Source organism: Citromicrobium sp. JLT1363, assembly GCF_000186705.1.
Classification (GTDB): domain Bacteria; phylum Pseudomonadota; class Alphaproteobacteria; order Sphingomonadales; family Sphingomonadaceae; genus Alteriqipengyuania.
This window is the reverse complement of the sequence record NZ_AEUE01000007.1, coordinates 1-55,616: the sequence shown is the minus strand read 5'-3', so window position 1 is coordinate 55,616 and position 55,616 is coordinate 1. Positions and strand designations below refer to the sequence as shown.

Genomic DNA, 55,616 nt, shown 5'->3' with positions numbered 1-55,616 from the left:
AGGGTCGATATGGTCGAGATGGAGGTAGATGTGGTCGCCTTCCGCGCCCACGCCCCGGCCTTCGCGCATTTCGAGCGCCATCGAGCGTGACACGACGTCGCGGCTGGCAAGGTCCTTGGCGGAAGGCGCGTAGCGTTCCATAAAACGCTCGCCTTCGGAGTTGGTGAGATATCCGCCCTCGCCGCGTGCGCCCTCGGTGATCAGCACGCCCGCGCCGTAGATGCCGGTCGGGTGAAACTGGACGAACTCCATGTCCTGCAGCGGAAGGCCTGCGCGCAGCACCATGCCACCACCGTCGCCGGTGCAGGTGTGGGCGCTGGTCGCGGTGTAGTAGCAGCGGCCGTAGCCACCGGTGGCGAGCACCACGGCGTGCGCCTTGAAGCGGTGGATCGTGCCGTCATCGAGGCACATGGCAATCACGCCGACGCAGCGGCGGTTGGCACCCTCGCCCGCCATGATCAGGTCGATCGCGAAATATTCGATGAAGAAATCCGCGTCGTATTTCAGGCTCTGCTGGTAGAGCGCGTGGAGCATCGCGTGCCCGGTACGGTCCGCCGCGGCACAGGTGCGCTGCACGGGCGGGCCTTCGCCCATGTTCTGCATGTGGCCGCCGAACGGGCGCTGGTAGATCGTGCCATCCTTGTTGCGGCTGAAGGGCACGCCTGCGTGCTCCAGCTCGTACACCGCCTGCGGGGCTTCGCGTGCGAGATATTCGATCGCGTCCTGGTCGCCCAGCCAGTCCGACCCCTTCACGGTGTCGTACATGTGCCAGGTCCAGTGGTCGGGCGTGTTGTTGCCCAGCGATGCGGCGATCCCGCCCTGCGCCGCCACGGTGTGCGAACGCGTGGGGAAGACCTTGGAGATGTTCGCCGTCTTGAAGCCCGCTTCGGCCGCGCCCATCGTGGCGCGCAGGCCCGAGCCCCCGGCCCCTACGACCACCACATCGAAGGTGTGATCGATGATCGGATAGGCGTCGCCCGTCTTGGACGTCTTGTTCGACTTGCTGTCGGTATCACTCGCCATCAGGCGGCTCCTGCGAATGCGATGCTGGCGATGCAGAACACGGCGAACACGCCGCCCGCAATCACCGCGAGATTGAGAAGGGCGATCAGCGCAAAGCGGCTGCCGCCTTCGTGGATATAGTCTTCGATCAGCACCTGCAGGCCGAGGCGCGCGTGCCAGAAAGTGCTGACGATCAGCAGGATCATCGCCGCCGCGCTGATCGGATTGGCCAGCCAGCCCGTGACGGTGCCGTAATCATACGCGGGCAGCATCAGGAAGCTGACGAGCAGCCACAGGACCAGCACGAGGTTGCCGATCGCGGTGAAGCGCTGGAGCAGCCAGTGATGCGCGCCCTCGTGGGCCGAGCCGAGGCCGCGCACGCGGCCGAGAGAGGTTCCGTTACCCATGGTTCGAAGCCTTACTTGAGGAAGATGATCGCCCAGAAGGCGATGGTCAGCAGGATGGCAATGATCGGGGCAAGCGTGGCCCAGAGCTTGTTGGTCTGCAGCTCGTACCCCGCCCCGATGTCGAGCACGAAGTGGCGCAGCCCGCTCATCATGTGGGTGAAGAAGGCCCATGTCAGGCCGACCAGCACCACATACCCGATGGGGCTGGTCATCACGGCGGCGAATGTCGCGTAGGCTTCCGGCCCGCTCGCCATCGCGCCCAGCCACCACAGCAGCACGCCAAGGCCGACCAGCGAGAGGCCGTCGCCGGTCACGCGGTGCAGGATCGAGGTGAGCATGTGCGGGCCCCACTTCCAGATCTGGAGATGGGGAGAGAGCGGTCTGTTCGACATGGTGTCTAGCGGGTCCAATCTGGCCGGGTGCGGTAAGTCTTGCGCCTCCACTTAGCGGAAGCGCGCACAGGTTCAAGCGAGTCCAAAGCATCAGTGCCAAAGCACGGAGCGGGGGGCCAGTGCAAGCGTGGGGCTTGGTGCCACGTGCCAATCGGCCTAACAGATGGCCGCATGACAGGCATTCTCGTCACAGGATCGAGCCGCGGTATCGGCGCCGCAATACGCGAACAGCTGGAAGCGCGCTGCGTGCGGGTGATCGGCCATTCTACCGGCCAGTCCGTCGGCGGCCGCGATGAAGGCGAGATTGCCGCGGATTTCAGCGATCCGCCCGCCCCTTCGATGCTGTGGGAAGAGGCGCTGCGGCAGGCCGACGGCGAGATCGACGTTCTGGTGAACAATGCCGGGCTGTTCCAAGGCATCCCGCTCGATACGTCGGACATCGAATGGCTCGATGCCTGGGAAGAGACGCTGCGGATCAACCTGACCTCCGCCGCACAGCTCAGCCGCTTCGCGGTGCGCCACTGGCAGGAACGCGGCGTGAGCGGGCGCATCGTCCACATCGCCAGCCGGGCCGGGCACCGGGGCGATTCCCCTGCCCACTGGCATTACGCGGCGGCGAAGGGCGGCATGCTGGCGCTGCACAAGACCATCGCGCGCGCCTATGCCGGCGAAGGGATCTACAGCTTCGCGGTCACGCCGGGCTTCACCGATACATCGATGGCGGGGGACTACCTGGAAAGCCGGGGCGGACCGGGCCTGCTCAAGGACATTCCGCTGGGCCGCGTGGCCGAGCCGGAGGAAATCGCGGACATTGCGGTCTGGTGCGCGCTCGACGCGCCGCCTTCGATGACCGGCGCGACCATCGATGCGAATGGCGCGAGCTATGTCCGCTGATCTGCCCTTCGCCTGCCGCTGCGGCGCGGTGCGAGGGGAAATTGAAAACGTCGGCCCGCGCGCAGGCGATTTCGTCGTGTGCCACTGCACCGACTGTCAGGCCTTTGCCAATCGCTTCGATGCCGGAGACAGGCTGTTCGGCGATGGTGCGGGCACGCTGCTTTACCAGAGTCGCTGCGCGCGGATGCGAATAAAGCAGGGTCTGGAAGAGCTGCGGTGCCTGCACCTGACCGAAGGCCCCACGCTGCGCTGGTACGCGGGGTGCTGCGGCACGCCGCTGTTCAACTCGTTCAAGAACGGCAAGGTGCCCTATGTCACCACGCTGGTCGGCAATTGCGACGCCGATGAGCGGACGCGGATGCTGGGAGAACCCATCGGGCACCTCTTCGTCGATGACGACCCGACATGTCCGGAGCCGGTCCGGCGAATGTCCGAGAATGCACTCATGCGCCGGTTCTTCGTGCGTATGGTGAAGGACATTTTCTCAGGCGACCGCCGCCGCAGCCCTCTTTTCGATTCCCGAACGCTGGACCCCATCAGCGTCCCCACAAGACCTGCCGAGGACACAACCGCCCATGTCGGCTGACATTTCCGCCGAAGAAGCCGGAATCAGCTGGAAGCTGACCGCACTGGTCGACCGCACTGCCGCCGAGGCGGCGCTCGCCGCGAGCGTGGAGGATGCGTGGGACTCCGATCTCGTGATGAGCGCGCACGAGGTGGAGGCGGATCGCTACGACCCGATCAACGCGGGGCTCTGGCGGATCGAGGCATGGTATCCGCGCCGCCCCGACGCCGCGCTGCGTGAACAGCTGGACACGATGTTCGCCGGCAATGCGCCCGATTTCGATCTGGAGAAGGTCGAGCCGCAGGACTGGGTCACGCTCAGCCAGCAGGCGGTCGCGCCGGTCCACGCGGGGCCCTTTCATATCCGCACGCCCGAGTTTCCAGCGGACCCCGGGGCGATCGATCTCGTCATCCCCGCCAGCCGCGCCTTCGGCACCGGCCAGCACCAGACGACCGCCGGGTGCCTCGCCATGCTGGGCTGGCTCAAGACCCGCGGCATGCGCCCGCGCGACATCGCAGATATCGGCACCGGCACCGGCCTGCTTGCCATCGGAGCGCTCAAGCTGTTCCCTTCCGCGAACATGATCGCCAGCGACATCGACCCGGTGTGCGACGAAATCGTGCGCGAGAATGCGCGGGACAATGGCGTGGCGATGGGCCGGCGGCAGGGCGCGCTGCACTACGTGACAGCAGCGGGCATGGACCACCCGGCGCTGAAATCGCGTGCGCCCTACGACCTGCTGATCGCCAACATCCTCGCCGGGCCGCTGATCGAGCTGGCGCCCGATTTCGCCCGCGCGGTGCAACCGGGCGCTCGCATTATCCTCGCCGGATTGCTGACCACGCAGGAAGCGCGCGTGGCCCGCGCCTATGTGCGCCAGGGGCTGCGCATGGAAAACCGGATCATCGACGGTGACTGGTCCATCCTGTGCCTGCGCAGGTCCATGCGGTGAAACCGCTGAAGATCCTCGGCTGGGGCGTCGGCGGCCTGATTGGCGCGGTGGCGCTGATCGCGGCAGGCTTCTTCCTCACCGCCTGGGTCGGATCGAGCATTCCGCGCAATTCCGGCTGGGCCGAGGCCGAAACCGGCATCCCGATCATGGTCGAGACCAATGGCGTGCACACCGGCATCGTGATGCCGATTGCAACGCCGGTGAAGGACTGGCGCGAGACCTTCCCATCCGCAGTGGAGCCAATGGCGGGCGGGATGCGGCCGACCCATGTCTCCGTCGGCTGGGGCGACCGCGAGGTGTTCCTCACCGTGCCCACCTGGGGCGACCTGAAAGCCAGCACCGCCGCGCGGATCGCCACGCAGGGCGGGCCGGCGGTGATGCGGGTCGCCCATTATTATCGCCCGGCGGGCGGCCCGAACCATCGCTGGGTGATCCTGCGGGAAGAGGAATATGCGCGGCTGGTCGCCGAAGTCGAAAAGGCGCTGCCGCCGATCGACGATCCGCGCAGCCGCGTCAGCCACGAAAGCTTCGATCCGCAGGCCAGCGTCTATGACAGTACGGGGCGCTACACGCTGGGCAACACCTGCAACCAGTGGGTGGGCGACACCCTGGCCGCAGCGGGAATCGAGATGGGCCTGTGGACCCCGCTGGCGGGCGGCGTGATGAAATGGATTCCCGAAGGCGGTGCACGCCCCTGACCGCCTGAAAAGTCTGGTGACTACCGCGCTTGCTTGCATTAGTGTCAGTAAGCCATGATCGACCTGCACACCGCTTTCGATGTCTTCGCCGACCGGATGATCCGCGTGGTCGTCTTCGATGTGCAGCGCTATCTGGTGGCGGCGGGCCTGTTCACCATTGCGCTGCTGGTGTTTCGAAGCTGGGCGCGCCGCAAGCGGATCCAGGGCCGCCACGCGACGCGCAAGGATTATACGCGCGAGATCGCCTCTTCACTGCGCACCTCCTTCGTGTTCGCGCTCACCACGTTCCTCACCCTGGGCCTGCGCGAGCTCGGACTGGTCAAGCTCAAGCTGGAAACCTTCACGCTGGTGACCGTCGCTTGGCAATTCGTGCTGATGGTCATCGCGCACGATGCCTATTTCTACTGGATGCATCGCGGCCTGCATCACAAGCGCCTGTTCCGCGCCACGCACCTGCACCATCACAAGTCCCGTACGCCGACGCCGTGGACCGCTTACAGCTTCTCCACCTGGGAAGCGGTGACGGAGGCGCTCTTCATCCCGATTTTCATGCTGGCGACCAGCGCGATGGGTTTCGCGATGACCGGGCTCGCGATCTTCCTGTTCCTCTGGCACATGATTTTCCGCAACGTGATCGGCCACCTCGGGGTGGAACTTTACCCCGCAGGCTGGGTCGACAATCGCTGGGTCGGCTGGTGGAACACGACCACGCATCACGACCTGCATCACAGTTCGGGCAACACCAATTTCGGGCTCTACTTCACCTGGTGGGACCGGTGGATGGGTACAGAGCATCCGCGCTACCGCGAGGAATTTCGCAAGGTGACGGCACGCACGCGCAAGGCAGAGCGCGAGAGCGCGCCGGAAACCGCGCCCGCTTAATCGGGCAGTGCCGCCAGCTGCGCGGCGAGAAAGCGCGCTTCGGCCGCTTCCGGCGCAAGAGCGAGCGCCGCTTCATAGGCAGCCCGTGCCTCCTCGCGCCTCCCCGCCAACACCAGCAGGTCCGCCCTTGCGGCATGGAACGGCAGGAAATCGGCGAGCCTTGCCGCCTCGAGTTCGTCCAGCACCGCAAGGCCGTCTTCCGGCGAGTGCGCGCGCGAAAGCGCGACGGCGCGGTTGATTGCGACCACCGGCGTCGGGCGCATCGCCAGCAGCATGTCGTAGAGCCGCAGAACAGCCGTCCAGTCGGTGCGACCCCTACGCCACCGCATCGCGTGGGCCAGATGGATCGTGGCGAGCGTCTGCAAGGCCCCCGGCTGGCGCAGCGCCGTCGCCCGGTCGAGCGCGGCACGCCCTGCCTCGATCCGTCGCGCATTCCACAGGGTAACATCCAGCTGCGACAGTGGGACCATCGTGTCCTTGCCGTCTACCCGCGCGCCTTCGCGCGAGCGGACCAGCAGAACCAGCGACAGCAGCCCGTGCGCCTCGGCCTCGTCGGGCATCAGCTCGGCCAGCAGCGCTGCCAGCCGCTCGACCTCAGGCGCCAGACCTTCGGTCTCGCCCTCGCCCGCAGCATTGCGGTAGGCAATGCCGAGCGCGGTCTCCAGCGTCTCCAGAACCGCGCAGACCCGAACGCCCCATTCGCCCGGCGGCGGGGTCTCGAACGGGATCCTCGCTGCCCTGATCTTGGCCTTGGCGCGGGTGATCCGCTGGTACATCGCGGGTTCTGTGGCAAGAAAGGCGCGCGCGATCCGCGCCACCGACACGCCGCAGATCACCCGCAGCGCGAGCGCAATCCGCGCCTCTGCCGCCAGCGCCGGATGGCAGCAGGTGAACAGCAGCCGCAACCGGTCGTCCGGGATCGGTTCGGGAAAGGCGATCACATCGCCCATGCCATCTGCCTCCGGCTGGGTGGAGAGCGCCCGCGCCTCGCGCGCGGCCTTGCGCAGCGCATCGAGCGCGCGTCGCCGCGCCGCCACGAAGGCCCACGCCGCAGGATCGCGGATTGGCGCTTTCTCGCGCAGCGCCGCCTCGCACGCTGCGGAAAACGCATCTTCCGCAAGGTCGAGATCGCGGAACTGCACGGCGAGGGCCGCGACGACCCTCGGCCGTGCATCCGCCAGCGCTTGCGCCAGACCGCCCAGGGCTAGTCCTGCCAGACGGGGCGCACTTCGACCGCGCCCTTGCCCGGAATCGGGATCAGCCTCGCCCAGCGCACGGCCTCGTCGTGGTCCTTCGCCTCGATCAGGTAGAAGCCGCCCAGTTCCTCGTGCGTTTCGGCGAAGGGCCCGTCGTGCAGCGTGCCCTCGCCGCCGTTCTCGTAGCGGATGGTCGTCGCCGTATGCGCCTCGCGCAGTCGTTCGCCGCTGAAGGCGACGCCCGCCGCGCCCAGCTCTTCCATCAGCTTCATGTGTCCCGCCAGCGTCGCCTCCATCACGGCCCCGCCATTTTCGCCCGCATAGGCACTTTCGTCTTCGTGAATCAGCAGCATGTATTGCATGGCCCAAATCCTCCGGTCCGGCACCGCCCCCGTGGCGATACTCTACCGCGAAGACGCCGCCCGTGCGCGCGTTTCGACAGACATGGCAAATTTTCCTCAGGAAGCGTCGGTAGCAGGCTCTGCCTGGGCCAGACCCGGACCGTTCACCATCTCGTGATAGCCAGCCACGGCGCGCACCACGCCGTGCATCATGTCCATGCGCGCAGGCACCGGAACCTGCGTGCGGCCGATCATCACCGCCACGGTGTAGATGCTGCCGTCCGGCGCGGTGAGAATGCCGACGTCGTTGTAGCCCGCCTGATCCGCCGGAGCGCCGGGCGCCACGATATCGAGCACCTGTCCGGTGCCGGTCTTGTGGCCGATCGACCATCCGTCGGGCAGCCCGCCCTTGAGGCGGTTGGGGCCGCTCTTCACATCGTCCAGCCAGGCGAGATAGCGCGCCGTGCTCTCCTGCGAGAGCAGTTCGCCGCCGTGCAGCCGCGCCAGTGCAGAGGCAATGGCAACGGGTGTCGCACCGTCGACGGGGTCGGCGACATAGGCATCGAACGCGCGCTGGCGGACGTCGTGCGGCACCTGCTTGCGCACTTCGAAGAAGGTCTTGCCCAGCGCCCAGCCCTGCTGCCACTCGAGCCCCGCGATCCGCGATTGCATCGGGCGTTCGCCGGGGCCGAAGCGGATATCGGCAAAGCCCTTGCGCGCCAGTGTCTTGCGCACCTCGTCCGGGCCGCCGACCCGGCGCAGGACCATGTCGTTCGCCGTGTTGTCGCTCGCGGTCAGAGCGCGCTCGAGGAAGTCCTTGTAAGTGGTTGAAAAACTTCCGTTGGCGATCACGCTGCGGCGGATCGGATTGTGGAATACCGCCAGATCGTCGACCCGTACCGTGCCCGTTTCCGACAGGTCCAGTTCGCCGCGATCCGCCTGGTCGAGCGCGGTCAGCGCAACCCACAGCTTGCTGACGCTCTGCTGCGGAAACAGCTGCGTGCCGTTGTAATGCATCATGCGCGAACGCGCGGGGTCGTGCACCGCGATCCCGATCTTTCCCTCCAGGCCTGTGCCCAGTGCGAAGAGGCGATCGTCGAGCCATTCCTCCTCCGCCGAACGCTCCACCGCGATGTCTTCGGCGGCCTGCTCGATCCGCTCCTCGAACGAAGGCGCGCCGGAGGTGTCGTCCGTCTCCCCGGTCAGGTGACAGGTCGCCAGCGATCCGAGCATGAGGACGCAGAAGACTTGGAGGAGAAAGGTTCGCATCGGGTGCGATATAGGACGGAGTGACTGATTATGAATGACCGGCGCCGGATGCCCCGGCTCAGCCCGCCGCCGCGACGATCTGCGCCCAGCCAGCTTCGTCAATCACCTCGATGCCCAGTTCTTCCGCCTTCTTGAGCTTGCTGCCCGCCCCCGGCCCGGCCACCAGCAGGTCCGTCTTCGCGGAAACGCTGCCAGCCGCCTTCGCGCCCAGCCGTTCGGCCTGCGCCTTGGCTTCATCGCGGCTCATCGTCTCCAGCTTGCCGGTGAACACGACCGTCTTACCCGCGACGGGGCTTTCCACGGTTTCGACCTCGTAGACCGGCGGATCGACCTCCCCTGCGCCGGGTTCGGCCCCGATCAGATCGGCCCACACCTGCCGGTTGTGCTCTTCGTGGAAGAAGTCGGCGAGCGCGTGGCCCACCGCCGTCCCGATTCCGTCCGCGCGCACCTCGTAGATGCGGCGCACCGCTTCCAGCATCCGCGTGTTGAAGGGGCTGACCTTCTCGTCATCCCCGCGCGGATTTTCGCTGCGGTATTCATGGAATTCCTTGGCCTTCCCCGGAAGCCTGCGAATATCGCCCAGCCCCTTCATCAGGTCGCGCGCCGTGACCGCTCCCACATGGCGGATGCCGAGGCCGAAGAGCAGCCGCGCGGCGTCGGGCGTGCGCTTTTCCTCCACAGCCGCCAACAGGTTGTCCACCGACTTGTCCTGCCAGCCTTCGAGCGCGAGAATCTCCTCGCGCCGCTTGCGCAGGTGGAAGATATCCGCCGGGCTTTCGAGCCAGCCCAGCCCGTGGAACTGCGCGATCGTCTTCTCGCCCAGCCCTTCGATGTCGAGCGCGCCGCGGCTGACGAAATGCTCCAGCCGCTCGGTCGCCTGCGCGGGGCAGATCAGCCCGCCGGTGCAGCGCACATCGACCTCACCCTCCTCGGCCACCGCCTCGCTGCCGCATTCGGGGCAATGGTCGGGGAAGTGGTAGGGCTCGCGTTTCGCATCAGGCGTCAGGTTCTCGACCACCTGCGGGATCACGTCGCCTGCGCGCTGCACGCAGACCCGGTCCCCCGGCCGCACGCCGAGCCGGGCGATCTCGTCGCGGTTGTGCAGGGTGACGTTGGTGACGGTCACCCCGCCCACCAGCACCGGCGCGAGGCGGCCCACGGGCGTCAGCTTGCCCGTGCGCCCCACCTGGATGTCGATCGCCTCCAGCGTCGTCTCGGCGCGTTCCGCGGGGAACTTGTGCGCCAGCGCCCAGCGCGGGGCCTTGGCGACGAAGCCCAGCCGGTCCTGCCAGTCGAGCCGGTCGACCTTGTAGACCACGCCGTCGATTTCATAGGGCAGATCAGCGCGTTGCGCAGCGATGCTCTCATAATGGGCGAGCAGCGCGTCGAGGCCTTCTAACCGCGTGAACAGCCTGGAAACCGGCAGGCCGAAGCCTTCAATCGCCCGGATCACCTCCTGCTGCGTCTCGCCCGGCACCGCGCTCGCAGCGCCCCAGCCATGCGCCCAGAAGCGCAAGGGGCGGCTGGCCGTCACCTTCGCGTCCTTCTGCCGCAGCGATCCCGCCGCCGCGTTGCGCGGGTTGGCGAACTGGCGGACCTTTGCGGGGTCGAACTCCTCGCCCTTCTCTTCCGCCGCAGCCCGCGCCTCGTCCATCAGGCGCGTGTTGAGATCGGCGAAGGCCGCGCGCTCCATGTAGACCTCGCCGCGTATCTCGAACACGTCCGGCGCGTCGCCTTCCAGCCGCGCGGGGATATCCGCGATGTGGGCGACATTGGCGGTCACATCCTCGCCAATCTGCCCGTCGCCGCGCGTTGCCGCGCGCACCAGCTCGCCCTTCTCGTACCGCAGGGAGCAGGACAGCCCGTCGATCTTGTCCTCGGCGGTGAATGCGACCGGTGCGTCCTGCTCCAGATCGAGAAAGCGCCGCACCCGCGCGACCCATTCGCCCACTTCCTGCGCGTCGAACGCATTGTCGAGGCTCATCATGCGAACCTCGTGCGTCACCTTGGATAGCGGCGAGGCGACGACCTCGTGCCCCACGCCCTTCGACGGCGAATCCGCGCGCACCAGATGCGGGAAAGCCGCCTCCAGCGCCTCGTTCCGGCGAACCAGCGCGTCATATTCCTGATCGGTGATCTCGGGCGCGTCCTCGGCGTGATAGAGCCGGTTGTGCTTCCGGATACTGCGCGCCAGCCGCATCAACTCGTTTGCGGCATCCGCTTCGGAAAGGTCGTTCACATCATCCATCGCCCGCGTTCGATAGGCCAGCCTTGCCGCTCGACGGAAGTCATTTTCGAGCCTTGCGAAACACGATATGACACTTGTTAAGTCTGAAGGGGGGAATCGGACATGGGTCTGGGTAGGAAGCTGGGCTGCGGCTGCGGCGTATTGATCGTGCTGATCGTCGTCGCGGCGGCGGCGATATGGATCTGGAAGCCATGGTCGCAGATGGTGCCGCTCGAAATGGTCGAACCCGACGAGCAGGTGGGCGAACGGATCGATACCGGCGACGTGCTCGGCAACTTCTATCCCGCGAAAGGCGCCAACAACGGGCCCGGCATCCTGCTTGTCGGCGGGAGCGAAGGCGGCCTCGGCGACGAGATGAGCCGCTTGGCGCAGGCCCTGCAGAGCGACGGTTTCTCCGTCCTGCATCTCAGCTACTGGCGCGCGCCCGGCCAGCCCGAACGGCTGGAGGGCATCCGGCTGGAGACCTTCCAGCGCGGGCTCGCATGGCTTCGCGCCCAGCCCCAGGTCGATCCCTCGCGCCTTGCCATGATGGGCTGGTCGCGCGGCAGCGAGGCGACGCAGCTGATGGCGATCCGCAATCCTTCCATCAAGGCGATCGTTCTGGGCATGCCCGGCAACGCGGTATGGCCCGGTTTTTCGTGGGACGCCCCGTGGCAGCAGTTCGGCGCGCCATGGACCTGGGAAGGCGAAGCGCTGCCCTACCTCGACACCAGCGAGGTGCAGATGTTCGGCCGCGACATGGACGAGGTCAACAGCGACCTCATGGCCCTGCAGGAACAGCAGCCCGATGCGGTCATCCCCATAGAAGAGGTCGGCGTGCCCGTGCTGATGATCTGCGGCGAGGCGGACAGCGTGTGGGCGTCCTGCCCGATGGCCCGCAAGATAGAGGAACGCGCGGCGGCCAGTGGCAAGGACGACGTGCAGCTGCTCGCCTACATGGACGCCGGACACTACGGCTATGGCGCGCCGGTCAGCGAGGACGATCCGCAGTTCGGGGAATTGTCCCGCCTCGGCGGATCACCCGAGGGGAACGCGGAAGCGCTGCAGCAAAGCTACCGCGAGATCGTGCGGTTTCTCAACGACGCGCTGTGAGGCACCCGGCAGGCCCCGCCGGACCGCGCACGACAAAGGCTGAAAGGTGCCCGACATGATCGCTCCAATGGTTCTCGCTGTTCTTGGCCAGGCGGCCACCATGCCCGCGCAGCTGCCGCACGGCGTGCTCTACGACTATTCCGAGGCGGCGCAGCTTTGCGACAGCATGGGCGGGATGGGCGAGCTGACCGTCTATGACGATTTCGCGCAGCTGGCGGACCTCAACGGCGATGGCGTTTCCGATATCATCGTGGATTACTCCGCCCTCTCCTGCTCGGACAGCGCAAGCCTTTACGCCTCGGGATCGAGCGGCTTTGCGCTGAAGGTATATCTCGGCGGCTCGGGCGATCTCGCCCCGGCCTACGAAACCACGGTTCGCGGGTGGAACCTGATCGAGACGGCCGATGGCCCCGCCCTGGAGCTGACGACGGCGGGCGGTGCGTCCTGCGGCACAGCCAACAGGTCGCAAAGCTGCACCTACCGGGTCAGCTGGTATCGGGGCGGCTTCATCGAAGGCCCGAAGCGCGCGGCGCGGTAGAGTGCCGAATAAGTCAGGCTGTCGCTGTCAGGCGGGCCAGTAGATCTTGGTGAGCGGAAGCAGGCGCCGCCCATCCTCATCCAGCTGGTCGTATTGCTCGATCAGGGCTTTGGCCAACTCGTCCAGACTCATGAGATGAGTCACGGTTGAAGCGCGCTCGGCTTCGTAGTGTGCATCCTTGGTGAATCCGCCCGTGCTCACGTACAGACCGCGATCGTCGGCATGGCGTCCACCGAGGAAGCTGCGGATTTCCTGCGACCCCATTTGGCCGCGGCGATGCTTAACCTCGACCACGATGCGCGGGCGTTCGAACCCGAAACCATCGCGCGAGGCAATAATATCCTTCCCACGGTCCGGGCCGGCCGCCGAGATCGACGTGCGATAGCCGAGCGCTCTCAGCAAGGCTGCCACCAGTTCCTGCATGTCGTCCCACGAGAGGGCATTGATCCGGTCTTTGACCCGCTCGAGAGCCAGCCCCTCGATATCGGAGAAGGGGTCTAGGTCCGCCTCTGCATCGACGTCTTCCGTGTCATTCGCCCCAACCGTTTCCTTCTCGCCCGTCACTACTCTTTTGACGTCGATCTCGGCCTCGGCGGGGACTTTGAACAGGGTCAGAACCGCACCAAGACTGTTCTTTGTCGTGGTTTCGAGCGCGTCGCGAGGCACCTCGGTACGCCAGGAAACCGCCCGGACGACCGGAAGTTCAGGAATCAGGCCAAGCTCGAAGCGTGCCGGACCTGTAATCTCCCCGAAGTGATAGTTCCGCGTATCGGGTTCATAGACCAGCACTTCGTCGCCGATCTGCAGCTCGTTGAGAAACCGCCACCACTGACTGCCCGCAACGATGACCTGTTTCTCCGTGAGGGAAGGTACGCGCTGGGCGACGAGCGCTCGCATCTCTTCCCGGCTCGTGACAGAGGTGAAGTCCGTCTCGTCATCGAGACCGACCGCAACCACGTTATTCTCGACGAATTCCTTCGTCAGTCGGCTTCCCCGGCCGGAAGTTATCTTCCACATTGTCATGTCACACCCCCTCCAGCAGCCGATCCGCCTGCGCGCGCGCCTCGGGCGTGACTTCGGCGCCGGATAGCATGCGCGCGATCTCTTCCTGCCGCCCCCCGGCGTCGAGCAGCACGACGGAGGTCTTCGTAACCGTACCGCTGCTCGCCTTGGCGATCTGGTAATGGACCCGCCCGCGCGCGGCGACCTGCGGGCTGTGCGTCACCACCAGCACCTGTCCGTCTGTTGCCAGTCGCGCCAGCCGTTCACCGATGGCAGACGCGACAGCGCCGCCCACGCCGCGGTCGATCTCGTCGAAGATCATCGTCGCCGCGCCGCCCTTTTCGGCGAGCGCAACCTTCAGCGCGAGGATGAAGCGGGATAGTTCGCCGCCGCTGGCAATCTTGTTGAGCGGCGCGAAGTCGGCGCCGGGATTGGTCGCGATCAGGAATTCGACCGCGTCCATCCCGCTCGCGCTCCATTTTTCCTGCGGCAGCGGCTCCACCTGCGTGCGGAACCGCGCGGCGTCCAGCTTCAGCGGGCCGAGTTCCTCCGCAACCGCCTTGTCGAGAGTCTTGGCTGCCGCCTTGCGTGCCTTGCGCAGCCGGTTCGCCGCGCCTTCATAGGCCTCGAAAGCCTCCCGCTCGGCAAGGCGCAGCGCGTCGAGCTGGGCCTCGCCCCCCTCGATCGCATCGAGCTTGCCGCGCAGTTCGCGCATCTTGTCGGGCAGCTCGTCGACCTCGCAGCGGTGCTTGCGGGCGAGCGCGCGCAGATCGAACAGCCGGGTCTCGGCGGCATCCAGCGCTGCGGGATCGTGAACCAGCGCCTCGGCAGCCTCTTCCAGCTTCTCCTCGGCTTCGGTCGCTTCGAGAATTGCGCGATCCAGCGCGCCGAGCGCCTCGGCCAGCAGCTTGTGCTCACCCGCGATCCGGTCCAGCCGGCGTGCGGCGGTGCGCAGTTCGCTGAGCGGCGATTCCGATCCGTCCCAGATGTGGCGCAATTCCTCCAGGTCGCCGGAGAGGCGCTCGCCCTTCTGCATCGCGGCGCGCTGTTCGGCGAGGCGGGCTTCCTCGCCCGCCTGCGGCGCGATTTCGGTCAGTTCGGCGAGATGCGCCAGCAGCAGATCCTGCTCCGCGCTGGCGGCATCGATGGCCTCGCGCGCGTCTTCCAGCGCCTCGGAGGCGTGCTGCCATTCGCGGTAGGCGCGCGCGACCCCGGCGCTGTCGGCACCGGCAAAACGGTCGAGCAATTGCCGGTGGCCGCGCGGATTCACCAGTCCGCGATCGTCGTGCTGGCCATGCAGCTCGACCAGGATCGGCGCGAGATTGCGCAGCAGGCCGACGCTGGTGGACTGGTCGTTCACGAAGGCCTTGGAGCCGCCGTCCGCCTTCACCAGGCGGCGCACGATCAGCGGTTCGCCCGGTTCGATCTCGATCCCCGCATCCTCCAGCACCTCGGCCAGCGCAGGCGGGAGCGTGCCGAATTCGAACGTCGCGGTAACGCTGGCCTGCTTGGCCCCGCTGCGTACGAGGCCGCTATCCGCCCGGTTGCCGAGCACCAGGCCCAGCGCATCGAGCAGGATCGACTTGCCCGCCCCCGTCTCCCCCGTGAGCACGCCGAGACCGCGCCCGAAATCGAGATCGAGCGCTTCGATCAGCACGACATTGCGGACGGCGAGTTGGGTCAGCATTGCATGCGCAGGCTAGCGCGGATGCGCGGCGAAGTCAGCGCCGGCAGCGGGCAAAGCCCCTCTTCGATGTGCATAAACCCGGGCAGACCGGATGCCCAGGGGAATCGGAAAGCGGTCAGTTCGCCAGCGCGACCTGCGCATCGGGCGCATGGTCCTGCACCAGATCGAATGCCTTGTCGTACCACTCGCTGCCCGGATAGTTCGCGCCGAGCACGGCGGCGTACTTCTTGGCTTCGGTCGGGATACCCAGCGCGAGGCTGGTTTCCGTCAGCCGGTAAAGCGCTTCGGCGGCATGGCTGGTGGTCTGGTAGTTATCGATCACGTTCTGGAAGCGGATCTGCGCGGCAGTCCACTTGCCCGAACGTTCGTAGAACCGGCCGATTTCCATTTCCTTGCCCGCAAGGTGATCGTTCACGAGGTCGATCTTCAGGCGTGCGTCGGACGCATATTCGCTCTGCGGAAAGCGGCGTTCCACCTCGCGCAGCGCGGCCAGCGCCTGCTCGGTCGTCTTCTGGTCGCGCGTGACGTCGCTGATCTGTTCGTAATAGCTCAGCGCGATCAGGTAATAGGCGTAAGGCGCATCCTTGTTGCCCGGGTGGATCGACAGGAAGCGCTGCGCGCTCTGGATCGACTTCGCGTAATCGCGCGAGACATAGTAGCTGAACGCGCTCATCAACTGCGCGCGGCGGGCCCAGGGCGAATAGGGGTGCTGACGCTCCACCTCGTCGAACAGGGCCGCGGCCAGATCCGCATTGCCGCGATCGAGCCGATCCTTCGCGCTGGCGTAAAGCGTTTCGACATCGCGCGCGACATAGGCCGTGTCGGCGGGGCCGGAGCTGCCACCCGCACATGCGGTGGCGAGCGTGGCGAGGCTGCCGAGAGCGGCTGCGGCGAGGAATTTCTTGCGGAGGATCGTCATGGGCGCGGGGTATAGCGCCGGGTGCCCTGAACGCCAAGTGAAACGGTAGCGCCGGATCGGGCGAAAAGGCGTTCAGCCCTGCCCGGTCGGCTCCACCCCCTCCGGCGCGTCCCACAGCAGATGCCTGCCTTCCAGACTGACCAGATTCTTGGCGCGGATCACCTCGCCCTTGGTCGTGTAGCCGAGCAGCTGTTCCGCATCGAGATGCGGGTTCACCGCCAGCACGCGCAGTTCTTCGGAGCTGAAGTCGCTCAGCCCGCGGGCACGTTCCTGCCCGTGCTGGTCGTAGATGTGGAGAACGTCGCCACGGCTGAAATCGCCGTCGATCGAGAGGATGTCCTCGCGCCGGATCGACCGATCGCCATTGGCCAGTTCGTCCGCCAGTTCATCCGCAACGCCAATGCTGCCGGCCATCTGCAGGCGGTTGGCGATCCACTTTTCCCAGCCCGAGGTCGGCGTGTCGTGCGCGACGAATTTGGTCGCCCGGCGCTCTCCGTCGAGCACGGAGGTAAGCGGATTGTCCGCCTCACCATGCGCGATGTAGGTGGTGACGCCCGCTTCCTGTGCGATGTTCGCCGCCATCAGCTTGGTCGTCATCCCGCCGGTGCCCAGCGTGCTCTTGCCCTTGGTCGCTTCCATGAAGGGGGCGACATCCGTGACTTCGGGAATGAACTCCGCGCCTTCCTCGTCCGGGTGACGGTCGTACAGGCCATCGACCTCGGTCAGGATGATGAAGTCCTTCGCGTCGACCATTTGCGCCACCTTGGCCGCCAGCCGGTCGTTATCGCCCACGCGGATTTCCTCGGTGGTGATCGAATCGTTTTCGTTGATGATCGGCATCACGCCCGCTTCCAGCAGACGGAACACTGTGTTGCGCGTGTTGAGGAAGCGGCGGTGATCCTCGAAATCGCCCAGCGTCAGCAGAACCTGCGCGATCTCGAAATTGAATTCGTGCCCGATCTGCTTGTAGGCATTGGTCAGCAGCGGCATGCCGCAGGCGGCGGCGGCCTGCTTGTCGCTCACCCCGGCGGTTTCGGGCCGCTCGCCCACGATCTTGAGGCCCAGGGCAACGGCGCCGGAACTGCAAAGGATGACATTGGTGCCGCGATCGCGCAGCTTGGCAACGTCTTCCAGCATGCGCTGGATGAACCCGAAACGCGGCGTCAGGCGTTCGGTGTTCGCAACCAGGGTGGAACCGATTTTGACAACAAGGGTGTTCGATTGGGACATGTTCTATCCATGCGCTCGTGCGAATTCGTGGCGCGGACATAGGCTGCGGTATTGCATCGCACAACCCGCTGGAAAAAATTGCACGAGTGTGTTATAAAAGAATAAATCTATCATGGGAACGATGGCGCAGCGCCAAAAAGGCGATGCGCAAACCGGCCCCGAAAAATAAGACGGAGAGATATTATCTTTCAGAACATCCTTTTGATCGGCTGTGGAAAAATGGGCGGCGCCCTTCTCGAATACTGGAAGAAGGGCGACGAGGATTTTACGATCGTTGATCCGTTCCTTGAAGATGCCCCCGAAGGTGTGCGGCTCGTCGCGCAGCAGGGCGATCTGGGCGACAAGCGCTTCGATGTCATCATCGTGGCGATCAAGCCGCAGATGATCGACGACATCCTGCCCGACTATGCGCCGATCCTGAATGACGGCGGATACGTCGTCTCGATGGCGGCGGGCGCCTCTATCGCACGCATCTCCAAGGTGATGGGCGACGCACCCGTGATCCGGATCATGCCCAACCTGCCCGCATTCGTGGGCAAGGCGACCAACGGCCTGGTCGCAGGCCCCGGCGTGACCGACGACCAGCGCAAGCACGCGCATGCGATGATGGAGCGGACCGGCACCGTCGTCGAAGTGGCGGATGAGGACCAGCTCGACCGCGTGACGGCCGTTGCAGGCTCAGGCCCCGGCTACGTGTTCGAACTGGCACGCGCCTATGTCGCTGCGGCCGAAGGTATCGGCTTCTCGCACGAACAGGCGCGCGCGCTGGTGCTTGGCACGCTGGAAGGCACGATTGCGATGGCAATCGACCAGGACGACAAGTCCCTGGAAGACCTGCGCAATTCCGTCACCAGCAAGGGCGGCACCACTGCCGCCGGGCTCGATGCGCTGAACGGCGACGGCGCCGTCTCGCGCAAGTTCGAACAGACGCTCGAGGCGGCCTACAAACGCGCCGTCGAACTGCGCTGACCCGCAGGCGCGGCGGGCTGTGGAACCCCGCCCCCGCCTTGTCCGTCTATCAAGTGCAGCATCAAGAATAACAGATCCGAAGAGGACCACCATGAACGACCAGACCCTGGACCCCGCAATCCATATCCATGAACTTGGGAGCAATGCACGCGCGGCCGCGAAGGGCCTGCTGACCGCCAGCACCGAATCCAAGAACACCGCCCTGCGCGCCGCCGCCAAGGCGCTGCGCGACAATCAGGACGAACTGCTCGAAGCGAACGCGAAGGACGTTGCCTCGGTCGAAGGCAAGAAGCCCGACAGCTTCGTCGACCGGCTGAAGCTCACGCCCGACCGGATCGAAGGCATGGCCAGCGCGCTCGAACAGATCGCCGAGCTGCCCGACCCCGTGGGCCGCCAGCTTGCCGAGATCGACCGGCCCAACGGGTTGAAGATCGAACGTGTCGCGGTGCCCATCGGCGTGATCGGCATGATTTACGAATCGCGGCCCAACGTGGGCGCGGACGCATCGGCGCTGTGCCTCAAGAGCGGCAACGCGGTCATCCTGCGCGGCGGTAGCGAGAGCCGCAATTCGACCCGCGTGATCGTGCGCTGCATGCAGCAGGGCCTCAAGGAAGCTGGCCTGCCCGAAAACGCCGTGCAGACCGTGGGCACGACCGACCGCGCTGCCGTGGCCGAGCTGCTCAAGGCGGACGAATTCGTCGACCTCGTGATCCCGCGCGGCGGGCGTGGCCTCGTCGAGCTGGTGCGTGACCAGGCCAGCGTGCCCACGCTGCTCCACCTCGACGGCAACTGCCACACCTATGTCCACGCCAAGGCCGATCTCGACAAGGCGGCGGAAGTCATCCGCAATGCCAAGCTGCGCCGGACCGGTGTGTGCGGCGCGACCGAGAGCATCGTGGTCGACAAGGCGGTGGCCGAGCAGGCGATTCCCAAGATCGCGGCGATCTTTGGCGACGACTGCGAACTGCGCGGCGACGAGACCGCCGTTTCGCTCGCGCCCTCGATCAAGCCCGCAACGGACGAAGACTGGGGCACCGAATATCTTGACCCCATCGCGAGCGTGAAGGTGGTCGATGGCCTCGACGAGGCAATCGAATGGGTGGACACCTATTCCAGCCACCACACCGACGCGATCATCACCGAGGATGAAGACGCGGCGCGCAAGTTCATGACCAGCATCGATAGCGCGATCCTGATGCACAACGCCTCCACCCAGTTCGCCGACGGCGGCGAGTTCGGCATGGGCGCGGAAATCGGCATCGCGACCGGCAAGATGCACGCGCGCGGGCCCGTCGGCCTCGAACAGCTGACCAGCTTCAAGTACCTCGTCCACGGCAACGGCCAGACGCGACCCTGACACACCTGACACAGTGTCTTAAGGCCAAAAACCCCGCCCTCTCGGAATGAGAGGTTCGGGCACACGGCAAAGAGGGGGCGGGCCAGCATGGCTCGCCCCTTTTTGCGTGCGCGGCCGATGGAGGCGGCAGAGGCAGGATCGACGCATTGAAAGAGCGGGTGCCCAGTTAGCGGGTCGGGAGCGTGTAGGATAGTTCACGATGGACCGCGCGCTCAACGGCGTCGACGTGCCCGTCTACTCCGCAGCCTGCCCTGAGCGCCTGCCCTGGCAGGCAGTCGAAGGAGCAAGCCGGTCGGCACGCGGATCACCTACAACGACCGCCTGCCTAGCCTGCCCCCGCGAAGGCGGGGGTTCATGTTGCGCAACCGCGCGCCCGATCGCTTTACGGAGGGCCGCGCAAAAGGCCTCAACGCGGTCGGCCAGATGGAGCTGAAGCGGCTCAAGAAACAATGGCGCGAGGAGTACGAGCGCGAGCAGGCGCAGGGCGGCGAGGCCCGCGTGTTCGCCTCGATCGAGGCCAAGATCGCCAAGGTGCACCAGCGCCGCCTCGACTCCATGAGCCCCCGCGCCCGCGCGGCCTGGGACGCCTTCAAGGCCATCGAGGCCGAGGACGAGGCCGCAGGCTACCGCTGGTGGGAGGACCCGGAGCATCCGCTGTACCATGCGAGGGCGGGTGAGGATGACAGCGACGACTGGGAGGAGCGGACGCTGCCTGCGCCGGGATGGCGGCGCCGCGTGCGCGAGGAGGAGGAGGAGCCGGAGGAGAACCCCAAGTGGCGTGGGTTGAAGGATGGGGGGTGGAAGTGAATTAGTAGAGCAAATTACACGCTTCGCATCCCTCTTAAGCTAGGTTACATAATGGCTAGAGGGGTATCTGGCATGAAGCTTAGTCACGTTTATGCGCGTTTCTACAAATCTTTTAACTTTGATCATCGCCGAAAGGCGCATCCCAAAGCGGAGAAGCGTGAATGGGAGATGATTGGTTCGCTTTGGTATCCATACGTTGAGGTTCCAATTGACCAGTTAATTACGACTATCGTTGGAGCGAACGAGTCCGGGAAAAGCCACCTCCTCAGTGCAATTGAGAAGGCTATCACTGGAGAAGGCTTCCAGCATCAGGACCTGTGTCGCTATTGCGATTTCTTCAACGTAGAACGAGGCAATGAATTTTGGCCACACCTTGGCGTATCGTGGATCGATTTAGACGCGAATGATGTAACCAAAATACGGTCAGAAGTCTCTGAAGCTCCTGAAAAATTCGACTCCTTTCTCATGTTCCGGGAAGGCCCCGAACGGCTTAACCTGTATTTTCCCGATGGGTCTGGGAGTTATGTAAATGTCAGCATAACTGGCGACGCCGCGCGAGAATTTGGCAGCGTGTCACTACCTCGGGCGTTCAGGCTCGAATCCAAAACAGCTCTTCCGGCCGCCCTACCCACATCCGAGTTGCTCAAAGCGGAGAACGCAGCGCCGAAGAATAGGGCATCTCGGAAAATATGGATGAAGGCTGCCGACATGCTCTTCGAGGCTTGGCCTGGAGACAAAGACCGGTTCGCAGGGACTCTTCCATCCATTGCACCAGGGCTGGCGTCGATACTGTCAGAGGTAAACGACCAATCCGCCGCCCCGGCAGAAGAATTGAAGCGATCCTACGAACTTGCGCGCAAGCTACTAATGCAGCTCGCAAATATCGAACCCGAGCGCCTTGTGGAGCTAGCCCAGTATATCGAAGCTGGAGAGAATGGTCATGCGACAGCTCTAGCTGAAAGCATAAATCAGCAACTCGAAAAGAAACTAAACTTTCCAAAATATTGGGTCCAAGATAGAGATTTTCAACTTCGAGTCACGGCGCTTGAGTCCGAATTAGTTTTCACTATTCGCGACCGAACCGGAACTCAATATACCTTCGACGAGCGAAGTGCGGGCCTGAAGTATTTTCTTTCATATTTTATCCAGGCACAGACCCACATTCCTGACCCAACTCGCCCAGAAATTTTGCTCATGGATGAACCGGATGCGTATCTGTCCGCAGAAGCACAGCAAGACTTACTTAAGATCTTCCGAAACTTCGCGGAACCAGATGGCGACACAAGGCCAGTGCAGGTAGTATATGTTACCCATTCACCGTTCCTACTAGACAAAAACCATGCCGAGCGCATCCGTGTCCTTGAAAAAGGAAAGGGCGAGGACGGCACCCGTGTCATAAGGAATGCCTCACAAAATCACTACGAGCCGCTGCGCTCAGCATTCGGAGCCTTTGTCGGCGAAACCGCCTTTATTGGGGCTTGTAACCTTCTGGTCGAAGGGGTCGCAGACCAAGTCCTGCTAGCTGGTCTATCACGGGTGATATTGAACCGCGGAGCAAACAGCGAAACAGAACTTCTCGATTTAAATCGGGTGGTTATGGTGCCGTGCGGGTCAGCTAGTCATGTGCCGTATATGCTTTATTTGATCCGAGGTCGCGATAGCGAGGCACCATCAGTGGTCGTCCTCCTCGATTCGGATGAAAGCGGAAAAAAGTCAGCAGAAATATTGCGGAAGGATGACAAGCAAACGCGCCGGCTCATCAACTCCAAATTTATAATGCAATTCGACGAGCTGAACATCGTTCACGATACCGGACATCGGATGGAAGAGCCGGAGGACTTGATACCGGCACCATTAGCCGTTGCGGCAGCCAATCTTTATTTTCGCGAAGTTGCCGAGTTTCGTGAGGGAGAGGCACTCGTAATTCAGGAGGAGGATGTATCCAAAGCGCTTGGAGCGAAAGTCGGAATCTATGATGCACTAAAGAAGGCGGCCGACGCCAAAGGGGGGCACATTGACAAGATTGGCTTCGCCCGTGCAGTCGTGACGCTCTGTGAAAATGCCGCCGAGAAAGAGCTCCAATCCGACATTGATGAATTCATCGACAGAATGAAGGAACTATTTAAGAAAATAAATAGGAATATCCGCGCTGCTAACGAGGAGAGGTATAGACATCGCGCCAAGTCAATGGTTGAGCAGCATCGTAAGATTTTTATTCAGGATCACCCCGAAGGCGCAACGCGTGAGCAAGGACTTTTCCTTTTCGAACGGATTGGAGACGGACTGGACAACTCTCTCGACTCGAAAGCTATGCGCGACATGATGAGAGAGCTGACAGCTGATTTTAAGCTCGACGGCGAAGCGAACGAGCCTATCCCCGATTTCGATGATTTTGTCTCAAAACTAAGGATGCTGAAGGATGCCCTCGAGTATCGACGTACGTCAATCGAGAGCGAAGAGGTTGCTCGAACGCGGAAACCCTCAGCAAAAAATAAGGCCAGAAAAAAACCTAAAGCGATCGCAGCCGACGAGAGGGGCGAAGACATCACTCCTCCCCCATCCGCAGCGCAGCAATAAACGCCTCCTGCGGAAGCTTACTTTCCTCCCGCCTATACTGGGACAGGCCGCCCTGCGGGCGCTCCCGCATCCTCAGAATGACCTCAGAATGAGAGTTACTCTTCCCCCATACGGAGCGCGGCAATGAAGGCCTCCTGAGGGATCGAGACGTTGCCGTACTCTCTCATTCTGGCCTTCCCCTTCTTCTGCTTCTCCAGCAGCTTCTTCTTGCGGCTGATGTCGCCGCCATAGCACTTGGCGGTCACGTCCTTGCGCAGGGCGGCGATGGTTTCGCGGGCGATCACCTTGCCGCCGATCGCGGCCTGGATCGGGATCTTGAACAGGTGGCGCGGGATCAGGTCTTTCAGGCGCTCGCACATGCCGCGGCCGCGTTCCTCCGCCACGGAGCGGTGGACGATCAGCGACAGCGCGTCGACCGGCTCGTTGTTGACGAGGATGTTCATCTTCACGAGGTCGCCTTCGCGCAGGCCGATCTGCTCGTAATCGAAGGAGGCGTAGCCGCGGCTGATCGACTTCAGGCGGTCGTAGAAGTCGAAGACCACCTCGTTCAGCGGCAGCTCGTAGCTGACCTGCGCGCGCCCGCCGACATAGGTCAGGTTGGTCTGGATCCCGCGCCGGTCCTGGCACAGCTTCAGGATCGCGCCGAGATATTCGTCGGGCGTGTAGATCACCGCCTTGATCCACGGCTCCTCGATCATCTCGATCCGGTTGGGGTCGGGATAGTCGGATGGATTGTGCAGCTCGATCACCTTGGCCTCTTCGTTCTTCGTGTGGCCGAGGTGGATGCGGTAGACCACGGATGGCGCGGTCGTGATCAGGTCGAGGTCGTATTCGCGGCTGAGGCGTTCCTGGATGATCTCGAGGTGCAGCAGGCCGAGGAAGCCGGCGCGGAAGCCGAAGCCCAGCGCGGCGGAGCTTTCCATCTCGAAGGTGAAGCTCGCATCGTTGAGGCGCAGCTTGCCGATGGATTCGCGCAGCTTCTCGAAATCGGCCGCGTCGACGGGGAAGAGGCCGCAGAACACCACCGGCTGCGGCTCGCGATAGCCGGGCAGCGCTTTCGTGGCGCCGTTCTTGACCGTGGTGATCGTGTCGCCCACGCGCGCCTGGTCGACCTCCTTGATCTGCGCGGTGATGAAGCCGATCTCGCCCGGGCCGATCTCCGCCAGGTCAACGCGCTTGGGGGTGAAGGCGCCGACGCGGTCGATCAGGTGCTCGGTCTGCCCCTGCATGAACTTGACGTTGAGGCCCTTCTTCAGGACGCCGTCGATCACGCGCACAAGGATGACGACGCCCAGATACGGATCGTACCAGGAATCGACGAGCGAGGCCTTGAGCGGCGCGTCGCGGTCGCCCTGCGGCGGGGGAATGCGCGCGACGATCGCTTCGAGCACGTCCTCCACGCCGATGCCGGACTTGGCGCTGGTGAGCACCGCGCCGCCATTTTGCCACGTGCCGGTGGCCTGGATGCCGACGATCTCCTCGATCTCCTCGGCGACCCGCTCGGGCTCGGCCGCGGGCAGGTCTATCTTGTTGATAACGGGCAGGATTTCGTGATCATGCTCGATCGACTGGTAGACATTGGCGAGGGTCTGCGCCTCCACCCCCTGCGCCGCGTCGACCACCAGCAGCGCACCCTCGCACGCGGCGAGGCTGCGGGAGACCTCGTAGGCGAAGTCGACGTGGCCGGGCGTGTCCATCAGGTTGAGCTGATAGGTCTCGCCATCGGACGCGGTGTAGTTGAGGCGCACGGTCTGCGCCTTGATGGTGATGCCCCGCTCCCGCTCGATATCCATGTTGTCGAGCAGCTGTTCCTTCATCTCCCGCTCGGTCAGCCCGCCGGTAAGCTGGATCAGCCGGTCGGCGAGCGTGCTCTTCCCGTGGTCGATATGGGCGATGATGGAAAAATTGCGGATCTTGGAAAGGTCAGTCATTGCCGCCGCCAATATACGCCCCGTCCGGGTGTGTCAGCTTTTTTGAGGCGCGGCATGCAGGTTGGGCGGCGCGGCGCCCGGTTGCCTGTCAGGCGCTGCGCAGTCGTGCGCCCTGTTCGCCATCCGAGGGGGAACGCGGCTTGGCCTCTACGCCGGTGATCCTGCCGTTCTCGTCGCGCCTGACCCGCTGCGCGAATTCCACCCCGATCCGGTTCTCGCAGCACCAGCGCACCTCTGCATCGACCGCGAGGTTTTCGCTGAGCGCGATGCGGAAGACGGTTCCTTCGGGCACGTTCCACAGGCCCTCGATCATCGCACCGTGCGACGAGACATTGCGGACAGTGGCGTTGTAGAAATCTTCGCCATGCTGGAGCACCACGCGGCGCAGCATGGCCTGGCGCGGCTCGCGTGCAGCGCGCGGTCCGGTCGGCTGCATCGCCAGGCCGGCTTCGAGCAGGCGGTTGGCCTCCGCAGGCGAAAGCGGCTTCGAATAGATGTAGCCCTGAATATGGCTGCACCCGTGCATGCGCACCAGTTCCAGCTCGTCCATCGTTTCCACCCCTTCGGCGGTGGTATCCATGCCAAGAGCTTCGGCCAGACTGCTGATCGCGGCAATGATGGCCCCGTTGCGGCTGCCGGGCATGGTGGCACCGCGTACGAAACCCTGATCGATCTTGATCTTGTCGAACGGCGCGTTCTTCAGATAGCCGAGCGAGGAATAGCCGGTGCCGAAATCGTCCAGCGCCAGGCGCACGCCGATCTTCTTGAGGGCGGCGAAGGTCGCTTCGGTGCCTCCTTCCTCGCTGAGGAAGACGCTTTCCGTGATTTCCAGTTCGAGCCGGGATGGCTCGACCCCGTACTTCGTCAGGGCAGCCGAGATTGACCCTGGCAGGCCCGGATCGGCGAATTGCAGGGGCGATACATTCACGGCGCAGCGCACTGCCTCCGGCCAGCGGGCAAGATCCGCACATGCCCGCTTCAGTGCCCATTCGCCGATCACGGGGATCAACCCTGCGTCTTCGGCAACCGGCACGAACTTTTCCGGGCTGATCCACCCATGCTTGGGGTGTTTCCAGCGCAACAGCGCCTCGAACCCCGCAAGCGTCTCGTTCCCGGCGTGGACGACAGGCTGGTAGTGAAGCTCCAGATCGCCCTTGTCGATCGCCGAACGCAGCTCTTCCTCCAGCTGGTTCCGCTCGCGCGCAGCGACATGAAGATCCTCGGAAAACAGACGGAAGCGGCCGCGCCCTGCGTCCTTTGCAGCGTACAGGGCCAAATCGGCGCTGCGGATCAGGCCTTCGCTGGAACTCCCATGGTCCGGCGCCAGCGCAATGCCGACCGAAACGCCGATGACGAGCCGCGTTCCGTCGACCGAATAAGGCTGGGAAAGGGTGTGAATGATCTCTCCGGCGAGGCGTTCGATGGCATCCTGATCGCACCGGCGGGAAATGAGGACCTGGAATTCGTCGCCCCCGATGCGGCCGACCAGCCCCAGATCGCCCACCACCTTTTCCAGCCTGCGGGCGACCTGCCCCAGCAGCGCATCGCCCGTGGGGTGCCCGAAGGTGTCGTTGACGTGCTTGAACCGGTCCAGATCCAGCATCAGGATCGTGCAGGTGCGCTTGCTGGCGTCGAGCTCCGTCAGCAGTTTGGAAAGCGACTGGGCCAGCGTGTGGCGGTTCGCCAGCCCCGTAAGCGAATCGTACATCGCCAGACGAGACGCGCGCTCCGCACTGCGGCGACGCTCGGTCAGATCGGTGCCCGATCCGCGAAAGCCGCAGAACTCGTCGAACCCGTCGAAGATCGGTCGGCCGTTGATCGACCACCAGACCACCTCGTCGCTTCCGGGCCGCCTGTTGCAGACCGGCTGATCGTGGAAGACGGATTGGGCGGTGAAGTGGAACTTGATCGTCCGCTCCGCCTCACGATCGTCCGGATCGACCTCGAATACCTTGGTGAACATGTTGCCCAGCAGATCGTCGTGATCGAAGCCATATCGGTCGGCGAACTCGGGGGAAATATAGGTGATCCGTCCTTCGTGATCGGTTTCCCAGAACCAGCCCTGACCGGTCGCCTCGTAGTCGCGCATGATGTCGATCGAGCGGTTGCGAAGGCGCTCGTCGGCCTGCCGCTGCCCTTCGCGCTTGCGATCGTAGAGATGCTGGAAATACGCAACGCTCGCGCCGCCGATAATCGCCACCGCAAGCGCGACGGCCGCCATGAGATAATCGTGAACCACGGCATTGAGCGCCACCGGCGACCACAGGCTGACCTTGGCGAAAAACAGTTGGAACGGGCGCTGGCCGAGCAGCACGCCCAGCATCATGCCGATGACGAGTATCGACATCGCCCCGAGCGCCCAGGCAAGGTCGCCCGGCACCATCCAGCGGGCGAAACCCCAGCCGATTAGCGCCTGCGGGACCAGCCCGAGGGCGAACAGGATCACGTAATCCGGGACTGGCAGGCTGCGCGCCGAGGCCCTGGACGCCGACAGCAGAAGGCCTGCGCTCAGGAAGGCGATCAGGGTACCGCCACTGGGAAGGGTCTGACCGATGATTGCGCTCACCAGCGCCGTGGCGAACAGCGCGGCGAGGAGAAGGTGCCACTGGCGCGGGAGGACGGGCGCGGGTTCCACCGCATCCCCGGCCCAGCCGCGCGTCAGTGCTTCGCCCTCGCGCCGGTGGCCAGGCTTCGCCGAATCGCGCCGTTTCTGCCCGCACGCGCCCCTTGCGGCGGACGGTTTTGCAGGAGTTTTCGAAGATGGTGGTTGCGCGTTGCCCTCCATGGTGGGGATCATCGCAGAAAGCCGCTCCGAAAGAATTAAGCGTCAGGCTTTCCAAAAGGCTAACGCCCCCCTGGAACATGGACCCGATCCGGCCGCGAAGCGTGTGTGCGACTTGTTTCCGCGCGCAGCACCCGCCATCAGGGTGCCATGGCAGATCGGCAACTCCTTGGGCAGATGCGGCGGCGCGTCGAAACCTCTCTTACTTTCACGCCGGAACTGCGCATTTGCGCGATTTTCGGGGGGCAGAGAGCGTGATCGGTTTCGGCGATTGGGACTTGCACCTGCCCGCCTGGGGCCTGTTCGGCGGCGCGGCCCAAAGGCGCGATCCACGCCGCGCGCCGCGTGGCGAGCCCGGCGGCCCGTTGAGCGCGGAGGTCTCCTTCGAAAAGGTTGACGGGCTTGAGCTGCGCGTGGCCCGCTGGCGGCTCGACCAGCCTTCCGAGAACCCGCCGATTTTGTTCTTCAACGGCATCGGCGCCAACATCGAAGCCGTCGCTCCGCTGGCCGAAGCGCTGACAGAGCGCGGGTTCATCATGTTCGACATGCCGGGCGCGGGGGAATCGCCCGATCCGGTGGTGCCCTACAACCTCTTTACCATGAGCTGGACGGCGATGACCCTGCTCGAACGCTTCGGTATCGAGACGGTTGACGTGATGGGGATGAGCTGGGGCGGCGCGATTGCCCAGCATTTCGCGCTGCAACACTCCATCCACGTGCGCCGCGTGGTGCTCGCGGCGACATCGCCCGGCATGCTGATGATCCCGGGCGATCCGCAGATGCTGGCGCAGATGGCCGACCCCACTTCGGCGATCAACGAGATGCTGGTCCGCGAATATCTGACCGCGATGGACAATGCGGACGAAAGCAAGCGCGCACGCAATTCCATCGGCAATATCAGCGCGCCCAGCACGACCGGTTACCTGTACCAGCTGATGGCGCTCGCCGGGTGGACCAGCCTGCCCGCCCTGCCCTTCCTCGACAAGCCGGTGCTGGTGATGATGGGCGAGAACGATCCCATCGTGCCGCTGTCGAACGGCAAGCTGCTGGCCGGATCGCTGCCCGATGCGCGGCTGGAAGTGTTCGAGGATGCGGGCCACCTGTTCCTGATGACGCACCCGGACAAGACTATGAAATTGCTGCGGGATTTCCTCGATGGGCCGGAAGGCGAGACGGCCTAGCGCCGCGCGACGCCGCAAGTCGTTTCGTCCGCCAGCCTTCCTGCCTCCTGCAGCGCGGCCGCCGCCGCGCGTGGACGGTCCGTCGCGATGATGTCCACGCCCGCCTCGCCCAGTTCGGCATAGCGTTCGTCCATGCCGAAGTCGGCAATCCGGTTGTCGATGGAGTTGCCGCGCCCCAGCGTGCCGAAGATCACCTCGACGTCGGCTTCATCCAGGCTTGCGTAGACGTCGGGGCGCGGAAGACGGGTGCCGGTGAAGGCGACGATGCTCTCGGTCGGGATGCCGGCTTCGGCAGCCTCGGACAGCGCGCTCGCATCGTCCATGGAAAGCGAGATCAGCATGTCCGGCGCCAGAGCGTGCAGTCTGCGCGCGGCGTCGAGCGAATAGGCGATCAGGATCACGCTATCTGCCATGTCCTGCGCGCGGATCAGCGCGATGGTGTCCTCGTAGGATGTCGATCGCTTGAAATCGATCTGCAGCGCGGTGCGGCCCTTTGCCCAGGCCAGCGCCGCCTCGAGCGTGGGAATCCGGTAGGGCGTTGTCCAGCCGGCCGCGTCGCGCAGGCGCAGTTCTGCGAGGTCGGCCCATTCCCGTTCGGCGGCGACACCGGTGCCGCTGGTGGTGCGGTCCAGACGGTCGTCATGCAGCAGAAACAGCACGCCGTCCCTGCTCTGCGCAACGTCTACTTCCATGATCGCGGGCGCCGCATGCAGCAGCGCGTCCATCGCCTCGATCGAGTTTTCGGGCAGGCCCGGCGTCGGTCCGCCGCGATGCGCGGAGATGATCGTGCGCTGTTGCGCCTCCATGCAATCGAGGAACGCGGAGAAATCGCCACCGGTATCGAGCGACCACGCGCGCGCCGCCTCCTGCGAGGCCGCAGGGGCCGCGGCGAGCGAGGCCGCAATCAGGGTGGGGAGCAGAAAGGCCTTCATGCCATGCGCCTGGCAGCGCCGTGTGACAATTTCGCCCGCTTACACCCGCATCGGCATGAGGACGTAGAGCGCAGGGCTGTTCTCGTCACGACGGATCAGCGTGGGTGCGCCGGCGTCGGCCAGATGCAGCTCCACCATGTCGCTGTCGATCTGGCTGAGGATGTCCTTCAGGTAATTGGCATTGAAGCCGATCTCGAACCCTTCGGACTTGTACTCGGCGGCGATTTCCTCGGCCGCGGTGCCGTTGTCCGGGCTGGTGACGGACAGCGTCACCTTGTCCGCATCGAGGCCCATCTTCACCGCTCGGGTCTTCTCCGTGGCGATGGTCGCCACGCGGTCGACGCCTTCGTAGAAGCTCTTCGGATCGAGCTTGAGCAGCTTGTCGTTGCCGGTCGGGATGACGCGGCTGTAGTCGGGGAAGGTCCCGTCGATCAGCTTGCTGGTCAGCACGACGCCGCCCTCTCCACCCAGCGTGAAGCGGATCTTGCTTGCCGAAAGGTCGATCTGGACATTGCTGTCCAGCGCTTCTTCCAGCAGCTTGCGCAGCTCGGTCACGGCTTTGCGCGGCACGATCACATCGGGCATGCCCGCCGCGCCTTCGGGGCGGTCGAGCGTGTAGCGCGCCAGACGGTGCCCGTCGGTCGCCGCAGCCTTCAGAACCGGGCGTGCTTCGTCCGAAACATGCAGGAAGATCCCGTTGAGGTAGTAGCGCGTTTCCTCGGTGCTGATGGCGAAGCGGGTGCGGTCGATCAGCTCGGCAAGCTCGCGCGCGGGCAGTTCGAAGCTGGTCGGCAGTTCGCCTTCCACGATCACGGGGAAGTCATCGCGCGGCAGCGTGGGCAGCTGGAAGCGGCTGCGACCGGCCTTCACCGTCATGCGGTTGTCCGCCGTCTCCAGGCTGACCTGGCTGCCATCGGGCAGCTTGCGGGCAATATCGAACAGCAGGTGGGCCGACACGGTGATCGCGCCCCCGCTTTCGACATTCGCGGCGGTCATCGTCTCGACGACCTGCAGATCGAGGTCGGTCGCCATGACCTTCACGCCGCCGCCTTCGTCGGCGTCGATCAGCACGTTGCTAAGGATCGGGATGGTGTTGCGGCGCTCCACCACCGACTGCACGTGGGACAGGCAGCGGAGCAGCGTGGCGCGTTCGATGGTGGCCTTCATCGGTCCTTCTCTCGTCTCATGTGCGCTTGTGGTGCGGCGCGACTCCCCCTTGAGCCGGCCCTCGCGCGAGAAAATCTTATCCGGTTTCCTTATCGCGCCTGCACTTAGGGGCAAGGAACAAGCGCGATTCTGCCGGAAAGGCTGGGGATAAGGGGATTCGCAGGGCGACGCTAGTGCACCGCTGCATCAGCTCAGCATCGCCATCCCGCCATTCACGTGCAGCGTCTGCCCGGTGACATACGCCGCTTCGTCGCTGGCGAGGTAGGCAACCGCCGCGCCGATCTCCTCGCCCTCGCCCATCCGGCCCGCCGGAATGCGCCCCTCGATGGCCGCCTTCTGCTTCTCGTCCAGAGCATCGGTCATCGCGGTACGGATGAAGCCGGGCGCCACGCAGTTGACCGTTATGCCCCGGCTGGCGAGTTCCTGCGCCAGGCTCTTCGACATGCCGGTGAGGCCTGCCTTCGCCGCAGTGTAGTTCATCTGACCGGGGTTACCCGTGGCGCCGACCACGCTGGTGATCGAGATGATCCGTCCACCGCGTGCCTTCATCATCGGCCGGGCGGCGGCGCGCATCAGGCGGAAGGCGGCTTCCAGGTTGATGCGGATCACCTGATCCCACTCATCGTCCTTCATCCGCATGGCGAGGTTGTCACGCGTGATCCCGGCATTGTTCACGAGGATATCGAGCCGGCCCAGCGTATCGATCGTCGCGGGGACCAGTTCCTCGACACTTTCTGCATTGGAGAGGTCGCAGGTAATCTCCACATGCGCGCCGCTGTCGTGCGCGTACTCGTCGTTGAGCTGATCGCGGAAGGCGCGCAGCTTGTCGCCGTTCGAGCCCGACAGCGCGAGCCGGGCGCCCTGCGATGCCAGCGCCTTCGCGATAGCCGAGCCGATCCCGCCGCTTGCGCCCGTCACCAGCGCCGTCTTGCCTTCGAGTGAGAACATCAGCCGAGCTCCTTCGCCAGCGCTTCGAGGTCTTCCATGGTGATGCAGCTGGAAACCCTGGCTTCCTTGTCGGTGCGGCTGACCATCGGGCCCAGCACCTTGCCGCCCAGCTCGACGAAATGCTCGACGCCATCGGCGCGCATCGCCAGCACGCTTTCACGCCACCGCACGCGGCCGGTGATCTGTTCGACCAGCAGCTTCTGCTCTTCCGCCGAATCGCTCACCTTGGCCGCCGTCACATTGGCGTAGAGCGGCAGGTCCATCGCGGAAGGGCTGGTGTTGTCGAGCGCGATCTTCATGCGCTGCGCGGCAGGCTTCATCAGCGAACAGTGGAACGGGGCCGAAACCGCAATCTTGATTGCCCGCTTCACGCCATGGTCCTTGGCCATGTCGATCACGCGGTTGATCGCCTCTGCATGGCCCGAAAGCACGACCTGCGAGGGATCATTGTCGTTGGCGATCTCGCACACCTGCCCCTGCGCGGCTTCTTCCGCCAGCTTCTGCGCGGTCTCGATATCCGATCCCAGCAGGGCGCACATCGAACCGACACCGATCGGAACCGCATCCTGCATGGCGATGCCGCGCAGCCGCAGCAGCTTGGCCGTATCGCCCAGCGAGAAGGCGTTGACCGCGGCCAGCGCGGTGTATTCGCCCAGCGAGTGCCCCGCGACGCAGTCCGCCGCATCCTTCAGCTTCATGCCGAAGTCCTTCTCCAGCACGCGCAGAGTGGCGATGGCGTTGGCCATGATCGCGGGCTGGGCATTGGACGTCAGGGTCAGTTCGGAATCCGGCCCTTCGCGCATCATGGCGAACAGCTTCTGGTTCAGCGCGTCGTCGACTTCCTGAAAGGTTTCGCGCGCAGCCGTGCTGGCTTCGGCGAGATCGGCACCCATGCCGACCTTCTGGCTCCCCTGACCGGGGAAAATGAAAGCTCGCATAAAATCTCCTTGTTGGCCCGGGGCCTAGGAAGCGCGGGCGGGGCTGGCAAGGCCGAAGGGGACGATCCGGTTGGAGGCCGTGTGCCCGATTTCGGCTCGGCCGAGGTACGGAATGCCCGCCCGCGCGCACCAGTATTGCGCGATTTCCTCTGCGCTCTGGCCGAATTCCCGGTCGTTTTCCGGCACGTTGTTCACCGCGCCGAGCCTGAGGCCCGCAACGCGCGGCAGCGTGTTGGACAGGCTGAAGAACAGCCGGTCCACCGCATACAGATGCTCGCTCACCTCCTCCACCATCACGACATGGCCGGTCAGATCGGGCAGCAGCGGCGTATCGACCAGCATGGCCAGCGTGATGAGGTTGAAGGCGACCGTGGGCGTCTTGCCGTCCAGATGCGGTTCGAGCCCGCTGCCATCGCCGGAGAACCAGCGCAGCACGCGGCGCACCGCCTCGCGCCCCCGCTCGCTGCGCGCGCTGACCGGCATCGACCCGTGAACCGGCTGGCCGATCCCGGCGCGGTAGAGCGCGGCGAGCATGTAGCCCATGTCCGAAAAGCCGACATAGGTCTTCTGCCGCGCGGCCTCGTTCATCCGTGCGACGGCGGCCTGCGCGATGCGGTTCGATCCATAGCCGCCCTTGGCGAACCAGACCGCGTCGTATTGCGGATCGTTCGCGCAATCGAGCAGCGCGGTGAGGCGCTGCAGGTCCGTGCCCGCGAAGTGCCCGTGGCTTTCGAAGCATTGCGGGTGAACCCAGACGCTGTGCTCGGGAAATTCGTCGGCAACGAGGCGCTCGATCGCGGCGGCATGATCGGGCGTGATCGCGGTGGCGGGCGCGCAGATGGCGATGCGTGTCATGTTTTCGCTGTACCCGCCAAACCCACCCCCGTCATCCCCGCGCAGGCGGGGATCCCGCTCACTTCTACGGAGCCTGGCCGCAAAAAGCGGGACCCCCCGGCCTGCGCGGGGGTGACGAGCGGATTTATTGCCAATAGTGCTCAACCCATGACCGACTTCCCCGACCCCACCGCCGACCTGACCGCCCGCCCCTGGTTCTTCTGCGGGATCGGCGGATCGGGGATGCAGCCCCTCGCCGCGATCCTGAAGGGGCGCGGCGCGCAGGTGGCCGGGTCGGACCGCAGCTTCGACCAGGGCCGCACGCCGGAGAAATTCGCCGCGCTGGAGGCGCAGGGGTTCCAGCTGTTCCCGCAGGACGGCAGCGGGATCGACCGGCCCGAGCAGGTGCTGGTGGCCAGTGCAGCGGTGGAAGACAGCGTGCCCGAAGTGGTACGCGCCAAGGAGCTTGGCCTCCCCCGTCTGACCCGCGCGGATCTCAACGCGGCGCTGTTCAACGCCGCCGAAACGGGCGTCGCGGTCGCGGGGACCAGCGGCAAGTCGACCGTCACCGGAATGCTCGGCTGGATCCTCCACCACGCGGGCCGCGAACCGACGATCATGAACGGCGCGGTGATGAAGAACTTCGTCTCGGAGGATCGCCCCTTCGCCAGCGCGGTGGTCGGCGATGCGGACCTCTATGTGTCCGAGGTCGACGAGAGCGACGGCTCGATCGCGCAATATACGCCTGCGGTCGGCATTCTTCTCAACGTCAGCCTCGACCACAAGAGCATGGACGAACTGCGCCAGCTGTTCGGAGACTTCCTCGAGGCGAGTGCGCGCGGCGTGGTGAATGCCGACGACGAGGAAGCCTTCCGCCTCGTCGCGCATGCGAATGCACCGCTGACCTTCGGGGTGACGAATGGCTGCGCCGCACTCGGCATCGTGGAGGGATCGCTGGCCGAGGGCCCGACGCGGCAGGCGGCCATGGTCCACGACAAGCGCGACGATACGCAGCACGCGCTGACTTTGAACCTGCCGGGACGGCACAATCTCTCGAATGCGCTCGCCGCGATTGCCGGAGCGAATGCGGCGGGCGTGCCGGTGGCCGATGCGGTCGCGGCGCTGGGCGAGTTTGCCGGGCTCGCGCGTCGGTTCGATATTGTCGGCACCTCGCCTTCGGGCGTGACCGTGATCGACGATTTCGGCCACAATCCGGAGAAGGCGGCAGCGACCCTGCGCACGTTGAAAGCGCACGAAGGCCGCGTGCTCGCCTTCTTCCAGCCGCACGGATACGGGCCGCTCAAGCAAATGGGCGCAGAACTGGCCGAGACCTTCGCCCGCGAACTCGGCCCCGAGGACATCACCCTGTTGTGCGACCCCGTCTATTTCGGCGGCACGGTCGACCGCTCCGAAGGCAGCGAGCGGATCGTCGACCTGATCGCCAAGCACGGCGGCAAGGCGATGTGCATCAACACACGCGACGGTTGCGGCGACTGGCTGGTGGCCAATGCCAAGCCGGGAGACCGCATCGCCGTGATGGGCGCGCGCGACGATACGCTGAGCGTGTTTGCGAGGGATGTGCTGGAGCGGTTGGGGTGACGAGATACATTTTCAGTTGGATTGCCTATATATTCTGGCTCTCCTCTTGGCTGGCTTTCGCCGCATTGCTCATGTTTGCTCCGGAGTTCCTTTTTGCCCATTCATATTTGATTGGGCTGATCTTCGTCATATTTTTTGGGGTGCCGATTATCGCTCAACACGCATCGCCATGCCCTCATTGCGGTGAGCCACCGTTCGGGCAACTCGGAGGAGGGCTCAATCATTTGGGCCTAAGTGCTTCGCCACCGCGTCGCTTATGTGAGTATTGCAACGAAGACTTGTATGGCTAGCACTAGTTCGGTTTCCCGCGCCTTGCACGAGTTTTCATCGTGACCGTCTACCAAGGCGCCCGCCGCCATGCGCGCAAAATGCTGCTCGGAGTCGCGATCGGCGCGCTGTTCATTATCACGGTGGATGCGTGGATCGGCCATTCGAGCATCGCCTTCGCGATCGTTATCTTCGGTCTGTTCATGGCGAACATCGGCATCCTCGGCTTCAACTGCCCGAACTGCCGCAAGAACCTGTTCTTCTATCGCGGCATCCTGATGCTGCCCTGGCCGAACAAGGTCTGCGGTCGCTGCGGGACGGACCTGACGAAGGTGCCTGCCTCGGACGCCTAGTGCGCGCCCTCTTCCTTCCCGTGGCCCAGCCCGAACACCTTGTGCAGCACGAAGAACAGCACCGTGCCCAGCACCAGCCCGACCAGCGCGGAGGCCGCAGCATAGGTCGCCCAGCCCAGCACACCGCCCAGCGCGCCGGTGGTGCTCTCCACCGCATGTTCCAGCCCGTGGCTCGCATCGTAGAGCGTGTGGAAGCCCAGTTCGTGCGTGCCGTGCAGGATGATCCCGCCGCCGACCCATAGCATCGCTGCCGTGCCCACGACCGACAGAACGGTCAGGATGTGCGGCATGGCGTTGAGCATGATCTTGCCGATTCTCTTCGCCCTCTCGTCAGGCTTTTCCATCAGATGCAGCCCGATATCGTCCAGCTTCACGATCAGCGCGACCGCGCCATAGATGAACGCCGTCACCGCCAACCCGACGATGGCGAGCACCGCGGCGCGGGTGAGGAAGGTTTCCGCCGCCACCTCGTTCAGCGTGATCGCCATGATCTCGGCGGAGAGAATCAGGTCGGTGCGGATCGCGCCCGAGACGCGCTCCTTCTCGAACGCGACCTCGTCCTCGATCGGTTCGTCGATGGTCTTGCCGTGTTTCTCGCCGCTCAGCTTCTCGGCGAGCTTCTCCGCCCCTTCATAGGAGAGGTAGCAGCCGCCCAGCATCAGCACGAAGACGATCGCCTGCGGCAGGAACTGGCTGAGCAGCAGGGCGCCGGGCAACAGGATCAGCAGCTTGTTCTTGACGCTGCCCTTTGCGATCTTGGCGATGATCGGCAGTTCGCGCGCCGGGCTGAATCCGGTGACGTAGCCGGGGGTCACCGCCGCATCGTCGATCACCACGCCCGCCGTCTTGGAACTTGCCCGCCCCGTTGCCGCCGCCACGTCGTCGACCGAAGAGGCCGCTGCGCGTGCAATCACCGAAACGTCGTCTAACAATGCGGCCAGGCCACCGGGCATGAAGGTCCCCCTCGTAGAAATGCTGTCTGGCGCCAACGCGCCAGCAGCGCCTTTGGCACCACATGCATGCCATGCGAAGGCCTTGCATTCACCGCGCGTTGCGCTATGTGCCCCGCTTCCCTGCTGTCGGCGACGGCTGGCAGTGGGGAAACCAAGAAAGCCGGAGGGGCCCCGCGATCCGCGCGGACAAGCCAGCGATCGGCAGCAACGTGAAAGGACAAGGCATGGCTCTATACGAGCACGTGTTCCTTGCGCGCCAGGATTTGAGCCAGTCGCAGGTCGACGCTCTGGCAGCGCAAGCTACCGAAATCATCGAGTCGAACGAAGGCAAGGTCACCAAGACGGAGACCTGGGGCCTCAAGAACCTCGCCTACAAGATCGACCGCAACCGCAAGGCGCACTTCGTGCTGCTGAACGTGGAAGGCCCCGGCAGCATGGTTGCCGAGCTGGAGCGCCAGATCCGCATCAACGAAGACATCATCCGCTACATGACCATCCGCGTGGAAGAGCACGAGGAAGGCCCCTCGGCGATGATGCGCAAGAACGAACGCGATTCCAAGAAGCGCCGCGAGCGCTCGGATCGGGGAGACGACTAATGGCCCGCCCGTTTTTCCGCCGCCGCAAGACCTGCCCCTTCTCGGGCAAGAATGCACCCGTGATCGACTACAAGGACGTGCGCCTGCTGCAGGGCTTCATGTCCGAACGTGGCAAGATCGTGCCCAGCCGCATCACCGCCGTCAGCGCGAAGAAGCAGCGTGAACTCGCCAAGGCGATCAAGCGCGCGCGCCACATCGGCCTTCTTCCCTACGTCGTGAAGTAAGAGGAGCTAGCATCATGGATATCATCCTCCTCGAACGTATCGGCAATCTGGGCAGCATCGGCGATGTCGTGACCGTGAAAGACGGTTACGCCCGCAACTTCCTGCTGCCGCAGAAGAAGGCGCTGCGCGCCAACGCCGCCAACAAGAAGGTCTTCGAAGCCAACCGCGAACGCCTCGAAAAGGAAAACGCGGAACGTCGCGGCGTGGCCGAAAAGGCCGGCGAGAAGATCGACGGTGCCGAAATCGTGCTGATCCGCGCTTCCTCGAACGCGGGCCAGCTTTACGGTTCGGTCAACGTGCGCGACATCGCCTCGGGTCTCGAAGCCCAGGGCCACGATGTCGACAAGAAGCAGATCATCATGGGCAGCCCGATCAAGTCGATCGGCATGCACGATGTGACCGTTGCCCTGCACCCCGAGGTGCACGTGACGGTGAAGGCCAACGTCGCCCGTTCGGACGACGAAGCCGAGCTGCAGAGCCAGGGTGTCGACGTCCTCGCCCAGATGTTCGAAGACGAACAGAAGGAAATCGAGGAAGCGGCCGCGGCCAACCAGACCGATCCCAATCTCGAGCCGGGCGAAATCCCCGCCGAGCTTATGGAAGACGGTGTGAGCACGCCCGGAGGCGAGACGACCACCGAAGCGCTGATCGAAGCGACCGAGCCGGACACCAGCTCGGACGAGGTCGAGCCCAAGAGCGAATAAGCCTCTTTTCGAGGCAAGTGAGAAAAGGCCGCTGCGTCCAAGCGACGCGGCGGCCTTTTTCGTGTCGGTCAGCTCAGGCCCAGAACCTCGCGGGCGAAGCTGCTCGAAATGCCATCGAGCGCGCTGAATTCGACCCGCAGATTGCCGTAGGTCAAGCCATGGTCGCAGATGACGTAGCGGGTGGCGAGGACACTCTGCCCGTCCTGCGTCAGCAGCATCTTGACGAAGGGCTCACGCGCATTGAAATCGTTAATCGATTCAAGAAGTTCGGCCTTGGTCACGCCTTCGGGTATCGCGTAGGCCTTGGCGATCAGCAGGCCCTTGCACTGTGTCCCGTCGGTGCAGGCCCGCAATTCGGCGAGAATTTTCGCACTGCCCGCCACGATCAGAAAACCTTCGACCCCGTTGAAGACCTCTGCCGTGACGGTGGCGTTGTAAGGCGCCACCGCATTACGGATCGTCTGCTCGTCGAAACTCGTGAAACGTTCGCTGTCAGGCGGGCCAGTGTCCTGCGCTGCGAGAGGTGTGGCGAAGGTGACAGCCAGAGCTGCGACTATTCCTGAAAGTCTGATCGGTCTTCCCCCTTTGTTCTCAACCGGGTTCAAGACTAGCCCGACGCCGGAACCCCGGCAAGCCCGTGCGGCGGGCCCCTCGATTGCCGCGCGCCGGATCAACCCGGGAGCGCCGTGGCATCTGACGACTTGGCCTTGCCACACCGCCCGGCTAGGAGGCGCAGCGATGCTATCCATAGACCAAGCCCTCGACGCCCTGCAGGAACACTACGACAACGCCGTCGCTGCCCTGCGTGAAGACATCCTCGAATATGCGCAAAGCGGCACCCTGCCCGTCGCCAGTGCACGCGCGGGCCGCTACACCTATCCTCGCCTGCTGCTGCACTACGACGGCAGCGAGAGCACCTCGGCTGAAAGCCGGGCATTCGGGCGGCTGGGCATGGAGGGGACCTATTCGACCACGATCACCCGCCCCCACCTTTTCCGCAACTACCTGCACGCGCAGCTCGATCTGATCGAAAGCGATTATGCGATCCGGCTGGATGTGCAGCCCTCGGATCAGGAAATTCCGTTCCCCTACGTTCTCGACGGAGAGGCGACCGCGCAGCTGGCAGGGATGGCGCCGCAGGAGATCGCGCGCCACTTCCCGCATACCGACCTGGCCGATATCGGCGACGAACTGGCCGACGGGATCGAGCTGGAAGACCCCGAGCAGCACATTCCGCTCTCCCTCTTCGACGGCCTGCGCACCGATTTCAGTCTTGCACGGCTGGCGCACTATACCGGCACGGACCCCGAGCATTTCCAGCGCTTCGTGCTGTTCACCAACTACCACCGCTATGTCGACGAATTCGTGGACTGGGCAGGCGCGCGGCTGGGTGAGGATGGGTGCAGCGCGCTGGCCGGGCCCGGCGGGCTGTATCTGACCGAGCCGACCGAGAACGCCAAGGACCAGCTTTCCGACGCGGCATGGCGGCGCCACCAGATGCCCGCCTATCACCTGATCGGCAAAGACGGCGACGGGATAACGCTGGTCAATATCGGCGTGGGGCCGAGCAATGCGAAGACGATCTGCGATCACCTGGCGGTGCTGCGGCCCGAGGCGTGGCTGATGATCGGCCACTGCGGCGGCCTGCGCTCCAGCCAGAAGATCGGCGACTACGTGCTCGCCCATGCCTATCTGCGCGACGACCACGTGCTCGATCCCGTGCTGCCGCCGGAAATCCCCCTGCCCGCGATTGCAGAGGTACAGCAGGCTCTGGCAGCGGCGGCAGAAGAGGTCTCCGGGCGGCAGGGCAGCGATCTGAAGCAGCGGCTGCGCACCGGCACCGTGGTGACGACCGACGACCGCAACTGGGAACTGCGCTACGCCCTGTCGGCCAAGCGCTTCTCCTTGAGCCGCGCCGTCGCCATCGACATGGAAAGCGCCACCATCGCCGCACAGGGCTTCCGCTTCCGGGTGCCCTACGGGACGCTGCTATGCGTCAGCGACAAGCCGCTCCACGGCGAGATCAAGCTGCCCAAGCAGGCGAACACCTTCTACGAGGAAGCCATCGCCGCGCACCTGCAAATCGGCATCGCCGCCGTGCGCCACCTGCGCGAGGAAGGCCCCCGTCTGCACAGCCGCAAGCTGCGCGCCTTCAACGAGCCGCCTTTCAGGTAGTCGGACAGCTCGCTGCGAGAGACGGGATGGCACGGTTCATCCCGCCTACCCCTCGCGCTTTCCGAGGGGATTACAGGCATTTGCTCGTTCCCTGCGGCTTCTCGGTCACCATTTTCGTCACGCCATCCATGCCCGCCACACAGGGAATCTTGGCGTCTCTTCATCGGGGCCCCGCCTATGCAGCAGTCGCAATCTGTTGCCACTCCGATAAATTACATACCCAAAGCAATCTAGAGATAGATTTTCTTTTGGGTTTATCAAACTAATTCACCGATTTGGAACGCTTCATCGGCAATTGAAATTATTGAATCCGGCTTTCTAAAGCAGAATCCCGCTTGACTCATGAGACGCAATCATGCCTCCTGCAAATCAGGGGGTATTTATGAAGAAAAAGATTATTCTGCTGGCTTGCGCGTCAATCACTTTGTCGGGGTGCGCCAACAATTTGTTAGCCAATCGGATATCCTCCGAATCCTATCCAGATAACAAGAAAGAGGACTCGTACAGCAGGGTCTTCGCCTGGGATTCCAAGTATTCTGCGGGCGCAGGAAATTCGAAAGGGATGTGTGTTCAGGGCGCGCTTACCGCCGATGCGGGTTCTATTGGCGCATCAGTAAAAGCTCTGAAAAACGACTCTGACCTCTCTGCCGATGCCGCTTTGGAAGCTGCTGAAACCGTCACCGCACTCAATATGACGAATGCGCAGACCGCGTTTGCGAATATTGCATATTTCTATGCATGTCAGATTGCCTTGAACAGCATAAGCGCCGAACCCGGACATGGCCGACTGTCAGATACCAATATCGTCAAGTTGTTCGAATCCGTCAGCGAGACCATCCCCGATATTTCGAACGACAATGCCTCGATCGCCAGCGCCGAATCTCGACAACTCGAAGCATTCAAGACATGGCTTCAAAAGAACGGCATTCCGGTCCCGGAGGACTTGGAAAAGCAGATCGACGCTTCGGAACAAACAGATAGCGATTAGGCGCCCGACCAGGTTTCCTCGATCCCTCGCGAGCCCTGCTAGTAAAGCTAACCCGCCCCCTTCGTCTTGGTCGCGCCGATCTTCGCGCTTTTCTCGATGAAGTCGATAATCTGGCCCGCGATGTCCTTGCCGGTTGCGGCCTCGATGCCTTCTAGACCGGGCGAGGAGTTCACCTCCATGATGACGGGGCCGTGATTGCTCCGCAGCATGTCGACGCCGCACACGTTCAGCCCCATGCGCTTGGCCGCGCGCACGGCGGTGCTGCGTTCCTCCGGCGTGATCTTGATCAGCTGGGCGCTGCCGCCGCGATGCAGGTTGGAACGGAAATCGTCCGCCGCACCGGTCCGCTTCATCGCCGCGACCACCTTGCCGCCGATCACCAGCGCGCGGATATCCGTGCCGCCCGCTTCCTTGATGAATTCCTGCACCAGGATGTTCACGTTGGCGCCGCGAAACGCCTCGATCACCGACTTAGCCGACGACATGGAATCCGCCAGAACCACGCCGATCCCCTGCGTGCCTTCCAGCAGCTTGATGACCACCGGCGGGCCCTTCACCGCGCGGATGATCTCCTCCGCCTTCTTGGGATCGTTGGCATAGGCGGTCAGCGGCAGGCCCAGGCCGTGCTTGGCAAGGATCTGCAAGCTGCGCAGCTTGTCGCGGCTGCGGCCGATCGCCACGCTCTCGTTCAGCGGCCAGCAGCCGCGCATCTCGAACTGGCGCAGGATGGCAAGGCCGTAATTGGTGATCGAGGCGCCGATGCGCGGGATGACCGCGTCGAAGCCGATCGCGGGCTCCCCGTCGTAATAGACTTCTGGCTTGTGGCTGGCGATGTGCACGGTGCAGCGCAAGGTGTTGAGCCACGTGATCTCGTGCCCGCGCTGTTCCGCCGCCTCCATCAATCGCTTGTGCGAATAGAGGTTCGGATTGCGGGCTAGCAGCGCGATTTTCATGGGCGGATACTCATGGCCTGATCCTCAGGGTTTGTGGCCTTTCACGGGGTCCCGGCCGGGGGTCTGCAGCCAGGAATTGCCCGAATCGACAAGGTAGCGGCGGCGCAGCGCGCTCCTCCCTATCAGCATCGGGAATTTCATGTCGCTACGATCTGCTAGACTGATCTCGGCGCGAAAGGTTTCCTCGCCCAGCGTCAGCGGCGTCTTGATCACGTAGCGCAGCTGGGTCTCCCCGTTCGAACTGGTGATGCCGCGTACGTCGACATGCACTGCCTCGCACACCTGCATCACCCGCGTGCCCGGGAAGAACACCTCGAAGCGGACGAACTTCTCGCCGTCGCGCCGGAATTCCTCCAGCACGAGGCCATGAAGCGACGACGTGCGCGCGCCGCTGTCGATCTTCGCGGGCACGCCTTTCAGCCCGAGCTCGGGCAGATCGACGAGCTCGCGCCAGCCGACCGTAATCACGCCGGCTTCGTTCCGGCAATGCCCGGGATCACCATCCGCTGGGCTTGCCCTGGTTCTGTTCGTCCAGCCATGCCTTCAGCGGGGCGAAATACTCGACCAGCGCTTCCCCGCTCATCTCGCGGCTGCCGGTAAAGGCTTCGAGCGCGTCGGGCCACGGCTTGCTCGCGCCCATTTCGAGCATCGCGTTCAGCCGCTCGCCCACTTCCTCGTTGCCGTAGAAGGAACAGCGGTGCAGCGGCCCTTCCCAGCCCGCAGCGTCGCACGCGGCCTTGTAGAACTGGAACTGGAGAATCCGCGCGAGGAAATAGCGCGTGTAGGGCGTGTTGCCGGGGATGTGGTATTTCGCGCCCGGATCGAAGGCGTCGGCGGGCCGCTCCACCGGCGGGGTGATACCCTGATATTCGCGCTTCAGGTCGTGCCAGGCGGTGTTGTAGTCCGCCGGGGTGATCGAGCCGTCGAACACGCCCCAGCGCCACTTGTCGACCAGCAGGCCGAAGGGCAGGAACGCCACCTTGTCCATCGCCTGACGCAGCAGCAGGCCGATATCCTTGTCCGCGCCGGGCACGTCCGCCCGATCCAGCATGTCGATCTGGACCAGATATTCGGGCGTTATCGACAGCGCGATCATATCGCCGATGGCCTCGTGGAAGCCGTCGTTCGCGCCGTTGAGGTGCAGGAAATCCTGCTCCTTGTAGGCGCGCTGGTAGTAGTTGTGGCCCAGTTCGTGGTGGATGGTGATGAAATCGTCCGCGTTGCGCTTGATGCACATCTTGATGCGGATGTCGTCCTTGTTGTCGAGGTCCCACGCGGACGCATGGCACACCACCTCGCGGTCGGCGGGCTTGGTGAACATGCTGCGTTCCCAGAACGTCTCGGGCAGCGGCGCGAAGCCGAGCGAGCTGAAGAACTGCTCGCCCACGCGGACCATGTCGGTCTCGCTGTAGCCCTTCTCCCCGATCAGTTCGGTGAGATCGTAGCCGATGTCACCGGCACCCTCGGCCGCGACCAGCGGGTAGATATTGCCCCATTCCTGCGCCCACATATTGCCCAGCAGGTCCGCACGGATCGGGCCGGTAGCCGGCTGGATATCGTCGCCGTACTTTTCGTTCAGCTTGCTGCGGACGTAGGTGTGCAGCGACTGGTAGAGCGGTGCGACCTCCTGCCACATCCGCTCCAGCTCGGCGGAAAATTCCTCCGGCGGCATGTCGTAGCCAGAGCGCCACATGGTGCCGACATTGTCGAAGCCCAGCTCCGCCGCGCCAGCATTGGCGATTTCCACCATGCGCGCGTAATCTTCCTTCATCGGCGCGCCGACATTGGTGTGCCAGCTGGCCCACATCTCCGCGTACTCGGCAGGCGTGCGCTCCAGATTGCCCATCTCCGCCTCGATGTCGGAGCCGTTGATCTCCTCGCCGTTGAGCGTGCCCTTGCCCTTGCCGTACTGGCTGTTGAGGCTGGTCGCGATCTCGTTGAGTTCGGTCGCCGCACCATCGGCGGTCGGCGCGGGCAGGACGATGCCGTTGCGCAGGATATCCAGCTTGCGCGCCACTTCCGGATCCAGCCCGTCGACCTCCGCATATTTCGCCGCTTCGAGGGCGTATTGCACGCTCATCTCGGTGCCTTGCGCCCCCACCCGCGCCGCCATCGCGTCCGTATCATGCGTGATGTAGGTCGAGTTGACCCAGTAGATCTGCGCGGATTCCAGCGAGAAATCCCCCATCGTCTGCTCGACCATGGCGACCCAGTTCGCCGCGCCCTGCGGCGTCATCGGGTATTCGGCCTGCGCCATTTCGGCGCCTTCGTGATGCTCGGCGAGAGCGGGCGTGGCCAAGGCTGCGGTGGCGGCAGCAATCGCGGCAAGCGAGACGGAGATGCGGTTCATCGGGGCGTCCTGATAGGGGTTGTCGTTGGCCGCAAAACTAGCTGCGCGACGCGGAATAGCAAGCAGGGCGCGTCAGCCACGCGCAGCGGCGAGCCACTCGGCCATCGCGCGGCCCAGATCGGGCTTTGTCACACTGCTCATATGCGTACCGGGCACCTCGACATAAGTGGCATCGGGTAGCTGATCGGCCAGGTCCTGCGCCGAGCCATTGTCGCGGTCCTCGTCGCCGCACACCACCAGCGTGGGGCACGCGATGTTTGCCAGTTCGGACAGGTCGAGATCTTCCATGCTCTGCAGCAGCAGCCGGGCCGCCACGCGGTCCACCCCCTGCGACTTGAGAAACTGCATCGAAAAATAGGCCGGATCGCCCTTCGGAATTGCATCGAATTCGTCGATCACGCGCATGAAGAAGGCTGATCGCTTCTCCCATTCCTGCAGTCCGTCGACACCCATTCCGCCAAGGATCAGCCGCTTCGGGCTCAACCTGCCCGACGCCACGCCATGGATTGCAGTGCGCGCGCCGAGCGAGAAGCCGCCCAGATCGTAGTCGGTAAGGCCCAGATGCCCGACCAGCGCCACGACGTCTTTCACCAGGACGCCCGCGGGGTAGTGTTCCGGCCCGTGCGGTGCCTCGCTCTCCCCGTGAACGCGAAAATCGAGCATCAGGACTTCGTACCCCTGCTCCGCGATCCGCTGGGCATGGCCCCACTTGATCCAGTTCATCTGCGCGCTGGAAAACAGGCCGTGCAGCAGAACGAAGGGTCTGCCCTGCCCCACGCGGTGCAGGGCGAGCTTCGTGCCGTCGAAGGATGCGAAATGTTCGGTGGTCATCGCGGAACTGAAAACTCCTTCTGGATCGCCCGCCGCATATCAAACCCGGCAAAAGCAGCAATGATTGCATTAATAAGCACGCTTATTATATGCGCGCCCATGAACAAGAATCTCGGCTGGCTGATCGTGGATAATGCCCGCATGCTGCGGCGTGCGTTCGATGAGCGCGTGCGCACGCTGGGCATCACCGGGCCGCAGGCGCGCCTGCTGCTCGCGCTCGATCGCTCTCCCGGGGAGAAGCAGACTTTCCACGCGGAACTGCTGGAAGTCGAGCCTATCACGCTTGGGCGGATGGTGGATCGCATGGAGGAATCGGGCCTGGTCGAAAGACGTGCCGACCCATGCGACCGGCGCGCTCGCCTGCTCTACCTCACTCCGCGTGCGGCTGGCGAGATCGCCCGCATACGCCGCGAACTCGATGTCATGCTCGAACAGATGAACGATGGGCTCGACGAAAGCGAAGAAGCCGAGCTTTCGCGAATGCTCCACCGCATCTCCGAAAACCTGTCCACTCCGCCACGTTCCGAAGGCATTTCCAATGGCTGAAGCCGAGCCGGCAATCGCACCCGATACCGCCACCCCCGAAGAACCTGTCGCCACCCCTCCCGGGAAGAACCGGTGGCGCCGCATCGCGCTGATGATCGCGGTGCCGCTGCTGCTGCTGATCGGCGGGTTCGCCTACTGGTCCAGCCTGCAGGGCAAGGTATCGACCGACAATGCCTATGTGCAGCAGGACCGCGTATCGATTTCCGCCGAGGTCGGAGGACCGATCGTGGAGGTGCTGGTGGCGGACGGTGATCGGGTCGAGGCAGGCCAGCTGCTGTTCCGCATCGACGAGCAGCCCTATCAGGTGCAGATCGCAGAGGCCAATGCCGCGATCGCGCAGGCACAGGCCAGCCGCACCGCGCTGGGCAGCGATGCCGATCTGTCGGGCGCATCGATCTCTGCCGCGCGCGAGGACATTGCCTTTGCCGAGGCCAATTTCGCGCGAAAGGATGCGCTTTTCCAGAAGGGCTTCCTGACCAAGACCGAGCATGACGCCGCCGAACACCAGGTGAACCAGGCGCGCGAGGAACTGCGGCTGGCGCTGGCACGCAAGGCCGCTGCGCAGGCCCGGCTGGCACAGGGGCCTGCGGTGCCCGGGCAGGACCCGGCCATCGCCGCGGGCGAAGCCAAGAAAGCCGCCGCCCAGCTCAACCTCACCCGCACCGAAGTGCGCGCGCCTGCCGCGGGCACGGTAACGCAGGCCGATCGCCTGCAGCTCGGTCAGCAGGTCGTCCAGGGGCTGCCGGTGCTGACGGTGGTGCAGGATGGCAGCTCCTACGTGGAAGCCAATTTCAAGGAAACCGACCTTGCGGACATGGCGGTGGGGCAACGCGCGGAAATCCGCGTGGATGCCTATCCGGGCCTAGTTCTAGAAGGCGAAGTGGAAACGATCGGCGCGGGCACCGGCTCCGAATTCTCGGTGCTGCCGGCCCAGAACGCGACCGGCAACTGGGTCAAGGTGACGCAGCGCGTGCCGGTGAAGATCCGCATCACCAGCAAGAGTTCGCGGCGGCTGATCGCCGGTCTGTCGACCGAAGTGACCGTCTTCACTGACGACCGCTAGACCGATGGCCACCGCCGCCCGCCCCGCCGCGCCCGTCTCTGCTGGCCCGACCGCGTCTGCGGCCGATGAACCTTTGCTGCCGGTCCGCAACCAGCCGCTGCTGATGGTCGGCATCATGGCCGCATCGCTGATCCAGATCCTCGACACGACGATTGCCAACGTCGCCATCCCGCACATGCAGAGCAGCCTGGGCGCAACGGCGGAAAGCGTCACCTGGGTGCTGACAAGCTATATCATCGCCAGCGCGGTCGCCATGCCCGCAACGGGCTGGCTGGGAGACCGGATCGGGGCGCGGCGGCTGTTCATCTTCTCGGTCGCAGGATTCATCCTTGCCTCGATGATGTGCGGGATGGCGCAGAACCTGGGCGAGATGGTGCTGTTCCGCGCGCTTCAGGGGATCACCGGGGCCTTCATTCCCCCTCTGAGCCAGAGCTTCATGCTCGATACCTCGAAACCCAGCCGCCACCCGCAGGTGATGGCGATCTGGGGCCTGGGCATCATGATCGGGCCGATCCTGGGGCCGATTCTGGGCGGCTGGCTGACCGAGAGCGCCAACTGGCGCTGGGTGTTCTACGTCAACCTGCCGGTCGGTCTGCTGGCGCTGGCCCTGTTGATGGCGCAACTGCCGCACCGCGATGGCAAGCGGCGCAAGTTCGACCTGTTCGGCTTCCTCATGCTCGGGATAGCGCTGTCGTCGCTCCAGCTCCTGCTCGACCGCGGATCGCAGCTGGACTGGTTCCAGTCCGGCGAAATCTGGCTGTATGCCTTCCTGCTGGGCAGTTCCAGCTGGATCGCCGTGGTGCATTTCGTCACCGGACGCGAGCCACTGTTCGAAACCGCCATCTTCGCCGACCGCAACTTCGTGATCGCCCTCAGCTTCATGCTGGTAATCGGCGTGGTGATGTTCGCCAACATGGCGCTGCTGCCGCCGATGTTGCAGCGCCTGTTCGGCTACGGCGTGATCGATACCGGCATCGTGCTGATGCCGCGCGGGATCGGCGTGATGGTGAGCATGCAGCTTTCGAGCCTGCTGATGCGGCGCGGGTTCGACGCGCGGATCATCGTGGGCACCGGCTTCGCCATCGCGGCCTATTCCCAATGGATGATGGCGGGCTGGTCGCTGGCGGCGGACCAGTGGCATTTCATCACCACCGGCCTGGTGCAGGGGCTGGGCCTGGGCCTGGTGTTCATCCCGCTCAACGTCATGGCGTTTTCCACCCTGCCCGGGCACCTGCGCACCGACGGGTCGAGCCTGCTGAACCTTCTGCGCTCCGTCGGGGCCTCGGTCGGCATTTCGGTCACGACCGTGCTGCTGGCCAGCAACATCCAGACCGCGCATGCCGATCTTGGCAGCCACGTCACCTCCGCCACCATCAACGCGGTCGATATCTCCACGCTGGACCGCTTCCAGCCGCTGGGTCAGACGGCGCTTTCCATGATCGATCTGGAGATCAACCGGCAGGCGGCGATGATCGCCTATGTCGACGATTTCTATCTGATGATGTGGCTGGCGCTGGCGGCGATCCCGCTGGTCCTGCTGATGCGCAAGGCAAAGCCCGGCTAGGAACCCAGCCTGCCTAGCGGAAGTTGCAGTTCGCCCCGCCCCACAGCGTCGCGACTTCGCCATCCTCGATCAGGCCGGACACCAGCATTTCGCTGTCGCCCAGCATGAATTCCTCGCCCAGCGTGCTGTCCTCCAGCACGTCGTAGGTCGGCAACTCGCTCAGCTCGGACGCGGGCAGGCCCAGCTTCACGCCGTCCGGCCCGGTGAAGACCGCCCGCTCGCTCGGCCCGTTGACCATCCAGCCGACGAACCGATCGCCCTGAAAATTCGCGACGAACTGATCGAAGGTGGCGAACTCCATCGGGCCTGCGCCACATTCCTCGTTGGTACCGAACTGCGGCCCGCCGAAGATCATTGTCAGCTCTTCCACCACCGCATCCTGAGGGTCGCCGAAATCGAGCACGGTTGCGGTGCCGCCCGCCTCTGGCGCGGCGATCACCAGACCGTCCGCGCGCAGGTCTATCGGGCGGTTCCTGGGCGCATTGGGCGTCTGTGCGGCGATTTCCTCGGCGGTGGGGGGCTCGGCAGACCGGTCTGCGTCGCCACATGCCGCCAGCGCCAGGGCAACCGTGCCGATCAGCGCGCATCCGAACCGAGCCTTCATCCTACTCTCCCAAGCCTGTCTGGTGGTGCGCACAGTGTCAGAGCCGGGAGGCGCGGACAAGCGGGCATGCGCCAAGGGGCCTAACGTTCGTTATCGGGTCGCTGATCGATGATGACGCCGCCGGGGTCGCCGCCCGGCTCTCGACCGGATGTGTCGCGCTCTGCGCTGCCCGTATTGTCGCGCCACGCGCCGTCGATGGTCTCCCCGGCGCCCATGCCGCCCATCTGGCCGCGCACCTTCGCCAGCCGCTTCATCAGGAAGCGACGGAACAGGAGCGGCACCAGCAGCGACAGCACGGCGAAGGGCACAACGATCCACCACAGCCAGTCGAGCCAGTCGACCATCCGGGTGAGCGCGAAGATGACCGCAAGGATGATCCCCCAGCGGATCGCCCAGCGCCGCAGAAGCCGCCCGAAGAAAGCGGAGGACTCCCGCTCTATCTGGTCGAGCGACTGGTCCATCTGCGCCGCCATGCGCGCCTGCTGCTCGTGATCGGGGCCGAGCACGGCGGGCCTCAGCCCTTCTTCAGGTGGCGACGGCCCAGCAGTTCGGCGATCTGGACCGCGTTGAGGGCGGCGCCCTTGCGCAGGTTGTCGCTGACGCACCACAGGTTGATGCCGTTCTCCACCGTCGGGTCTTCGCGCACGCGGCTGATATAGGTCGCGCCGTCGCCCACGCTTTCCACCGGCGTGATGTAGCCTTCGTCCTCGCGCTTATCGACCAGCATGCAGCCGGGCGCCTCGCGCAGGATTTCCTGCGCCTGTTCCGCCGAAAGCTCGCGCTCGAATTCGATGGTGACGGCTTCGGAATGGCCGACGAACACGGGCACGCGCACGCAGGTGGCGGCCAGCTTGATCTTGGGATCGAGGATCTTCTTGGTCTCGACCACCATCTTCCATTCTTCCTTGGTCGATCCATCGTCCAGGAAGACATCGATATGCGGGATGACGTTGAAGGCGATCTGCTTGGTGAACACCTGCGGTTCCACCGGATCGCCCACGAAGATCGCGCGGCTCTGCTGGAACAGTTCGTCCATGCCCGATTTGCCCGCGCCGGAAACCGACTGGTAGGTGGAAACCACCACGCGCTTGATACCCGCCGCATCGTGCAGGGGCTTCAGCGCCACGACCAGCTGCGCGGTCGAGCAGTTGGGGTTCGCGATGATGTTCTTCGCGGTGTAGCCGTCGATCGCATCCGGGTTCACCTCGGGCACGATCAGCGGCACGTCCGGGTCCATCCGGAAGTGCGAGGAGTTGTCGATCACCACGCAGCCTGCCGCGGCCGCCTTGGGCGCGTATTCCTTGGCGATGGAGCCGCCGGCGGAAAACAGCGCGATATCCCAGCCGGTGAAGTCGAAATGCTCCAGATTCTTGCACTTGAGCATCTTGCCGGTGTCGCCGAATTCGATCTCCGTGCCCTGGCTGCGCGAGCTGGCCAGCGCCACGATCTCGTCGATCGGAAACGCGCGTTCCGCCAGCACCTGCATCATTTCGCGCCCGACATTGCCCGTCGCGCCGACCACGGCGACCTTGTAACCCATCAATCACTCCTGTTCGTGCTGCATCGCCACATGGGGAAAAGCGCGGGTTGTCGCAAGCGATAGCGGACTCAAATCACTCCGAGCATGTGCAGCACCAGCACGGCGAGCGCCCCGAAGGCCAGTACCGCGCCGGGAAGCGTGATCCATCGTTTGCCGACATTCTCCTTCACCGCCAGCGCATTGAGCGTGCCGAACACCAGCAGGAAAACGATGCTGGCCCCGCTCACCAGCCCGTCCAGCCCGCCCATCACGGCCAGCGCCAGCGCCAGCGCAGCGAGGGTGAGGACCGCCCATTGCGGGGAACCGTGAGAGTTCTTCCTGCCGAGCCCCTGCGGCAGGCCGCCATCCTGCGCCACCTCGCGCGCCAGCCGTGCGGAACTGAACAAGGTCGCATTGATCGCGCTGGCGGTGGAGAAGGCGGCGGCGATGGTCACCGCGATCAGCCCCGGTGTGCCCAGCGCGGCCTGCCCCGCGCGCGACAGCGCGACCTCGCCATCCTCGATCACCGCCTGCGTGCCGGTCAGCATCGGCACCGCCAGCGCTACCAGCACATAGATCAGCGCCGCGCTGCCGATGGCGAGCGGCATGATCCGGCGCATGATCCGCTTGCGGTCTTTCATCTCGTCATAGTCGTAGGCGACCAGTTCGAAGCCTTCATAGGCCATGAAGACCGAGGCTGCGCCGATCACGATGCCGATCAGGCCGGGCTGCTGCGCGATGGAGAGCTTCTCCGCCTCGAACTGCGACAGGCCGAACGCCGCCAGCCCGGCCAGGATAGTCAGCTTCACCACGACGATGGTGATTTCCACGCCCGCCGCCTGCCCTGCTCCGCGCAGGTTGATCCCGGTCATGGTCAGGATCGCCGTCGCTGCCATCGCGGGCGGCAGCCAGGATGGCCCGCCGATCGCCTGGCCCAGATAGGCCCCGAAGGTGTAGGCATAGACCGCGCAGGTGAGCACATAGCCCGCCAGCAGCACCCAGGCCGAAAAGCGCGCCAGACCGGTGAAGCCCAGGTCGCGCAGGAAGCTGTAAACGCCGCCTGCCTCGTCCTTCTCCACCGTCAGCGCGGCGAGACTGTGGCCGGTGGCATAGGCAACCAGTCCGCCCAGCACGAAGCTGAGCGCGGCCCAGTGCCCCGCGCTGGAAATAACCACGCCCAGCGTCGAGAATATCCCGCCGCCGACCATCCCGCCCACCGCGATGGCCCAGACTGCGGCCAGCCCCAGCTCACCGTCGGAGGACTTGCTCCCGCTCATGCGAATGTCACTCCGGCGGCGTCACGCCGTGGCTGTCGAGAAAGCGGAAGATCGTGTTCCACAGGTGCGGGCTGATATTCTCGCCCGACACACGGTGGGTGTAGCCGGGGTAAAGCATCATTTCGAACGCCACGTTGTTTTCCTGCAGCACCGAGATCAGCTCGGACGAATTCTCGAACACCACATTGTCGTCCGCCATGCCGTGAATCAGCAGCAGCGGGTCGGAGATGTCGGTGGCGTTCGGGATCGCGCTCGCCGCTTCGTAGGCTTCGGGCACCACGTTGGGATCGCCCATGAAGCGCTCTGTATAATGCGTGTCGTAGAGGCCCCAGCGGGTGACAGGCGCACCCGAAATACCCGCCGCATACAGCCCGGGATCGGCCTGCAGCCGCTTGAGCGTCATGTAGCCGCCGTAGGACCAGCCGTAGATCGCCAGCTTGTCCGGATCGACGAAATCGAGAGTCTTGAGGAACTGTGCGCCCGCCTTCTGGTCGCGCACCTCGACGCCTCCCATCGCGCGGTACAGCGGCTGCTCGAAGGCGACGCCGCGATTGGCCGATCCGCGATTGTCGAGCGCGAAGTAGATGTAGCCCTTGTCGACGATGGCCTGCGCAAGCGCGCCCTTCCAGCCGCGATCGACGATCTGAGAGCCGGGACCGCCGTAATGCATGATGAACACGGGGTACTGCTTGCCCGGCTCTATTTCGGGCTTGAGCATCATGTAATGCAGCGGCGTGCCGTCTTCTGCGGGCAGCGTGCCGAATTCGGGCCAGACATGGCTGGCGAGGTAGGGCGCGTAAGGGTGATCTTCGTCGAGCGCATTTTCCTGCACCCAGGCGAGGCGTTGCCCGTCGGTATCGGCGAGGTAGCTTTGCGGCGGCTGGCTGGGGGAAGACCGGCTGACGAGCAGCGTCTGTCCCTGCTCGTCCATGCTCGCGCTGTTGGTGAAACCGGGGTCGGTCAGGAGTGCGCCGCCCGCTTGCCCATCCAGCGAGGTGCGATAGATCTGCTGGGTCAGCACATTGGTTGTCGCCTGGTAGAAGAACTCGTCAGTCTCTTCGTTGACCCCGACGAGCGAGGTGGCCGGTTCGTCGCCGCTGGTCAGCTGCTGCCAGTCATTCCCGTCGAACCGATAGAACTGGCCGTAACCGTCGCGTTCGGACCACCACAGCAGCGATCCGTCCTTCAGGAAGCGGTAGCTGTCCGACAGATTGATCCAGTAGTCCTCGGTCGCCGCTTCCTCGGTGAACCAGACTTCGCTGTTGCCAGTCGCCGGATCGACCTTGAGCATGTCGAGCCGGGTCTGCTCGCGGTTCTGGCGCTGGACGTACAAGGTGCCATCGGGTGCCCAGTCGACGCGGGCGAGGTAGATGTCGGTCTCCTCGCCAAGGTCCACCTTCACCCGGTTGCCGCCGTCCGGATCCATCACGAACAGCTCGACGATGGCGTTGTCGCTTCCCGCTACGGGGTAGCGCTGGTCGTACACCTTGGTGCCGGTCGCGCCGATGGCAGCGCGGGTGACCACGCCCACCGGGCTCTCGTCGGTCCGCTGAACCGCGATCCGCTCCTCCTTCGGCCCCCACCAGTACCCTGTCAGGCGGGCCATCTCTTCCTGCGCGACGAATTCCGCCTCGCCCCAGCGGATCAGTTCGCCTTCTTTCGGCGTGATCGGCTGCGCATCTTCCCCGACCGGGCCAGTCCACAGCTGCCGGTCGCGGACGAAGGAGACATACCTGCCTTCCGGGCTGAGCTTGGGGTTGAGTTCGCTTTCCTCGGTATTCGTCAGGCGCGTGACCGTACCGTCCAGTTTCGCAAGATAGAGATCGCCATCGAGCGGAACGAGCACGCCCGATCCATCCGAATTCCACTGGTAGGTAATGATGCCCCTGAGGTTGCCGACCCGCGCGCGCTCGCGCTGCATCTTCTCGTCTTCGGACAGCTCGCGGCCCGAGCCCAGGGCCTTGGAGTCGACCAGCATGGTCCACTCGCCGCTCTCCCGGTCGTAGCCCCACAGATCGTAGCGCTCGCGCTCGTCCGCGCGGTTGCGCAGCAGCGTGAGGTAGCGTCCGTCGGGCGAGAGCTTGGCCTGCCGAGGGCTCGCACCATCCAGGCCGGGGCTGGCGAACACGCGTTCGAAGGTGAGGTCGGCGGATTGGGACTGTTCTGCGGTCATGGGGTCGCTTTCCTGCGCCGCAAGCGGAGTTGCAAGGGCAAGGATGGCAGCGGCGGCAAGCAGGTGGCGCATTGGTGGGCAATCCCTCGAAACAGGCAAAAGAAAAGGCGCCGCGGTTCTAGACCGCAGCGCCCTTTCGTCAAACCGATGCTGGCAGAAAGGCTCAGTCGGCCTTCTGGTTCGGCGCGTTCTTGGCCGGGCGCGTGTCGCGACGTTCGGCGATACGCGCGCTCTTGCCGGTGCGGCCGCGCAGGTAATAGAGCTTCGCACGACGCACGACTCCGCGGCGGACCACGGTGATCGAGTCGACGATCGGCGAGTAGAGCGGGAACACACGTTCCACGCCTTCGCCGAAGCTCATCTTGCGAACGGTGAAGTTGGAACCCATGCCGCGGTTCGAACGCGCGATGACCACGCCTTCGAAGTTCTGAATACGCTCACGCGTGCCTTCGACGACCTTCACGCCGACGCGCACGGTGTCGCCCGCGCGGAATTCCGGAATATCCTTGCCGAGGTTTTCAATCGCTTCGGCTTCGAGCTGCTGGATCAGGTTCATGCCTAATCGTCCTTCGTTTCTCGCTGCGCGCCAGAGGCAGACTGGACCGGAGCACCAGTATGGCGCTCCCACAAATCCGGCCTGCGTAACCGTGTCATCTCTTCGCTTTGGGCTTTTCGCCACGCCGCGATCTTCGCATGATCCCCCGATCGCAGCACTTCGGGGATCGTGCGCCCTTCCCATTCCTGAGGTCGGGTGTAGTGCGGGTATTCCAGAAGGCCGTCCTCGAACGACTCTTCCGCCCCGCTTGAAGCCGCGCCCATTACTCCCGGAAGCAGCCGAATGCAAGCGTCGAGTATCGCGATTGCGGCGGTCTCTCCGCCGGACAGGACGATGTCGGCAAGGCTCACCTCCTCGATCTCGGGCCGTGCCTCGAACAGCCGCTCATCGAAGCCTTCGAACCGCCCGCACAGGATGGTGACGCCGGGGCCTTCCGCGATCTCGCGGATACGCGCCTGCGTGATCGGCTTGCCGCGCGGGGTCATCGCGAGGACGGGCACCGGCCTACTCTCCCCCTCCCCTTCAGGGGGAGGGGGTTGGGGGGAGGGGCATCGAATTGCGCGGGACGGACTGGTCCGCGGGAA

52 protein-coding genes and 1 pseudogene (1 of these 53 running past the window's edge) are annotated in these 55,616 nt (G+C 64.5%); 22 read left to right on the top strand and 31 right to left on the bottom strand.

All coding sequences use genetic code 11. The features are described from left to right. The 3 genes in view from sdhA to sdhC are tightly spaced (at most 11 nt apart) and all read right to left on the bottom strand, a layout consistent with a single transcriptional unit that may run on beyond the window. Positions 1–1,023: the 5' portion of a succinate dehydrogenase flavoprotein subunit gene (gene sdhA, locus ADAD_RS0111665; protein WP_010413952.1), read on the bottom strand. Its footprint begins 852 nt before the window's first position; the window shows 1,023 of its 1,875 coding nt (coding positions 1–1,023); the start codon lies at positions 1,021–1,023; its stop codon lies off the left edge, out of view. Continuing rightward, positions 1,023–1,409, bottom strand: coding sequence for a succinate dehydrogenase, hydrophobic membrane anchor protein (sdhD, locus tag ADAD_RS0111660; protein WP_010413950.1), 387 nt, complete (start codon positions 1,407–1,409; stop codon positions 1,023–1,025). The genes sdhA and sdhD overlap by 1 nt, the downstream gene beginning before the upstream one ends. A gap of 11 nt (positions 1,410–1,420) precedes the next feature. Further along, positions 1,421–1,801, bottom strand: a complete 381-nt coding sequence (gene sdhC / locus ADAD_RS0111655) for a succinate dehydrogenase, cytochrome b556 subunit (protein WP_029140090.1) — start codon at positions 1,799–1,801, stop codon at positions 1,421–1,423. 171 nt (positions 1,802–1,972) lie between these two features. On the opposite strand from sdhC, the gene ADAD_RS0111650 reads away from it, so the two are divergent. The 5 genes from ADAD_RS0111650 to ADAD_RS0111630 are packed head-to-tail and all read left to right on the top strand — an operon-like array spanning position 1,973 to position 5,792. After that, a complete protein-coding gene (locus tag ADAD_RS0111650; RefSeq protein WP_010413945.1) occupies positions 1,973–2,695 on the top strand; it encodes an SDR family NAD(P)-dependent oxidoreductase in 723 nt (240 codons plus the stop codon). Beyond that, a complete protein-coding gene (locus ADAD_RS0111645; RefSeq protein ID WP_010413943.1) occupies positions 2,685–3,281 on the top strand; it encodes a DUF6151 family protein in 597 nt (198 codons plus the stop codon). Before ADAD_RS0111650 ends, ADAD_RS0111645 begins: the two co-directional genes overlap by 11 nt. Next, positions 3,271–4,212 (top strand): 50S ribosomal protein L11 methyltransferase, encoded by a 942-nt coding sequence (locus ADAD_RS0111640; RefSeq protein WP_010413941.1) that lies wholly within the window; start codon positions 3,271–3,273, stop codon positions 4,210–4,212. The genes ADAD_RS0111645 and ADAD_RS0111640 overlap by 11 nt, the downstream gene beginning before the upstream one ends. Continuing rightward, entirely contained in the window at positions 4,209–4,910 is a 702-nt protein-coding gene (locus ADAD_RS0111635; protein WP_237700816.1) for a DUF2459 domain-containing protein, read from the top strand. The genes ADAD_RS0111640 and ADAD_RS0111635 overlap by 4 nt, the downstream gene beginning before the upstream one ends. A 54-nt stretch (positions 4,911–4,964) precedes the next feature. After that, complete coding sequence (locus tag ADAD_RS0111630; RefSeq protein ID WP_010413937.1) at positions 4,965–5,792, top strand: sterol desaturase family protein; 828 nt, start codon at positions 4,965–4,967, stop codon at positions 5,790–5,792. On the opposite strand, the gene ADAD_RS0111625 is transcribed toward ADAD_RS0111630, so the two are convergent. From ADAD_RS0111625 to ligA, 4 genes are all read right to left on the bottom strand, one after another. Then, the gene (locus ADAD_RS0111625) at positions 5,789–6,934 is read right to left on the bottom strand and encodes an RNA polymerase sigma factor (RefSeq protein WP_010413936.1); all 1,146 of its coding nucleotides are present in this window, start codon (positions 6,932–6,934) and stop codon (positions 5,789–5,791) included. The two genes, ADAD_RS0111630 and ADAD_RS0111625, sit on opposite strands and share 4 nt — an antisense overlap. A gap of 62 nt (positions 6,935–6,996) precedes the next feature. Beyond that, positions 6,997–7,350, bottom strand: coding sequence for a YciI family protein (locus ADAD_RS0111620; protein WP_010413934.1), 354 nt, complete (start codon positions 7,348–7,350; stop codon positions 6,997–6,999). Between the two features lie 96 nt (positions 7,351–7,446). Further along, a complete protein-coding gene (locus tag ADAD_RS15915) occupies positions 7,447–8,598 on the bottom strand; it encodes a serine hydrolase (protein ID WP_237700815.1) in 1,152 nt (383 codons plus the stop codon). Positions 8,599–8,656: 58 nt separating this feature from the next. After that, positions 8,657–10,846 (bottom strand): NAD-dependent DNA ligase LigA, encoded by a 2,190-nt coding sequence (gene ligA, locus ADAD_RS0111610; protein WP_010413930.1) that lies wholly within the window; start codon positions 10,844–10,846, stop codon positions 8,657–8,659. A gap of 102 nt (positions 10,847–10,948) precedes the next feature. Here ligA and ADAD_RS0111605 point away from each other — a divergent pair, with 102 nt between their 5' ends. Further along, entirely contained in the window at positions 10,949–11,938 is a 990-nt protein-coding gene (locus ADAD_RS0111605; RefSeq protein WP_010413928.1) for an acyl-CoA thioester hydrolase/BAAT C-terminal domain-containing protein, read from the top strand. Positions 11,939–11,993: 55 nt separating this feature from the next. Then, positions 11,994–12,476 (top strand): hypothetical protein, encoded by a 483-nt coding sequence (locus ADAD_RS0111600; protein WP_139020430.1) that lies wholly within the window; start codon positions 11,994–11,996, stop codon positions 12,474–12,476. A gap of 27 nt (positions 12,477–12,503) precedes the next feature. Here ADAD_RS0111600 and ADAD_RS0111595 read toward each other — a convergent pair whose 3' ends face one another. The 4 genes from ADAD_RS0111595 to proB all read right to left on the bottom strand — a co-directional run bounded on the left by ADAD_RS0111595 (position 12,504) and on the right by proB (position 17,314). Next, the gene (locus tag ADAD_RS0111595; protein ID WP_029140089.1) at positions 12,504–13,499 is read right to left on the bottom strand and encodes a restriction endonuclease; all 996 of its coding nucleotides are present in this window, start codon (positions 13,497–13,499) and stop codon (positions 12,504–12,506) included. A gap of 1 nt (position 13,500) precedes the next feature. After that, positions 13,501–15,165: a DNA repair protein RecN gene (recN, locus tag ADAD_RS0111590; protein WP_010413924.1), complete on the bottom strand. Its 1,665-nt coding sequence runs from the start codon at positions 15,163–15,165 to the stop codon at positions 13,501–13,503. 115 nt (positions 15,166–15,280) lie between these two features. Then, complete coding sequence (locus ADAD_RS0111585) at positions 15,281–16,084, bottom strand: outer membrane protein assembly factor BamD (protein WP_010413922.1); 804 nt, start codon at positions 16,082–16,084, stop codon at positions 15,281–15,283. A gap of 72 nt (positions 16,085–16,156) precedes the next feature. Then, positions 16,157–17,314 carry a glutamate 5-kinase gene (gene proB, locus ADAD_RS0111580; RefSeq protein WP_010413920.1) on the bottom strand — a complete coding sequence of 386 codons (1,158 nt, stop codon included), beginning with the start codon at positions 17,312–17,314 and terminating at the stop codon, positions 16,157–16,159. 201 nt (positions 17,315–17,515) lie between these two features. Between proB and ADAD_RS0111575 the strand changes: the two genes are divergently transcribed. The 4 genes from ADAD_RS0111575 (at position 17,516) to ADAD_RS15905 (ending at position 23,024) form a co-directional block, all read left to right on the top strand. After that, entirely contained in the window at positions 17,516–18,283 is a 768-nt protein-coding gene (locus ADAD_RS0111575) for a pyrroline-5-carboxylate reductase family protein (RefSeq protein ID WP_272941327.1), read from the top strand. Between the two features lie 91 nt (positions 18,284–18,374). Further along, complete coding sequence (locus ADAD_RS0111570) at positions 18,375–19,640, top strand: glutamate-5-semialdehyde dehydrogenase (RefSeq protein WP_010413916.1); 1,266 nt, start codon at positions 18,375–18,377, stop codon at positions 19,638–19,640. A gap of 354 nt (positions 19,641–19,994) precedes the next feature. Next, positions 19,995–20,447 (top strand): hypothetical protein, encoded by a 453-nt coding sequence (locus ADAD_RS16210; RefSeq protein WP_010413914.1) that lies wholly within the window; start codon positions 19,995–19,997, stop codon positions 20,445–20,447. A 72-nt stretch (positions 20,448–20,519) separates the two neighbouring features. Then, the gene (locus ADAD_RS15905; RefSeq protein WP_158005191.1) at positions 20,520–23,024 is read left to right on the top strand and encodes an AAA family ATPase; all 2,505 of its coding nucleotides are present in this window, start codon (positions 20,520–20,522) and stop codon (positions 23,022–23,024) included. 95 nt (positions 23,025–23,119) lie between these two features. On the opposite strand, the gene lepA is transcribed toward ADAD_RS15905, so the two are convergent. Together lepA and ADAD_RS0111550 are read right to left on the bottom strand one after the other, a co-directional pair. Beyond that, on the bottom strand, positions 23,120–24,955 hold the full coding sequence (lepA, locus tag ADAD_RS0111555) for a translation elongation factor 4 (protein WP_010413910.1): 1,836 nt from the start codon (positions 24,953–24,955) through the stop codon (positions 23,120–23,122). An 88-nt stretch (positions 24,956–25,043) separates the two neighbouring features. Then, positions 25,044–27,752 carry an EAL domain-containing protein gene (locus ADAD_RS0111550; RefSeq protein WP_010413908.1) on the bottom strand — a complete coding sequence of 903 codons (2,709 nt, stop codon included), beginning with the start codon at positions 27,750–27,752 and terminating at the stop codon, positions 25,044–25,046. Positions 27,753–27,964: 212 nt separating this feature from the next. Between ADAD_RS0111550 and ADAD_RS0111545 the strand changes: the two genes are divergently transcribed. Next, the gene (locus tag ADAD_RS0111545; RefSeq protein WP_010413905.1) at positions 27,965–28,918 is read left to right on the top strand and encodes an alpha/beta fold hydrolase; all 954 of its coding nucleotides are present in this window, start codon (positions 27,965–27,967) and stop codon (positions 28,916–28,918) included. Here ADAD_RS0111545 and ADAD_RS15900 read toward each other — a convergent pair. The 5 genes from ADAD_RS15900 to ADAD_RS0111520 form a co-directional block, all read right to left on the bottom strand. Next, entirely contained in the window at positions 28,915–29,850 is a 936-nt protein-coding gene (locus ADAD_RS15900) for a glycerophosphodiester phosphodiesterase family protein (protein WP_010413903.1), read from the bottom strand. The genes ADAD_RS0111545 and ADAD_RS15900 overlap by 4 nt on opposite strands. Before the next feature lie 39 nt (positions 29,851–29,889). Beyond that, on the bottom strand, positions 29,890–31,017 hold the full coding sequence (gene dnaN / locus ADAD_RS0111535) for a DNA polymerase III subunit beta (RefSeq protein WP_010413902.1): 1,128 nt from the start codon (positions 31,015–31,017) through the stop codon (positions 29,890–29,892). 186 nt (positions 31,018–31,203) lie between these two features. Beyond that, positions 31,204–31,965, bottom strand: a complete 762-nt coding sequence (fabG, locus tag ADAD_RS0111530; RefSeq protein ID WP_010413900.1) for a 3-oxoacyl-[acyl-carrier-protein] reductase — start codon at positions 31,963–31,965, stop codon at positions 31,204–31,206. Next, positions 31,965–32,903, bottom strand: coding sequence for an ACP S-malonyltransferase (gene fabD, locus ADAD_RS0111525; RefSeq protein ID WP_010413897.1), 939 nt, complete (start codon positions 32,901–32,903; stop codon positions 31,965–31,967). The genes fabG and fabD overlap by 1 nt, the downstream gene beginning before the upstream one ends. Before the next feature lie 24 nt (positions 32,904–32,927). After that, a complete protein-coding gene (locus tag ADAD_RS0111520) occupies positions 32,928–33,758 on the bottom strand; it encodes an LD-carboxypeptidase (protein WP_010413895.1) in 831 nt (276 codons plus the stop codon). A gap of 147 nt (positions 33,759–33,905) precedes the next feature. Between ADAD_RS0111520 and ADAD_RS0111515 the strand changes: the two genes are divergently transcribed. Together ADAD_RS0111515 and ADAD_RS0111510 are read left to right on the top strand one after the other, a co-directional pair. Further along, positions 33,906–35,336 (top strand): glutamate ligase domain-containing protein, encoded by a 1,431-nt coding sequence (locus ADAD_RS0111515; RefSeq protein ID WP_010413893.1) that lies wholly within the window; start codon positions 33,906–33,908, stop codon positions 35,334–35,336. A gap of 329 nt (positions 35,337–35,665) precedes the next feature. Then, the gene (locus tag ADAD_RS0111510) at positions 35,666–35,956 is read left to right on the top strand and encodes a hypothetical protein (RefSeq protein WP_010413891.1); all 291 of its coding nucleotides are present in this window, start codon (positions 35,666–35,668) and stop codon (positions 35,954–35,956) included. On the opposite strand, the gene ADAD_RS0111505 is transcribed toward ADAD_RS0111510, so the two are convergent. Next, positions 35,953–36,909 carry a DUF808 domain-containing protein gene (locus ADAD_RS0111505; protein ID WP_010413887.1) on the bottom strand — a complete coding sequence of 319 codons (957 nt, stop codon included), beginning with the start codon at positions 36,907–36,909 and terminating at the stop codon, positions 35,953–35,955. The two genes, ADAD_RS0111510 and ADAD_RS0111505, sit on opposite strands and share 4 nt — an antisense overlap. A 224-nt stretch (positions 36,910–37,133) precedes the next feature. On the opposite strand from ADAD_RS0111505, the gene rpsF reads away from it, so the two are divergent. Genes rpsF through rplI form a run of 3 tightly spaced genes read left to right on the top strand, consistent with a single transcriptional unit; the run spans position 37,134 to position 38,433 of the window. Next, entirely contained in the window at positions 37,134–37,505 is a 372-nt protein-coding gene (gene rpsF, locus ADAD_RS0111500) for a 30S ribosomal protein S6 (protein ID WP_029140087.1), read from the top strand. Beyond that, complete coding sequence (gene rpsR / locus ADAD_RS0111495) at positions 37,505–37,729, top strand: 30S ribosomal protein S18 (protein WP_010240048.1); 225 nt, start codon at positions 37,505–37,507, stop codon at positions 37,727–37,729. The genes rpsF and rpsR overlap by 1 nt, the downstream gene beginning before the upstream one ends. Before the next feature lie 14 nt (positions 37,730–37,743). Next, positions 37,744–38,433: a 50S ribosomal protein L9 gene (rplI, locus tag ADAD_RS0111490; RefSeq protein ID WP_010413884.1), complete on the top strand. Its 690-nt coding sequence runs from the start codon at positions 37,744–37,746 to the stop codon at positions 38,431–38,433. A gap of 68 nt (positions 38,434–38,501) precedes the next feature. Here the strand turns inward: rplI and ADAD_RS17005 are convergent, their stop codons facing one another. Beyond that, positions 38,502–38,879, bottom strand: coding sequence for a YbjN domain-containing protein (locus ADAD_RS17005; RefSeq protein WP_010413882.1), 378 nt, complete (start codon positions 38,877–38,879; stop codon positions 38,502–38,504). Between the two features lie 292 nt (positions 38,880–39,171). On the opposite strand from ADAD_RS17005, the gene ADAD_RS0111480 reads away from it, so the two are divergent. Both ADAD_RS0111480 and ADAD_RS16860 read left to right on the top strand, forming a co-directional pair. After that, complete coding sequence (locus ADAD_RS0111480; protein ID WP_010413880.1) at positions 39,172–40,608, top strand: AMP nucleosidase; 1,437 nt, start codon at positions 39,172–39,174, stop codon at positions 40,606–40,608. 382 nt (positions 40,609–40,990) lie between these two features. Then, on the top strand, positions 40,991–41,596 hold the full coding sequence (locus ADAD_RS16860; RefSeq protein WP_139020429.1) for a hypothetical protein: 606 nt from the start codon (positions 40,991–40,993) through the stop codon (positions 41,594–41,596). Positions 41,597–41,643: 47 nt separating this feature from the next. Here ADAD_RS16860 and rimK read toward each other — a convergent pair whose 3' ends face one another. The 4 genes from rimK to ADAD_RS0111455 form a co-directional block, all read right to left on the bottom strand. Further along, entirely contained in the window at positions 41,644–42,549 is a 906-nt protein-coding gene (gene rimK, locus ADAD_RS0111470; protein ID WP_010413875.1) for a 30S ribosomal protein S6--L-glutamate ligase, read from the bottom strand. Positions 42,550–42,573: 24 nt separating this feature from the next. Beyond that, complete coding sequence (locus ADAD_RS0111465; protein ID WP_010413873.1) at positions 42,574–43,017, bottom strand: ATP-dependent zinc protease family protein; 444 nt, start codon at positions 43,015–43,017, stop codon at positions 42,574–42,576. A gap of 28 nt (positions 43,018–43,045) precedes the next feature. Further along, positions 43,046–44,899, bottom strand: coding sequence for a M2 family metallopeptidase (locus ADAD_RS0111460; protein ID WP_010413870.1), 1,854 nt, complete (start codon positions 44,897–44,899; stop codon positions 43,046–43,048). Between the two features lie 72 nt (positions 44,900–44,971). Next, on the bottom strand, positions 44,972–45,730 hold the full coding sequence (locus ADAD_RS0111455; RefSeq protein ID WP_010413867.1) for an alpha/beta fold hydrolase: 759 nt from the start codon (positions 45,728–45,730) through the stop codon (positions 44,972–44,974). Positions 45,731–45,829: 99 nt separating this feature from the next. Here ADAD_RS0111455 and ADAD_RS0111450 point away from each other — a divergent pair, with 99 nt between their 5' ends. From ADAD_RS0111450 to ADAD_RS0111440, 3 genes are read left to right on the top strand one after another with little or no spacing between them, the layout of a single operon-like run. Then, positions 45,830–46,276: a MarR family winged helix-turn-helix transcriptional regulator gene (locus tag ADAD_RS0111450; RefSeq protein ID WP_010413865.1), complete on the top strand. Its 447-nt coding sequence runs from the start codon at positions 45,830–45,832 to the stop codon at positions 46,274–46,276. Further along, a complete protein-coding gene (locus ADAD_RS0111445; protein ID WP_010413862.1) occupies positions 46,269–47,339 on the top strand; it encodes an HlyD family secretion protein in 1,071 nt (356 codons plus the stop codon). The genes ADAD_RS0111450 and ADAD_RS0111445 overlap by 8 nt, the downstream gene beginning before the upstream one ends. Positions 47,340–47,343: 4 nt before the next feature. Further along, positions 47,344–48,903, top strand: coding sequence for a DHA2 family efflux MFS transporter permease subunit (locus ADAD_RS0111440; protein ID WP_010413860.1), 1,560 nt, complete (start codon positions 47,344–47,346; stop codon positions 48,901–48,903). Positions 48,904–48,916: 13 nt separating this feature from the next. On the opposite strand, the gene ADAD_RS0111435 is transcribed toward ADAD_RS0111440, so the two are convergent. The 7 genes and pseudogenes from ADAD_RS0111435 to trmD form a co-directional block, all read right to left on the bottom strand. Beyond that, positions 48,917–49,507: a hypothetical protein gene (locus ADAD_RS0111435; protein WP_010413858.1), complete on the bottom strand. Its 591-nt coding sequence runs from the start codon at positions 49,505–49,507 to the stop codon at positions 48,917–48,919. A gap of 80 nt (positions 49,508–49,587) precedes the next feature. Continuing rightward, positions 49,588–50,013, bottom strand: coding sequence for a hypothetical protein (locus tag ADAD_RS0111430; RefSeq protein WP_010413856.1), 426 nt, complete (start codon positions 50,011–50,013; stop codon positions 49,588–49,590). Positions 50,014–50,021: 8 nt separating this feature from the next. Continuing rightward, entirely contained in the window at positions 50,022–51,047 is a 1,026-nt protein-coding gene (locus tag ADAD_RS0111425; protein ID WP_010413855.1) for an aspartate-semialdehyde dehydrogenase, read from the bottom strand. Between the two features lie 68 nt (positions 51,048–51,115). After that, positions 51,116–52,303 (bottom strand): APC family permease, encoded by a 1,188-nt coding sequence (locus tag ADAD_RS0111420; RefSeq protein WP_010413853.1) that lies wholly within the window; start codon positions 52,301–52,303, stop codon positions 51,116–51,118. Between the two features lie 7 nt (positions 52,304–52,310). Then, on the bottom strand, positions 52,311–54,548 hold the full coding sequence (locus tag ADAD_RS0111415; protein ID WP_010413851.1) for a DPP IV N-terminal domain-containing protein: 2,238 nt from the start codon (positions 54,546–54,548) through the stop codon (positions 52,311–52,313). Between the two features lie 91 nt (positions 54,549–54,639). Further along, positions 54,640–55,032 carry a 50S ribosomal protein L19 gene (gene rplS, locus ADAD_RS0111410; protein WP_010413850.1) on the bottom strand — a complete coding sequence of 131 codons (393 nt, stop codon included), beginning with the start codon at positions 55,030–55,032 and terminating at the stop codon, positions 54,640–54,642. A 2-nt stretch (positions 55,033–55,034) separates the two neighbouring features. Continuing rightward, positions 55,035–55,532 (bottom strand): annotated as a pseudogene (gene trmD / locus ADAD_RS15895) (tRNA (guanine(37)-N(1))-methyltransferase); the annotation flags it as partial. Between the last annotated feature and the right edge of the window lie 84 nt (positions 55,533–55,616).

What these genes read in the sequence shown, in the direction of transcription:
- sdhD (WP_010413950.1), bottom strand. Translation starts at nt 1,409, where the DNA reads ATGGGTAACGGAACCTCTCTCGGCCGCGTGCGCGGCCTCGGCTCGGCC.
- sdhC (WP_029140090.1), bottom strand. Translation starts at nt 1,801, where the DNA reads ATGTCGAACAGACCGCTCTCTCCCCATCTCCAGATCTGGAAGTGGGGC.
- ADAD_RS0111650 (WP_010413945.1), top strand. Translation starts at nt 1,973, where the DNA reads ATGACAGGCATTCTCGTCACAGGATCGAGCCGCGGTATCGGCGCCGCA.
- ADAD_RS0111645 (WP_010413943.1), top strand. Translation starts at nt 2,685, where the DNA reads ATGTCCGCTGATCTGCCCTTCGCCTGCCGCTGCGGCGCGGTGCGAGGG.
- ADAD_RS0111640 (WP_010413941.1), top strand. Translation starts at nt 3,271, where the DNA reads ATGTCGGCTGACATTTCCGCCGAAGAAGCCGGAATCAGCTGGAAGCTG.
- ADAD_RS0111630 (WP_010413937.1), top strand. Translation starts at nt 4,965, where the DNA reads ATGATCGACCTGCACACCGCTTTCGATGTCTTCGCCGACCGGATGATC.
- ADAD_RS0111620 (WP_010413934.1), bottom strand. Translation starts at nt 7,350, where the DNA reads ATGCAATACATGCTGCTGATTCACGAAGACGAAAGTGCCTATGCGGGC.
- ADAD_RS15915 (WP_237700815.1), bottom strand. Translation starts at nt 8,598, where the DNA reads ATGCGAACCTTTCTCCTCCAAGTCTTCTGCGTCCTCATGCTCGGATCG.
- ligA (WP_010413930.1), bottom strand. Translation starts at nt 10,846, where the DNA reads ATGGATGATGTGAACGACCTTTCCGAAGCGGATGCCGCAAACGAGTTG.
- ADAD_RS0111605 (WP_010413928.1), top strand. Translation starts at nt 10,949, where the DNA reads ATGGGTCTGGGTAGGAAGCTGGGCTGCGGCTGCGGCGTATTGATCGTG.
- ADAD_RS0111600 (WP_139020430.1), top strand. Translation starts at nt 11,994, where the DNA reads ATGATCGCTCCAATGGTTCTCGCTGTTCTTGGCCAGGCGGCCACCATG.
- ADAD_RS0111595 (WP_029140089.1), bottom strand. Translation starts at nt 13,499, where the DNA reads ATGACAATGTGGAAGATAACTTCCGGCCGGGGAAGCCGACTGACGAAG.
- recN (WP_010413924.1), bottom strand. Translation starts at nt 15,165, where the DNA reads ATGCTGACCCAACTCGCCGTCCGCAATGTCGTGCTGATCGAAGCGCTC.
- ADAD_RS0111585 (WP_010413922.1), bottom strand. Translation starts at nt 16,084, where the DNA reads ATGACGATCCTCCGCAAGAAATTCCTCGCCGCAGCCGCTCTCGGCAGC.
- proB (WP_010413920.1), bottom strand. Translation starts at nt 17,314, where the DNA reads ATGTCCCAATCGAACACCCTTGTTGTCAAAATCGGTTCCACCCTGGTT.
- ADAD_RS0111570 (WP_010413916.1), top strand. Translation starts at nt 18,375, where the DNA reads ATGAACGACCAGACCCTGGACCCCGCAATCCATATCCATGAACTTGGG.
- ADAD_RS16210 (WP_010413914.1), top strand. Translation starts at nt 19,995, where the DNA reads ATGTTGCGCAACCGCGCGCCCGATCGCTTTACGGAGGGCCGCGCAAAA.
- ADAD_RS15905 (WP_158005191.1), top strand. Translation starts at nt 20,520, where the DNA reads ATGAAGCTTAGTCACGTTTATGCGCGTTTCTACAAATCTTTTAACTTT.
- lepA (WP_010413910.1), bottom strand. Translation starts at nt 24,955, where the DNA reads ATGACTGACCTTTCCAAGATCCGCAATTTTTCCATCATCGCCCATATC.
- ADAD_RS0111550 (WP_010413908.1), bottom strand. Translation starts at nt 27,752, where the DNA reads ATGATCCCCACCATGGAGGGCAACGCGCAACCACCATCTTCGAAAACT.
- ADAD_RS15900 (WP_010413903.1), bottom strand. Translation starts at nt 29,850, where the DNA reads ATGAAGGCCTTTCTGCTCCCCACCCTGATTGCGGCCTCGCTCGCCGCG.
- dnaN (WP_010413902.1), bottom strand. Translation starts at nt 31,017, where the DNA reads ATGAAGGCCACCATCGAACGCGCCACGCTGCTCCGCTGCCTGTCCCAC.
- fabG (WP_010413900.1), bottom strand. Translation starts at nt 31,965, where the DNA reads ATGTTCTCACTCGAAGGCAAGACGGCGCTGGTGACGGGCGCAAGCGGC.
- fabD (WP_010413897.1), bottom strand. Translation starts at nt 32,903, where the DNA reads ATGCGAGCTTTCATTTTCCCCGGTCAGGGGAGCCAGAAGGTCGGCATG.
- ADAD_RS0111520 (WP_010413895.1), bottom strand. Translation starts at nt 33,758, where the DNA reads ATGACACGCATCGCCATCTGCGCGCCCGCCACCGCGATCACGCCCGAT.
- ADAD_RS0111515 (WP_010413893.1), top strand. Translation starts at nt 33,906, where the DNA reads ATGACCGACTTCCCCGACCCCACCGCCGACCTGACCGCCCGCCCCTGG.
- ADAD_RS0111505 (WP_010413887.1), bottom strand. Translation starts at nt 36,909, where the DNA reads ATGCCCGGTGGCCTGGCCGCATTGTTAGACGACGTTTCGGTGATTGCA.
- rpsF (WP_029140087.1), top strand. Translation starts at nt 37,134, where the DNA reads ATGGCTCTATACGAGCACGTGTTCCTTGCGCGCCAGGATTTGAGCCAG.
- rpsR (WP_010240048.1), top strand. Translation starts at nt 37,505, where the DNA reads ATGGCCCGCCCGTTTTTCCGCCGCCGCAAGACCTGCCCCTTCTCGGGC.
- rplI (WP_010413884.1), top strand. Translation starts at nt 37,744, where the DNA reads ATGGATATCATCCTCCTCGAACGTATCGGCAATCTGGGCAGCATCGGC.
- ADAD_RS0111480 (WP_010413880.1), top strand. Translation starts at nt 39,172, where the DNA reads ATGCTATCCATAGACCAAGCCCTCGACGCCCTGCAGGAACACTACGAC.
- ADAD_RS16860 (WP_139020429.1), top strand. Translation starts at nt 40,991, where the DNA reads ATGAAGAAAAAGATTATTCTGCTGGCTTGCGCGTCAATCACTTTGTCG.
- rimK (WP_010413875.1), bottom strand. Translation starts at nt 42,549, where the DNA reads ATGAAAATCGCGCTGCTAGCCCGCAATCCGAACCTCTATTCGCACAAG.
- ADAD_RS0111460 (WP_010413870.1), bottom strand. Translation starts at nt 44,899, where the DNA reads ATGAACCGCATCTCCGTCTCGCTTGCCGCGATTGCTGCCGCCACCGCA.
- ADAD_RS0111455 (WP_010413867.1), bottom strand. Translation starts at nt 45,730, where the DNA reads ATGACCACCGAACATTTCGCATCCTTCGACGGCACGAAGCTCGCCCTG.
- ADAD_RS0111450 (WP_010413865.1), top strand. Translation starts at nt 45,830, where the DNA reads ATGAACAAGAATCTCGGCTGGCTGATCGTGGATAATGCCCGCATGCTG.
- ADAD_RS0111445 (WP_010413862.1), top strand. Translation starts at nt 46,269, where the DNA reads ATGGCTGAAGCCGAGCCGGCAATCGCACCCGATACCGCCACCCCCGAA.
- ADAD_RS0111440 (WP_010413860.1), top strand. Translation starts at nt 47,344, where the DNA reads ATGGCCACCGCCGCCCGCCCCGCCGCGCCCGTCTCTGCTGGCCCGACC.
- ADAD_RS0111435 (WP_010413858.1), bottom strand. Translation starts at nt 49,507, where the DNA reads ATGAAGGCTCGGTTCGGATGCGCGCTGATCGGCACGGTTGCCCTGGCG.
- ADAD_RS0111425 (WP_010413855.1), bottom strand. Translation starts at nt 51,047, where the DNA reads ATGGGTTACAAGGTCGCCGTGGTCGGCGCGACGGGCAATGTCGGGCGC.
- ADAD_RS0111420 (WP_010413853.1), bottom strand. Translation starts at nt 52,303, where the DNA reads ATGAGCGGGAGCAAGTCCTCCGACGGTGAGCTGGGGCTGGCCGCAGTC.
- ADAD_RS0111415 (WP_010413851.1), bottom strand. Translation starts at nt 54,548, where the DNA reads ATGCGCCACCTGCTTGCCGCCGCTGCCATCCTTGCCCTTGCAACTCCG.
- rplS (WP_010413850.1), bottom strand. Translation starts at nt 55,032, where the DNA reads ATGAACCTGATCCAGCAGCTCGAAGCCGAAGCGATTGAAAACCTCGGC.